The following is a 55,980-nucleotide window of genomic DNA, read 5'->3' as shown; positions in this document are numbered from 1 at the left end:
TCAATCTGGCGATCGTGCTCGCCGCCGGCCGGCTCGCGGCCTGGTTCGCGCGGCATCGTCGCTGGTGGGGTGTGCAGCGCTACCTGATGGGCTCGGTGTTCGCCGCACTGGCGTTGCGGCTTGCCTTGGAGCCGCGGCGTACCGCATAAGAAGCGCCATGCCGCGGCCACGGGCGGCCGCAGGAGTTCCGGAACCATGAACAAAGAACAGATCAAACAACTCATCGAAGCCGGCCTGCCGGACGCGCAGGTAACCGTTCTCGGCGATGATGGCCAGCATTTCGAGGCGACGGTCGTCAGCGCCGCGTTCGCCGGCAAGCCGCCGCTCGCGCAGCATCGCATGGTGTATGCGACGCTGGGCGAGCGCATGGGGCGCGAGATTCACGCCCTGAAGCTGAGCACGCGCGCGGCCTGAAAGGCCTGCGCCCTTATTTCTCCGAGGGCCGTGCCGCCGATTGATGGGCGGGCCTCGATACGCGAACGTCATGGACAAATTCATCATCGCCGGCAACGGCCCGCTGCACGGCGAAATCGACGCTTCCGGCGCCAAGAACGCCGCCCTTCCGATTCTTTGCGCGTCGCTGCTGTCCGACGAGCCGCTGCACGTGACCAACGTGCCGAAGCTGTGGGACGTCAACACCACGCGCAAGCTGCTGCTGCAGATGGGCTGCGCGGTCGAGCAGCCGACGCCGCACGAAATGATCATCGACGCCAGGCCGATCACCACCTGCGTGGCGCCGTACGAGCTGGTCAAGACCATGCGCGCGTCGATCCTCGTGCTCGGGCCGCTGGTCGCGGCGCGCGGCGAGGCGCACGTTTCGCTGCCCGGCGGCTGCGCGATCGGCGCGCGCCCGGTGAACCTGCACCTGATGGGCCTCGAAGCGATGGGCGCCGAGATCAAGCTCGAGGGCGGTTTCATCCACGCCTACGCCAGGAAGCTGAAAGGCGCGCGCATCGTCTTCGACACGGTCACCGTCACCGGCACCGAGAACCTGATGATGGCGGCGACGCTCGCCGAAGGCGAGACCGTGCTCGAGAATGCCGCGCGCGAGCCGGAAGTCGTCGATCTGGCGCGCTGCCTGCGCGCGATGGGGGCCCGGATCTCGGGCGAGGGCACGACGACGATTCGCGTGCAGGGCGTCGCCGCGCTGCACGCGGCGCAGCACTCGGTGCTGCCGGACCGCATTGAGACCGGCAGCTATCTGGTCGCCGGTGCCGCGACGCGCGGTCGCGTGCGCGTCAACAAGACCGATCCGGCGATGCTTGACGCGGTGCTCGTCAAGCTGCAGCAGGCCGGCGGCAAGATTTCGACCGGCCCCGACTTCATCGAGGTCGACATGCAGGGCAAGCGCCCGCTCGCGGTCAACATCCATACCATGCCGCACCCCGGCTTTCCGACCGACATGCAGGCGCAGATGATGGCGCTGAACTGTCTGGCCGAAGGCGTCGGCGTGATCAAGGAAACGATCTTCGAGAACCGTTTCATGCACGCGCAGGAGCTGCTGCGCCTCGGCGCCGACATTCGCATCGAGGGCAACACCGCCGTGATCACCGGCAAGGAGCGCCTGCAGGCGGCGCCGATCATGGCCACCGATTTGCGCGCCTCGGCTTCGCTGGTGATCGCCGCGCTGGCGGCCGACGGCGAGACCTTCATCGACCGCATCTACCACATGGATCGCGGCTACGAGGACATCGAGGGCAAGTTCGCCGCGCTCGGTGCCAGAATCAAGCGCGTCGCCAGGCTGATGTAGCCTGCACGCAACCGGAGACCGATGCGATGGCCGAACCTACCAAGAAGCTCGCGGTGCTGATCGACGCCGACAACACCCAGCCGGCGATCGCCGCCCCGCTGCTCGACGAGGTCGCCAAGTACGGCGTTGCCTCCGTCAAGCGCATCTACGGCGACTGGACGACCGACAACCTTCGCGGCTGGAAGAAGGTGCTCGTCGATCTGGCGATGCAGCCGATCCAGCAGTTCAGCTACACGACCGGCAAGAACGCGACCGACAGCCGCATGATCATCGACGCGATGGATCTGCTGTACTCCGATCGCTTCGACGGCTTCTGCCTGGTGTCCAGCGACAGCGACTTCACCGGTCTGGCCTCGCGCCTGCGCGAAGCCGGCCTGACGGTGTACGGCTTCGGCGAGCGCAAGACGCCGACCTCGCTGGTCTCCGCCTGCGACAAGTTCATCTATCTCGACGTGCTGCGCGGCGCGACCAAGAAGCCGGCGAAGCCTGCCGCCAAGGCCGCGCCCGCCGAGCCCGCGCCGGTCAAGGACGTGTCGGTCAAGGCCGCGCCGGCGCGCAAGAAAGCCAAGCCCGCCGAGGCCGTGACCGTGGCGGCGCCGGCGGCCGAGCCGACGACCGAACCGGAGCGCGCGCCGGAGCCGCGCGCCGAGAAGGTCGATCCGAAATCCGATGCGGCGTTGCAGGAACTGCTGGCGCAGGCGATCGACGACGCCGCCGACGACGACGGCTGGGCGACGCTCGGCGCGGTCGGCAACCTGATCGCCAAGCGCAAGCCGGACTTCGACTCGCGCAATTACGGCTACAAGAAGCTCAGCGATCTGGTCCGCGCCGTCGAGCGCTTCGAGATCGACGAGCGCAAGTCGGCGGACGGCAAGCAGAAGACCGTCTACCTGCGTGATCCGCGCACCGGCGGCTGAGTCCGGCGCCGGTCCGTGCGGACGGTCGCCCGGCGGGCCGGGTACAATCGCGCCCCCTGAGTGTTTTCCCTAGGCTCCTAGGCGCGATGACTGCCCTGACTCTGGCCCTGTCGAAGGGCCGCATCCTCGAAGAAAGCCTGCCGCTGCTGGCCCGCATCGGCCTCGATCCGGCCGGCGACATCGACCGGCTGCTGCGCGTGCCGTCGCGCACGCCGGGCGTGTCGCTGCTGATCATTCGTCCGGCCGACGTGCCGACCTACGTCGAGCACGGCGCCGCCGACCTCGGCATCGTCGGCAAGGACGTGCTGATGGAGAACGGCAGCACCGAGCTCTACGAGCCGCTCGATCTCGACATCGCCAAGTGCCGGCTGTCGGTCGCGGCGAAGAAGGATGCCGCGCCGCGCGACCCGCGCCGGCGTCTGCGCGTCGCCACCAAGTATCCGGAGATCGCCAGCCGCCACTTCGCCGACAAGGGCGAACAGGTCGAGATCATCAAGCTGTACGGCTCGATGGAACTGGCGCCGCTGGTCGGCCTTGCCGACGTCATCGTCGATCTGGTCGCGACCGGCGGCACGCTGCGCGCGAACGGGCTGGTCGAAACCGAGATCATCTGCCAGGTCAGCTCGCGTCTGGTCGTCAACAAGGCGGCGCTGAAGACCAAGAACGCGGCGATCACGGCCCTGCTCGAACAGATCCGGGCCTCGCAGCGGCGCAAGGCGGCGTGATGGGCGGCCAGCCCCTCGCGATCCAGCGGCTCGACAGCCGCGACGCCGGTTTCGACGCCCAGCTGGCGGCGCTGCTCGATCGTGCGCCGGAGACCAGCCCCGAGGTCACGCGCGTGGTCGACGGCATCGTCGCCGACATCCGCGCGCGCGGCGATGCGGCGCTGCTGGAGCTGACCTGCCGTTTCGATCGCCGCACGCTCACCGGCGTTGCCGAGCTGGAGATTTCGAAGGCGCAGTGGGCCGCCGCCTGGGATGCGCAGCCGGCCGATCTGCGCGCCGCGCTCGAAGCCGCCGCCGCGCGCATCCGCGCCTACGCCGAATACCAGAAGCTGGCGCCGTTCTCGTTCGTCGACGAGCTCGGCAATACGCTCGGTCAGGAAGTGCGCGCGCTCGAGCGCGTCGGCATTTATGTGCCGGGCGGCAAGGCTGCGTATCCGTCGTCGGTGCTGATGAACGCGATCCCGGCCAAGGTCGCCGGCGTCGACGAGATCGTCATGGTGGTTCCCGCGCCGGGTGGCGAACTGAATCCGGTCGTGCTCGCCGCCGCGCACCTCGCCGGCGTCGATCGCATCTTCACGATCGGCGGTGCGCAGGCCGTCGCCGCGCTGGCCTACGGCACGGCCACCATTCCGGCCGTCGACAAGATCGTCGGCCCCGGCAACGCTTACGTGGCTGCCGCCAAGCGCGCGGTATTCGGCCGCGTCGGCATCGATTCGATCGCCGGCCCGAGCGAGATCGTCGTCGTCAGCGACGGCGGCTCGGATCCACGCTGGATGGCGATGGATCTGTTCTCGCAGGCCGAGCACGGCGAGGATTCCGAAGCGATCCTGATCTCGCCGGACGCGGCCTTCCTCGATCGCGTCGCCGCGGCGATGGCCGAGCGTGTGACCAGCCTGCCGCGTGAGCCGATCGTGCGTGCCTCGATCGCCGCGCGCGGCGCGCTGATTCTCGTGCGCGATCTCGACGAGGCCTGCGCGGTGTCGAACCGCATCGCGCCGGAGCACCTGGAACTCGCCGTCGAGGCGCCGCGCGCGCTGATCGGCAAGGTCCGCCACGCCGGCGCGATCTTCGTCGGGCGGCACACGCCGGAAGCCTTCGGCGACTACTGTGCCGGCCCGAACCACGTGTTGCCGACCTCGCGCGCGGCGCGCTTCAGCAATCCGCTCGGCGTCTACGAGTTCCAGAAGCGCAGCAGCCTGATCGAGTGCAGCGCCGAGGGCGCCAGGCCGCTCGCGCAGATCGCCGGCCGCATCGCCGACGCCGAAGGGCTGCAGGCGCACGCGCAGAGCGCGCGCGATCGCGGCTAGGACAAGCGGGAACCCGCAATCGCGCGAGCGGGCGGGCAGGCGTATGCGCGCGCCTCGGTGCCGCCGCCCGCGACCGCTGCGGCTAAACGCCCTCGATCGCCGCGCGCAGCTGCCGGTAGCCCTCGACCAGTCGCGGGCCCGGGCGGCCGAGGAAGGCTTCGCTGATCGGCACCACGCGTCCGCGGCGGACCGCCGCGACGTCCTGCCAGCCTTCGCGCCGCAGTACGACGTCGGCGCGGTATTTGTCGACTTTCACGCCGCACCAGCTCATCGCCAGCACGTCGACCGGCGCCCCGGGCGCGGCATCGGCGGCGAGCGTCTGCGTCGGCGCGTCGCAGCCGGCCAGCGCGTTGCGCCCGCCGGCGCGCTCGATCAGATCGTGCACCCAAGAACGCCGCGCGGCGCCGATCACCGGCTTCGGCCACCACTCGACGAGCACCCGCGGCGCGTCCGGCGCCGGCGTTCGCGCCGGCATCTGCTGCTGCATGGCGGCGACCAGGCGTGCGCCCGCGTCGGCGAGCCGGAGCGCGGCGGCGATACGGCGGATGTCGTCGAACACCTCGTCGAGACTCTGCGGATTGCAGACCACGAGCGGGACACCGGACGCCGCCAAGGCGTCGACGATGCGATCGTGGCCGGGCACGGTGAGCGAACTCAGCACGAGGTCCGGCTTGAGCGCGAGCGCGGCCTCGACGTCGAACTGCAGGTCGCGGCCGAGCTGCGGCAGGCGGTCGACCACCTCCGGCGGAAAGTCGGAGTCGGCGTCGACCGCGACGAGCCGGTCCTGCGCGCCGAGCGCGCAGACGATCTCGGTGTTCGAGCAGGTGTGCGAGACGACGCGCATCTCGGGCGATCCGTGCGGCTTCAGCGCTCGATGCGGGCGAAAGCCTTGCGTGCGCTGCGCTGCCAGCCGAAGCGCAGCGCGCCGGCGACCAGCGCGCCGACGCCCGGCAGCTTGCCGTCGAAGCGGATCACATAGTCGAGATCGGTATCGGCGCCGTCGGCCTTGAGCGCGATCGTGCCGAGGTGGTTCTTCAGCGGACCGCCGCGCACGATCGCGTAGTCGAGGCGCGTCGGTCGCTCGAAGGCGACGATCTGTTCGTCGAACGACAGCGGGCCCGGCCCGATGCGGCGAACCGAGCCGACGCCGTTCGGCTCGCGCGGGTCATCGCCGGCGCGCACGACCGTGCAACTGCCGCCGAACAGCGACGCGAAATTCGGATGCTGCGAGAGGAATTCGAACACGCTGTCGACCGGCGCGTGGATTCGTTCGCGGAAATGGACTTCGTGCTGCGGCATGCGGCGTTCCCTGGATGCTGGTTTGCCACCGACTCTAGCAGCGTCGCGGCGCAAAACAGCGGATAATGCGCGCCGGAGTCGGCCGGGCAACCGCTGCCGCGCAAGCGGGGGAGGAAAGTCCGGGCTCCACAGGGCAAGGTGCCAGGTAACGCCTGGGCGGCGCGAGCCGACGGAAAGTGCAACAGAGAACAGACCGCCGAAGCTCCGCAAGGAGCTGGCAAGGGTGAAACGGTGCGGTAAGAGCGCACCGCGGTTCCGGCAACGGAAACGGCACGGCAAACCCCACCTGGAGCAAGACCAAATAGGGAAGGGCCTGTCCGGCAACGGGCAGGACGCGTGGCCCACGCGCCTTCCGGGTAGGTTGCTTGAGCGGCGCAGTGATGCGTCGCCTAGAGGAATGGTTGCCGGAACGCTTCGGCGTCCGCACAGAACCCGGCTTACAGGCCGACTCCATTTTTTCTTTCCTTTTCGCCCCGGGCTGGGGCGCTCCGGTCGGCGCGCATGCGCCGCACCGGTGCATGCAAGTTGTGATTAAAAATTGATTTAAGTTCTATTTGAACGTCTTTAGTCAATCTGTCCGGTTGTCGCCAAAGCGGCTTCAGCGAGCTGAAAGGCAGCTGAACGGAAAATGCGCAGGCCGTCGGCCGGAACCTGTCGCTTTACTTTAGCTTTCTGGTGTAAACAGATGTTTGTTAAGGATATTGTTGTTCGATCCGATCTTGTTGCTCTAAGCCGCTGTTTCAGCGTGATTTTTCTCCCGAATCGCGCTTGCGTGGGGTAGGTCGGTGGGCTATAGTGGCCGCATAGTGGTGGAAAGTGGGAGAAAGTGGGGGACGCCTCACGCCAATCGCCGTGTTCGCCGGGTCACATCAACTTTCGATTGACGACAAGGGTCGCTTGGCGATCCCGGCCCGCTTTCGCCAGCCGCTCACGGACAGCTGCGGTGCGCAGCTCGTCATCACTACCGGCCCGAATCCGTGCATCGAGATCTACCCGGCGCCCGAGTTCCAGCGGATCGTGCGTGACATCCAGGCGATGGATGACCGCATCACCGCCGAGAAGCTCAAGCAGGTTTTCGTCGGCTTCGCGGTCGAGACAACCATGGATGCGCAGGGGCGCGTGCTGCTGCCGCCGATGCTGCGGCGCCGCGCACGCCTCGACGGCAATGCCGTGCTGATGGGCCAGGACACGCGCTTCGACCTGTGGGCGGCCGACATCTGGGAGCAGCGCTTCGGCGAGGGCTCGGATCTGCTGGCCTCGCTCGAAGATGCCTTCCGGACGCTGAAGCGGTGATCGGCGGCCATGCCCTTCGATGCCGATTTCGCCCGCGCCTGGAGCGGGCCTGACGCCGCCATGAATCTCCATCGGCCGGTGATGCTGGATGAAGCGCTCGCCGGTCTGACGGTCCGCGCCGATGGCGTCTATGTCGACTGCACCTTCGGCCGCGGCGGCCACAGTGCCGCGATGCTCGATCGTCTCGGCGCGCGCGGACGCCTGCTCGGGCTCGATCAGGATCCGCAGGCGGTCGCGCACGCCCGCGAGCGTTTCGGCGCCGATAGCCGCTTCGCGATCTACCACTGCAACTTCGCCGCGCTGGAGGCGGTGGCGCAGGAAGCCGGCGTCGCCGGCCGCGTCGACGGCATCCTGATGGACCTTGGCGTCTCGTCGCCGCAGCTCGACGACGCGGCGCGCGGTTTCTCGTTCGGCAAGGACGGCCCGCTCGACATGCGGATGAATCCGCAGGCCGGCGAGTCGGCGGCCGACTGGCTGGCGCGTGCCGGCGAAGCCGAGATCGCCGACGTGCTCTGGCAGTACGGCGACGAACGCAACAGCCGGCGCATCGCGCGGCGCATCGTCGAGACGCGCCGCGAGGCGCCGCTGACGACGACTGCGCAGCTGGCGGCGCTGATTGCTTCGGTGCCGGGCCCGCGCTCGCGCCACATTCATCCGGCCACGCGCAGCTTCCAGGCGATCCGCATCCACATCAACCGCGAGCTCGACGTGCTGTCCGACGCGCTCGCGCAGGCGGTGCGCGTGCTGGCGCCGGGCGGCCGCCTCGTCGTCATCAGCTTCCATTCGCTCGAGGACCGCATCGTCAAGCGCTTCCTGCGCGACGCGGCGCGCAGCGAGATGCCGACGCTGAAGCTGCACGGCAAGCAGTTCCCGTCGCGCGAGGAAGCGGACGCCAATCCGCGCGCCCGCAGCGCGGTGCTGCGTATCGCGGAGCGCCTGCCGTGAGCCGGTTCCTGGCCAGCCTTTCGCAGGGCAACCGGCCCGTGCGGCGGCGCCGTCTGCCGATGTCGCGGTTCTCGTGCCGCGTGCGGGAAGCGTTGATGCAGGGGACGTCATGAAGCGCGGCACGCTCATGATCCCGCTGCTGCTGATCGCCGCGATCATCGTCTCGGCGCTCGCCGTCGTGCGCACCAAGCACGAGAACCGCGCGCTGGTCGCCGAGCTGGAGACGCTGCGCACCGAGCGCGAGCGCCTCGACATGGAGTGGGCGCAGTTGCAGCTCGAGGAAGCGACGCTGGCCAGCAACAATCGCGTCGAGCGCATCGCCCGCGAGCAGCTCGGCATGGTCGAGCCGCGCGATTACGAGATCGTCGACCAGACGCCGGTCGCGGGAGCCGCGCGATGAGCGCGCGCCGCAGCGTGACGCCGCCGGCCGAGCCGGTCGGCGGCTGGCGCCGCGCCTTCGTGCTCGGCGCGCTCGGCGTCGGTGCCTGCGTGGTGTTCGGTCGCGCCTTCCAGCTGCAGGTCATCGATCAGGACTTCCTCGCCGCCGAGGGCAGCAAGCGTTTCATCCGCAACGTCGTGATCCCGGCGCATCGCGGTGCGATCGTCGATCGTCGCGGCGAGCCGCTGGCACTGTCGGCGCCGGTCGAGTCGCTGTGGGCGGTGCCGCAGGCGCTGCTCGATTCGCCGCAGCACGTCGAAGCGGTGGCCAAGCTGCTCGGTCGCCGCCCCGCCGAGTTCCGCAAGTTCCTCGAGGCGCGGACCGAGCGCAAGTTCGTCTACATCAGCGATCCGCTGTCGCCGGCCGAGGCCAAGCGTGTGCTCTCGCTTGGCGCGCCCGGCGTGTTTTCCGACCCGGCCTACGCGCGCTACTACCCGGCCGGCGAGGTCGCCGGCCAGATCGTCGGTTTCTGCGGTCGTGACGGCGCCGGCCTGGAGGGCATCGAGAAGTCGCAGGAGTCGGTGCTGCGCGGCAAGCAGGGCTCGCGCCGCGTGATCCGCGACCGCGCCGGCCGCATCGTCGAGGACAACCTTGAATTCGCCGAGGCGCAGTCCGGCGAGGACGTGCAGCTGACGATCGATCTGCGCATCCAGTACCTCGCCTACCGCGAGCTCAAGGACGCGGTGATCCGCCACAAGGCCAAGGGCGGCAGCATCGTCATCGCCGACAGCGCGACCGGCGACATTCTCGCGGTCGCCTCGCAGCCGGGCTTCAATCCGAACAACCCGGGCGAGCGCAAGCCGCCGGGCACGCGCAATCGTGCGATCGTCGATTCGTTCGAACCGGGCTCGACCGCCAAGCCGCTGCTGGTGGCGCAGGCGCTGGAGCTCGGCCTGTTCCAGCCGACCAGTACGGTCGACACCGGCCCGGGCTGGTTCAAGGTCGGTGCGCTGACGGTGCGCGACGTGCATCCGGGCGGCGTCATGGATCTGGCCAAGATCCTCGCCAAGTCGAGCAACGTCGGCGCCGCCAAGATCGGCCTGACGCTCGGTCCCGAGGCGGTGTGGTCGGGCTTCCAGCGCTTCGGTATCGCCGAGCCGATCTATACCGGTTTCCCCGGCGAGGCCGGCTCGGTGCTGCGCCATTACAGCGAGTGGGGCCAGATCGCGACGGCGACGGCCTCGTACGGCTACGGCTGGTCGGTCAACGCGCTGCACATGGTGCGCGCCTACGCGGCGCTCGCCAACGACGGCCTGATGCCCCACCTTCGGCTGATCCGGAACACCCGGCCGGTACCGCCGCAGCGCGCGATCTCGGCGAACACGGCGCGAGAAGTGCGGCACATGCTGGAGACCGTCGTCGCCCCGGGCGGCAGTGCGACGCGCGCCGCGATCCACGGCTACCAGGTCGCCGGCAAGACCGGTACCGCGCGCAAGCTTTCCGATACCGGCGTCTATGACCCGAACCGGCATCAGGCGCTGTTCGTCGGCATGGTGCCGGCCGAGCGTCCGCGGCTGGTCGGTCTGGTCGTCATCGACGAACCGGGTGACGGCGGCTATTACGGCGGCCTCGTCGCGGCGCCGGTGTTTTCGAACGTGATGCAGGGCGCGGCGCGCCTGCTGCAGATTTCGCCGGACGGCACCGATACGCCGGATCTGGCGCCGCCGGATGCGCCGCGCCTGACGGTGGCGCTGCCGCCGGAGACGCCGGCTTCTGCGCCGAAGGCCAAGGCCGGGGCGGCGCTCGTCAAAGTCGCGGAGCCGCGTCTGTGAACGCCGCAACGCATTCTTTGAAGACGCTGCTCGGCGGCTACGGCGTGCCGGCGCCGGACTTCGAGGTGAGCGGCGTCGAACTCGATTCGCGCCGCGTCACGCCGGGCGATCTGTTCCTCGCCTGCCGCGGCAGCGGCACCACGCACGGACTCGCGCATCTCGAGCAGGCGCTGCGGCGCGGCGCGGCCGCGGTCGCCTGGGAGCCGGCGCCCGGCTATGGCGAGCCGGACATCGGCATTCCCCAGGTCGCCGTACCGCAGCTTGGTCGCCGCGCCGGCGAGATCGCCGCGCGCTTCTACGGCGAGCCTTCGGGGCATCTTTACTGCGTCGGCGTCACCGGCACCGACGGCAAGACCTCGACTGCGTACCTGATCGCGCAGGCGCTCGATGCGCTGCAGCATCCGTGCGCCTACATCGGCACGATCGGCCTCGGCCGCGTCGGCGCGCTCGAGAAGAACACGCACACGACGCCGGATCCGGTCGTGCTGCAGCAGTGGCTCGCGCGGCTGCGCGCCGACGGCGTGCGCGCCTGCGCGATGGAGGTCTCCTCGCACGCGCTCGATCAGGATCGCATCGCCGGCATCCGCTTCCGCACCGCGGTGCTGACCAACGTCACGCGCGACCATCTCGACTATCACGGCACGGTCGATGCCTATGCCGCCGCCAAGCGGCGCCTGTTCGAGCGGCCCGACGTGGCCAGCGCGGTGCTGAACCGCGATGACGCGCGCGGCGCCGAATGGGCCGATGCGCTCGAGACGCGCCTGCAGGTGATCCGCTACGGCATCGAAGGGCCGCGCCCGGCCGGCCACTTCCTGATCGCCCGCGATCTGGCGCTCGACGTCGCCGGTCTGTCGTTCGCGATCGACAGCCACCTCGGCACGGCGCGGCTCGCCAGTCCGCTGCTCGGCCGCTTCAACGTCCACAATCTGCTCGCCGCGCTCGGCGCGCTGCTCGCGCATGATCTGCCGCTCGATGCCGCGGTCGCGGCGCTCGCACGGGCGCGCACCGTGCCCGGCCGCATCGAGGGCTTCCGCGGTCCGCACGCGCGGCCGCTGGTGGTCGTCGACTACGCACACACGCCGGAGGCGCTGCGCCAGGTGCTGCGCGCGCTGCGCGCGCACACCGCCGGCCGGCTGAGTGTGGTATTCGGCTGCGGCGGCGATCGCGATCGCGGCAAGCGGCCGCTGATGGGCGTCGCGGCAGTCGAGCTCGCCGACCGCGTCATCGTCACCGACGACAATCCGCGCAACGAATCGCCGCAGGCGATCGTCGCCGAGATCCTCGCCGGCATCGGCCTGGCGGCGAGCCCGGTCGAGGCGCCGCGCGTGATCCACGACCGCGCCGAGGCGATTCGCACGGCGGTCGCCGAGGCGGGCGCCGACGATGTCGTGGTGATCGCCGGCAAGGGTCACGAGGACTACCAGATCTACGGCAGCGAGGTGCGCGCGTTCAGCGACCGCGCGTTCGTCGCCGGACTGGTCGGGATGGAGGCGCGCGCGTGCCTGACGACCTGAGCCTGTTCGCGCTGTCCGAACTGCTGGCGCCGCTGCACGGCGAGCTGCGCGGCGCCGACCGGCGCTTCACGCGCGTCAGCACCGACAGCCGCGCGCAGCTCGACGGCGCGCTGTTCGTCGCCTTGCGCGGCGAGCGCTTCGACGGCCACGCCTTCGTGGCGCAGGCGCGCGCCGCCGGCGCCGTGGCGGCGCTGGTGTCCGAGTTCGTCGACGATCCGCTGCCGCAGCTGAAGGTCGCCGACACGCTCGCCGGCCTGCAGCAGATGGCGACGCTGTGGCGCCGCCGCTTCGCGATTCCGGTGGTCGCCGTCACCGGCAGCAACGGCAAGACCACGACCAAGCAGATGCTCGCCGCGATCTTCCGCGCGCGCGGCCCGGTGCTGGCCACGCAGGGCAATCTGAACAATCACATCGGCGTGCCGCTGACGCTGCTCGGCCTGCGCGGCGAGCACCGCACCGCCGTCGTCGAGATGGGCGCCAGCCATGGCGGCGAGATCGCCCTGCTGGCGCGCATCGCCGAACCCAACGTCGGCGTCGTCACCCAGGCCGGCGACGCGCACCTCGAAGGCTTCGGCTCGCGCGAGGGCGTGGCGCGCGGCAAGGGCGAGCTGTTCGCGGCGCTCGGCGCCGGCGGCGTCGCCGTCATCAACGCCGAGGACGCGTTCTTCCCGCTGTGGAAGGAGCTGGCCGGGCCGGCAGCGGCGCTGAGCTTCGGCCTGCGCGACGGCGTCGACATCCGCGCGCTGCACGTCGAGGCGCTGCCGGGCGCCGGCACGCGCTTCACGCTGGTGACGCCGCAGGGCCGGGCCGAGGTGCAGCTGCCGGTGCCGGGCCGCCACAACGTCATGAACGCGCTCGCCGCGGCCGGCTGCGGCATCGCCCTCGGCCTCGGGCCGGCGCAGATCGCGATCGGCCTGTCGCAGATGGAAGGCGCCGCCGGACGCCTGTCGTGGAAGGCGACGCCGCAGGGCGCGCGTCTGCTCGACGACAGCTACAACGCCAATCCGAGCTCGCTGCGCGCCGGGCTCGAACTGCTCGCCGAGCTGCCGGGCCGGCGCTGGCTGGTGCTCGGCAACATGGCCGAACTCGGTGCGGATGCGGCGCGCCTGCACGCCGAGGCCGGCGCCAGCGCGCGGCGCCTGGGCATCGAACGCCTGTACGCGCTCGGCCCGCTCGCAGCCGAGGCCGCGACGGCCTTCGGCGCCGGCGGCGAGCGTTACGACAGCGCCGAACAACTCGCGGCCGCGCTCGCGCCGCAACTCGACAACACCATCACGCTGCTGGTGAAGGGCTCGCGGTCGTCGCGCATGGAGCGCGTCGTCGCCGCGCTCACCGGCGAGTCGATGCATGGGGGGACCCACTAGTGCTTTACCACCTCGCCGAATATCTGCGGCAGCACGTCAGCGGCTTCAACGTCTTCACCTATCTGACGTTCCGCAGCGTGCTCGGCATCCTGACCGCGCTGATCTTCTGCTTCTCGTTCGGGCCGCTGCTGATCGAGCGCCTGTACCGCTTCAAGTTCGGTCAGCCGGTCCGCGACGACGGGCCGAAGACGCACTTAAAGAAGACCGGCACGCCGACCATGGGCGGCCTGCTGATCCTCGGCGCGATCAGCGTTTCGACGTTGCTGTGGGCGGACCTCAGCAACCGCTTCGTGTGGTTCGCGCTGCTCGTCACGCTGGCGTTCGGCGCGGTCGGCTTCGCCGACGACTACATCAAGATCAAGTACAAGGACCCGAAGGGTCTGCCGGCGCGCAAGAAGTACTTCTGGCTGTCGCTGGCCGGTTTCGGCGTCGCGACGCTGATCTACTGCACGGCGAAGACGCCGACCGAGACGACGCTGATCCTGCCGTTCGTCAAGAACGTGTCGATCTCGCTCGGCCTGTTCTTCATTCCGTGGGCGTATCTGGTCATCGTCGGCTCCAGCAACGCCGTCAATCTGACCGACGGCCTCGACGGCCTGGCGATCATGCCGACCGTGCTGGTCGCCTCGGCGCTGGCGATCTTCGCGTACGCGAGCGGCAACGCCAAGTTCGCGACCTATCTCGGCATTCCGTTCATCAGCGGCGTCGGCGAGCTGGCGATCTTCTGCACGGCGATCGCCGGCGCCGGCCTGGGCTTCCTCTGGTTCAACGCCTATCCGGCGCAGGTCTTCATGGGCGACGTCGGCGCGCTGGCGCTCGGCGCCGCGCTCGGCGTGGTCGCCGTGCTGGTCCGCCAGGAGATCGTGCTGGCGATCATGGGCGGCATCTTCGTCGCCGAGACGGTATCGGTCGCACTGCAGGTCGGCTACTTCAAGTGGAGCGGCGGCAAACGCATCTTCCGCATGGCGCCGCTGCACCACCACTACGAGCTCAAGGGCTGGCCCGAGCCGAAGATCATCGTGCGCTTCTGGATCATCACGCTGATTCTGGTGCTGATCGGCCTGGCGTCGTTGAAGGTGCGCTGATGACACAGGGCCGCGAGCAGATGCGAGTGAGGATGCGGGCATCGGCGCAACGCGCCGGCCGGCACGGACGGTCGGCTTGCGTCGGACTTTCGGGGGCGCGCTGAGCATGAACTTCGACGGCCAGCAGATCCTGATCGTGGGGCTCGGCGCCAGCGGCGCCTCGGCCCTGCGCTATCTCGATCGCGCGGGTGCGCGGCTGACCGTCACCGATTCGCGCGCGGCGCCGGCCGGCATCGACGCGTTGCGCGCCGCGCACCCGCGCGCCGAATTCCACCTCGGCGCCTTCACGGCGCCGGCGCCGCTGACGCAGTACGCGCTGGCGGTGGTCTCGCCGGGCGTTTCGCTCGACGAGCCGTTCGTGCGCGAGCTGGCGGCTGCCGGCGTCGAGATCGTCGGCGACGTCGAGCTGTTCGCGCGCGCCGCGCGCGCGCCGGTCGTCGGCATCACCGGCAGCAACGGCAAGAGCACCGTCACCACGCTGGTCGGCGAAATGGCCAAGGCGGCCGGCTGGCGCGTCGCGGTCGGCGGCAATCTCGGCACGCCGGCGCTGGACCTGCTCGACGATGCGGTCGAGCTTTACGTGCTCGAGCTGTCGAGCTTCCAGCTGGAAACCACGCACACGCTGCACTGCGCTGCCGCGACGATCCTCAATCTGTCGCAGGACCATCTCGATCGCCACGGCACGATGGCGCACTACGGTCGCGTCAAGGCGCGCATCTTCAACGGCTGCCGCGCGGCGATCATCAATCGCGACGATCCGGCGGTGACGGCGCTGGCGCCCGCCGGTGCGCTGAGCTTCGGGCTGGATGCACCGGCCGCCGGTCACTACGGTTTGCGCGCCGATGCCTCCGGCGCCGACGCGGTGCTGGCCTGCGGCGACGAGGCGGTGCTGCCGCTCGCCGAGCTGAAGATCTTCGGTCTGCACAATGCCGCCAACGCGCTCGCGGCACTGGCGCTCGCCGACGCCGTCGGCGTTCCGCGCGCGGCCAGCGTGGCGGCGCTGCGCGCCTTCACCGGCCTGCCGCACCGCTGCGAGTTCGTCGCGCGCGTCGACGGCGTCGACTATTTCAATGATTCGAAGGGCACCAACGTCGGCTCGACGCTGGCGGCGCTGCACGGCCTGCCGGCGCCGATCGTCTGGCTCGGCGGCGGCCAGGGCAAGGGTCAGTCGTTCGTCGAGCTGCGCGAAGCGCTCGCCCGCAAGGGCCGCGCCGCCGTGCTGTACGGCCAGGACGCGGCGCTCATCGAGCGCGATGTCGACGGTGCGCTGCCGGTCTGGCGCGAGGCGGACCTGCACACGGCGCTGCGCCGCGCCCGTGCGCTCGCGCAGCCCGGCGATCGCGTGCTGCTGTCGCCGGCCTGCGCGAGCTTCGACCAGTTCAAGGGCTACGTCGATCGCGGCGAGCAGTTCCGCGCCGCGGTGAGGGGGCTCGCATGAGCGGCGTCGCCGCCAACTGGGGAATCCCGCAGGCGCGCTACGGCCTCGACGGCTGGCTGTGCGGCGCGGTCGCCGTGCTGCTGCTGTGGGGGCTGATCATGGTCGCTTCGGCCTCGGTCGCGCAGGCCGAGAAGCTGACCGGCGAGCCCTTCTACTTCTTCTACCGCCAGTTGATCTTCCTGGCGGTCGGCGGTGCGATCGGCTTCGGCCTGTATTGCGTGCCGATGCAGCAATGGCAGCGCAGCAGCACCTGGTTGTACGTGTTCGCGATCGGCCTGCTGATCCTGGTGCTGGTGCCGGGCGTCGGCGTCAAGGTCAACGCGGCGCGGCGCTGGATCGATCTCGGCCTGTTCCGCCTGCAGGCCTCGGAGGCCGCGCGCCTGGCGCTGATCATCTACGTCGCCAGCTACATCACCCGCCGCCAGCAACAGTTGCAGACCAGCTTCAAGGGGCTGGCGATGCCGCTGATCGCGGTGATGATCCCGTCGCTGCTGCTGCTCGCCGAGCCCGACTTCGGCGCGACCGCGATCCTGATGGGCGTGGTGTTCCTGATGCTGTTCCTCGGCGGCGCGCGCGTGCATTACTACCTCACGTTCCTCGGCTTCGCGGCCGCCGGTCTGGTGATGATCGCGATCGCCGCGCCGTACCGCGTCAAGCGCATGCTCAACTTCATGGACCCGTGGGCCGACGTCGAGAACGCCGGCTGGCAGCTCGCGCAGTCGCTGATCGCGGTCGGCCGCGGCGAGTGGACCGGCGTCGGGCTGGGCAACAGCGTGCAGAAGCTGCTGTACCTGCCAGAAATGCACACCGACTTCATCTTCGCGATCATGGCCGAGGAGTTCGGCCTGCTCGGCGTGGCGACGCTGCTGACGCTGTTCGGCATCGTCGTCTGGCGCGGCTTCGTGATCGCGCGGCGCGCCGAAGTCGACGGCCGTCGCTTCCAGGGCTTTCTCTGCTACGGCCTGAGCGGCTGGATCGGCCTGCAGTCGCTGATCAACATGGCGGTCAACATGGGCCTGCTGCCGACCAAGGGCCTGACGCTGCCGATGCTGAGCTACGGCGGCTCCTCGCTGCTGACCGTGTGCGCGATGCTCGGCCTGATCCTGCGCGTCGACTACGAGAACCGCGCGGCGGCGTTCGGCGTGACCTCGGCGGAGGATCACCGGTGAGGGCGCTGAAGTTCATCGTCATGGCGGGCGGCACCGGCGGCCACGTCTACCCGGCGCTCGCCGTCGCGCAGGCCCTGCGCGCGCACGGCCACGAGGTGCGCTGGATGGGCGCGCCCGACAGTTTCGAGTCGCGCGTCGTGCCGCAGAACGGCTTCAACATCGACACCATCCGGGTGTCCGGCCTGCGCGGCAAAGGGCTCGTCAAGCTGCTGAAAGCGCCGCTGCTGATCGTGCGTGCGGTGCTCGATGCGCGCGCGATCCTGCGTCGCGAGCGCCCCGACGCGGTGCTGGGCATGGGCGGCTTCGCGGCCGGCCCGGGCGGCATCGCCGCCTGGCTCGCCGGCGTGCCGCTGATCATTCATGAACAGAACGCCGCGGCCGGCCTCACCAACCGCGCGCTGGCGCGGATCGCGCGCGTGGTGCTGCAGGCCTTCCCGGACACGTTCGGCAACGGCTGCACGGTTGGCAATCCGGTGCGCGCCGGTTTTGCCGAGCTGCCGCCGCCGGCACAGCGCCTCGCGCACGACGGCGCGCCGCGCCTGCTGGTGATCGGCGGCTCGCAGGGCGCGCGGGCGCTGAACGAGCGCGTGCCGCAGGCGCTCGCCTTGCTGCCGGCCGGCGAGCGGCCGCAGGTCCGGCACCAGGGCGGACGCACGCTCGAGGTCGCGCAGAAGGCATATCGCCAGGCACAGGTCGAAGCCGAACTGAGCGCGTTCATCGACGACATGCCGGCCGCTTACGGCTGGGCCGATCTCGTCGTCTGCCGCGCCGGCGCCTCGACGATCGCCGAGCTCGGCGCCGCCGGCAACGCGGCCATCCTGGTGCCGCTGCCGAGCGCCGTCGACGACCATCAGACGCGCAACGCCGAGTACCTGTCGCGTGCCGGCGCGGCGCTGCTGCTGCCGGAAGCCGAGCTGACGCCGGCGCTGCTGGCGGCGCGCCTGCGCGAGCTGCTCGGCGATCGCGCGAAGCTGCAGCAGATGGCCGAGGCCGCGCGTGCGCGGGCCTGGACCGGTGCCACCAAGACGATCGCCGAGGCCTGCATCGCCGCGGCGGCGGGGAGCGCGACATGAGCGCGATGCTGCAGAACCTGATGATGGCGCCGATGCGCCGTGTGCGGCGCATCCACATGCTCGGCATCGGCGGCTCCGGCATGGCCGGCATCGCCGAGGTGCTGATCAATCTCGGCTACGTGGTCAGCGGCACGGATCTCAAGGACAGCGCCGCGACGCGCCGCCTGCGCGAGCTGGGCGCGACGATCCATCTCGGCCATCGCGCCGAGAACGCGGCCGGCGCCGATGCGATCGTGGTGTCGACCGCGGTCAAGGCCGACAACCCGGAAGTCGTTTACGCGCGCGAGCAGCGCATCCCGGTCGTGCGCCGCGCGGAAATGCTCGCCGAGCTGATGCGCTTCCGCTACGGCATCGCCATCGCCGGTACGCACGGCAAGACCACGACGACCAGCCTCGTCGCCAGCGTGCTCGCCGAGGGGCAGCTCGACCCGACCTACGTGATCGGCGGCAAGCTGAAGTCGGCGGACAGCAACGCGCGCCTCGGTCTCGGCCAGTATCTGGTCGCCGAAGCCGACGAGAGCGACGCCTCGTTCCTGCACCTGTCGCCGATGATCGCCGCGGTCACCAACATCGACGCCGATCACCTCGAAACCTACGGCCACGACTTCCGCCGCCTCAAGGCCACCTTCGTCGAGTTCCTGCACCGCCTGCCGTTCTATGGCCTGGCGATCCTCTGCGTCGACGATCCGGTCGTGCGCGAGATCCTCGACGACGTCGGCCGGCCGGTGCTGACCTACGGCTTTCGCGAAGGCGCCGACCTGCGCGCCATCGACGTCGAGCCGCAGGGCGGCGGCTCGCGCTTCGCCGTGCTGTTCCGCGACGGCGGGCGCGAATCGTTCTTCCTCAACCTGCCGGGCCAGCACAACGTGCAGAACGCGCTGATCGCGATCGCCGTCGGCCGTGAGCTCGGCGTTTCGTTCGACGCGATGCGTCGCGCGTTGGCCGGCTTCGGCGGCGTCGGCCGCCGCTGCGAGCCGCACGGCGAACTGCGCCTGCCGGGTGGCGGCCGCGCGCAGCTGGTCGACGACTACGGGCATCACCCGCGCGAAATCGCGGCGACGTTCCAGGCGATGCGTGCCGCCTATCCGCAGCGGCGTCTGGTCGTGGCTTTCCAGCCGCACCGCTACACGCGCACGCGCGACCTGTTCGAGGATTTCGCGGCGATCCTGTCGGAGGCCGACGCGCTGCTGCTCGCCGAGGTCTATGCGGCCGGCGAGGCGCCGATCGAGGGTGCCGACGGTCGCGCGCTGGCGCGCGCGATCCGCGCACGCGGCAAGGTCGAGCCGATCTTCGTCGCCGGCGTCGCCGAGCTGCCGGACGCGCTGATGCGCGTGCTGCGCGACGGCGATCTGCTGCTGACGATGGGCGCCGGCGACATCGGCGGTCTGGCCGCGCAGCTGGTCCAGCAGTACGGCGCCGGAGGCAAGGCATGAGCGCGCCGCTGCACAGCACCGAGCGCCGCGACGAGCCGATGGCGCGGCACACGTCCTGGCGCGTCGGCGGGCCCGCCGACCGCTATTTCGAGCCGGCTTCGCGCGAGGCGCTGGCGGCGTTCGTGCGCGGCCTGCCGCCGCACGAGCCGATCCTGTGGCTCGGCCTCGGCAGCAATCTGCTGGTTCGCGACGGCGGCGTGCGCGGCACCGTGATCGGCCTGCACGGCGCGCTCGACGCGATCGAGGTCGACGGCCTGACCGTCACGGCCGAGGCCGGCGCGCACTGCGCGCGGCTCGCCAAGACCGTCGTCGCCCACCGGCTCGCCGGCGCCGGCTTCTTCGCCGGTATTCCCGGCACGGTCGGCGGGGCGCTGGCGATGAACGCTGGTGCGCACGGCGGCGAGACCTGGGACGTTGTCACCGAGGTCGAGGTGATGCGCCGCGACGGCTCGACGGTCTGGCGGCCGAAGTCGGCGTTCCGCTACGGCTATCGCCACGTCGAGCTGCCGGCCGATGCCGCCGGCTTCGTCGCCGCGCGCTTTCGGTTCACGCCCGACGCGGACGGCCGGGCCGAGGCGGACATGAAAGCCTGGCTTGCGCGCCGCAAGGCGACGCAGCCGGTCGGTCGGGCGACGGCGGGCAGCACCTTCCGCAATCCGCCCGGCGAGCACGCCGCGCGTCTGATCGAGCAGTGCGGCTTGAAGGGCTGCCGCCTCGGCGGTGCCGAAGTCTCGATGCTGCACGCCAACTTCATCGTCACCGACGAGACCGCGCGCGCGGCCGACGTCGAGCGCCTGATCGCGCACATCCAGAACACCGTTTTCGACAAGACCGGCATCCGCCTCGAGCCGGAAGTCCGCATCGTGGGAGAAGCCGCATGAGGCGCACGACGAATCCGCAGGACTTCGGTCGCGTCGCCGTGCTGGCGGGCGGCTGGGTGAGCGGCCGCGCCTGCGAAGTGCCGGTGGCACTTCGCGCGGACGCGAACGCCCGGCCAGGGATGGCCGGGCCGGGGCGCGATGGACAGATGCCGTCGCGCCAGGGATGGCGGCGCCGAGCCGCCGGAGGCGTCGCGCGTGGCTAGGAAGACCCACAATCCCAAGGACTTCGGTCGCGTCGCCGTGCTGGCGGGCGGCTGGAGCAGCGAGCGCCAGGTCGCGCTGTGGAGCGGCGAGGGTATTCATGCCGCGCTGCTCGGCCGCGGCGTCGACGCGACGCTGGTCGACGCCACGCCCGAGATCGTGCTGAACCTGAAGTCGCAAGGCTACGACCGCGTCTTCAACATCCTGCACGGCACCGGTGGCGAGGACGGCACGGTGCAGGCGGCGCTCGAACTGCAGGGCATTCCGTATACCGGCAGCGGCGTGCTGGCTTCGGCGCTGGCGATGGACAAGCTGCGCACCAAGCGCATGTGGAAGGCCGAGGGTTTGCCGACGCCGGACTGGCTGTGGATCGAGCGCGAGGGCGACCTCGACGAGGCCGCGGCGCGCTTCGGCTTCCCGCTGATCATCAAGCCGTCGGAGGAGGGCTCGAGCGTCGGCGTCAGCAAGGTGAAATCGGCCGCCCAGCTGCGCGAGGCCTGGCAGCTCGCGCGTGGCGAGCATGGCCGCGTGGTGATGGCCGAGCGCTTCGTCGCCAGCCGCCAGCCGGGTCACGAATTCACCTGCGCGATCCTCGGCGTCGAGGCGCTGCCGACGATCCGCATCGTTCCGGACGCCGAGTTCTACGACTATCACGCCAAATACCTGTCGGACAACACGCGCTACGAGTGCCCGAGCGGTCTCGATGCAGCGCTGGAAGCGCGCGTCCAGGCGATCTGCCTGCGCGCGTTCGAGATTCTCGGGGCGAAGACCTGGGGCCGCATCGACTTCATGCTCGACGGCGACGACCAGCCGTGGCTGATCGAGGCCAACCTCGTGCCCGGCATGACTTCGCACAGCCTCGTGCCGATGGCGGCGAAGGCGCGCGGCATCGATTACGCGTCGCTGTGCTGGGCGATCCTCGAAGACACGCTGGACGAGGGGGGCGGATGACCGCATACGCCATGACCGCCGACGACGCCTTCGATTTCGAGTCCACCCCGCTGCGCCGGCATCTGATGCTGGCGCTCGGCGTCGCCGCGTTCCTCGCCGTGATCGGCGCCGGCTGGAGCGCGCTCGAATTCGGCAGTCGCGAGCCGGTCGCGCGCCTGCAGGTCGAAGGTCGCTTCTCGCGACTAAAGCTGGCGGACATCGACGCGGCGGCGCGGCCGCTGATCGACCGCCGCTTCGGCGATCTCGATCTGATCGCCGTGCGCGAAGCGGTCGAGGCCTTGCCGTGGACGTCGCGCGCCAGCGTCGAGCGCGTCTGGCCGGCGACGGTGCGCGTGCGTGCCTGGGAGCGCGTGCCGTTCGCGCGCTGGGGCGACGATGCGCTGCTCGATGCCGATGCGCGCGTGTTCAGGCCGGCGCCGGGCGAAGTGCCGGACGGCCTGCCGCAGCTGTCGGGGCCGACGGGCCACGAGGCGACGGTTGCCGAGATGTTCCGGGCGTTGAGCGTCCGCCTGATCCAGTCCTCGTTTCCGCTGCAGGGACTGGGGCAGGACGCGCGCGGCGAATGGACCGCGCGGACGGCGGGCGGGGTCGAGCTGCGCTTCGGGCGCGAGGACCCGCAGGAAAAGACGGACATGCTGCTCGGCGCCGCCGAGCGCGCGCTCAAGGATCGCATCGCCGACGTGAAGTACGTCGACCTGCGCTACACCAATGGATTCTCGGTTGGCTGGATCACGCCGCCGAAACAGAAGAAGGAGAGCCACTGACATGGCACGCCGCGAAGAGCGCAACCTGCTCGTCGGCATCGACATCGGCACGTCCAAGTGCGTGGCCGTCGTCGGCCAGCAGATGCCGGAAGGCCACATCGAGATCGTGGGCTACGGTGAGCACGCGTCGCGCGGCATGAACCGCGGCGACGTCGTCAACATCGAGCTGACCACGCAGGCGATCAAGCGCGCCGTCGAGAACGCCGAGCACATGGCCAACTGCCGCGCGCAGTCGGTCTACGTCGGCATTTCCGGCACGCACATCCGCAGCTTCAACTCGACCGGCGTGGCGCCGGTACGCGCCGGCAGCGTGTCCGAGCGCGACGTCGACAGCGTGATGGATGCGGCGCGCGCGATCGCGATTCCCGCCGACCAGAAGATCCTGCACGTCATTCCGCAGGAGTTCGTCGTCGACGGCCGCGAAGGCATCCACGATCCGGTCGGCATGCACGGCGTGCGCCTCGAAGCGAAGGTGCACATCGTCACCGGCTCGATTTCCGCGGCGCAGAACATTTACAAGTGCGTCGAGAGCTGCGGTCTGAAAGTCGACAAGCTGATCCTGCAGCACCTGGCGTCGAGCTACGCGACGCTGCTGCCGGACGAGCGCGACCTCGGCGTCTGCATGGTCGACATCGGCGGCGGCACCTCCGATATCGCCGTGTTCCGCGGCGGCACCATCCGCCACACCGCGGTGCTGCCGATCGCCGGCAACCAGGTGACGAACGACATCAGCGTCGCCTTCCGCACGCCGGCGCCGTATGCCGAGGAATTGAAGGTGCACTACGGCGTGGCGCTGCCGCAGTTCGCGGCCGCGCACGAGGAGATCGAGGTCAAGGGCGTCGGCGATGCGCCGGCGCGTCGCCTGTCGCGCCTGACGCTGGCCGAAGTCATCAAGCCGCGCTACGAGGAGCTGTTCCGCTTCATCCGCAAGGAGCTGCACCGCTCGGACTGGTACGAGCTGGTGGCGGGCGGAATCGTGCTGACCGGCGGTTCGGCGCAGATGCCGGGCGTCGTCGAGCTCGCCGAGGAAGTCTTCGAGCTGCCGGTGCGGCTGGGCCTGCCGCACGAGGTGCAGGGCATCAAGGACGTGGTGCGCAACCCGGCCTGCGCGACGGCGGTCGGCCTGCTGATGTACGGGCGCCAGAACCAGCCGCAGATGGCGAGCGCCCCGACGCAGGGCGTCGGGCACTGGCTGACGCGGATCAACGAGTGGATCAAAGGCAGTTTCTGAGCGGCCGCGAGTCGCCCTGGATCTGTTGCTGGAGAGCAGTGAATTAGTGGTGAGAAGTGAAGTCTTGTTATTGACATTGGCACAGTTTTTTATTATTTTATTTTCGCGGAAATGTTTACATATAAAAACGACGATCCGCGGGCCGAGTCTGCAGGGCTTCTACAGTGCACGCCGCGAGGCGTGAGTCGGGTGAACACGGACGAGGAGCGCCCCAGCGGCGCGGGAGCAGGAACATGAGCGGACAGACACGGGAAATTTTCGAATTGATGGATGGCCAGCGGCGACGCGCGGTCATTCGCGTCATCGGCGTCGGCGGCGGTGGCTGCAATACCGTCAATCAGATGGCGCAGGCTTCGATCGACGGCGTTGACTTCGTCTGCGCCAACACCGATCGCGATCATCTCGAGCGCTGCGTGCCGACCAACCAGCTGCAGCTGGGCGTCGAGATCACGCGCGGCCTCGGCGCCGGCTCCGATCCGGCGGTCGGCCGGCAGGCGGCGGAGGAAGACCGCGATCGCATCCGCGAGATGATCGAGGGCACCGACCTGCTGTTCGTCACCGCCGGCATGGGCGGCGGCACCGGCACCGGTGCGGCGCCGGTGATCGCGCAGATCGCCAAGGAGCTGAACATCCTGACGGTTGCGGTCGTCACCAAGCCGTTCGCGCACGAAGGCAAGAAGCGCATGGGTGTGGCGATGCGCGGCATCGACGAACTGCGCCAGTACACCGACTCGCTGATCCTGATCCCGAACGAGAAGCTCTCGCTTGTGCTCGGGAAGAAGGTCACGCTGCTGAACTGCTTCAGGGCGGCCAACGACGTGCTGCAGAACGCCGTGCAGGGCATTTCCGACCTGATCACGCGTCCGGGCCTCATCAACGTCGACTTCGCCGACGTCAAGACGGTGATGTCGAACCGCGGCATGTCGATGATGGGTATCGGCGTGGCGACCGGTGAGGATCGTGCGCAGCGCGCCGTCGAGATGGCGCTGTCGAGCCCGCTGCTCGACGACATCGAGCTGCATGGCGCCCGCGGCCTGCTCGTCAACGTCACCTGCGACGAGACGCTGCTGTCCGAGGAATACGAGTACATCAGCGCGCGCGTCGGCGAGATCGCGTCCGACGAGGCCGATGCCAAGGTCGGCATGTCGATCAACCCGAACCTCAACGGCGAGCTGCGCGTGACGGTCGTCGCCACCGGCCTCAACGGCACCAAGCAGCAGGCGCAGGTGATGCCGGCGCCGGCGGCCGCGGTCAATCCGCGCGTCGCGCAGTTCATCCGCCCGGCCGAGCCGGCGATGTACGGGCAGACGGCGCAGCCGGCCTATGGCCAGCCGCAGATGCCGCAGATCGGTTCGCCGGCGCTCGACATTCCGGCGGTGCACCGCCAGCAGCGCAAGGTCGCTTCGGGCGGCGGCGGCGCGTTCCCGCTCGGGCTCGACGAGGACATCATCAACATCCCGGCGTTCCTGCGGAACCAGGCCGACTGATGGCCGATCGCGGCGCCGCCCACCGTCCGGGGCGGCGCCGGTCCCGCCGGCGCCCTTCAGGGGCCGTACGGGAACGCGTGTTAAACTTCCGTGTCCATGCGGCGCGGCGCTTCCCGGCGCCGCGCCTTTTTCTTTTCGGGCACAGTACCTTTTCCGGCACAGAACGAAGACTATGGTCCGTCAACGCACTCTGAAGCAGGCGATCCGCGCCAGCGGCATCGGTCTCCACTCGGGCCGCAAGGTCTACATGTCGCTGCTGCCGGCGGGTCCGGATACCGGCATCGTGTTCCGCCGGACCGACATGAATCCGCCGGTCGAGATTCCGAGCCAGGCCCATCTGCTGCGCGAGGCGGTGATGTGCAGCACGCTGGTCAACGACGCGGGCGTGAAGATCATGACGGTCGAGCACCTGATGTCGGCGCTCGCCGGTCTGGGCATCGACAACTGCGTCGTCGAGCTGTCGGCCGCCGAGATTCCGATCATGGACGGCAGTTCGGGACCGTTCGTGTTCCTGATCCAGTCGGCCGGCATCCACGAGCAGGACGCGCCGAAGAAGTTCCTGCGCATCCGCCAGCCGGTGCAGGTGCAGGACGGCGACAAATGGGCGCGCTTCGAACCCTACGAAGGGTTCCGGCTGGCGTTCAACATCGACTTCAAGCACCCGGTGTTCAAGGCCTCGGGTCAGAACGCCGTCATCGAGTTCTCTACCGCCAACTACGTCAAGGAAGTGTCCCGGGCGCGCACCTTCGGCTTTCTGCGCGAACTCGACACGCTGCGCGCCAACAACCTCGGCCTTGGCGCCAGCCTCGATAACGTCGTTGCGCTGGACGATTTCCGCGTCGTCAATCACGATGGCCTGCGTTACGACGACGAGTTCGTCCGGCACAAGATTCTCGATGCGGTCGGCGATCTCTACCTGCTCGGCCATCCGGTCATCGGCGCCTATACGGCATACAAGTCGGGTCACGCGCTCAACAACAAGCTGGTGCGCGCCGTGCTCGACGACATGTCTTCGTTCGAGATCGTCACGTACGAGGATCAGGCTGCCGACGTGCCGATCGCCTACGTGCGCGGCAGCTTCGCTGCCGCCGCCTGAGCGGCGCCTCGCGCGCGTTTCCTTGCCGTCAGCGGCCGCCGCATTCGCTTACAGCGGGCGGCGCGCTTCTTGCTGGGCCAAAACGGCCCGGGAGCGTTTGCCCTGATGCTTGCCCTATTGCGGGGCAGGCCGATAGACTCGGGCTAGCCCGCGAACGGGGGGCGTACGCGAGTTTCGACGCGCGTGCAGGTCATCCGGTAGCGGTCATTCAGCCAGATCAACAGCGAGCTGCTGCGATGACGCAGAGGCACGAGGGCTGACGCGGAAGCCGAAAAGACCACCACGGTCTGCTCGCGGATGTTGGCGATGCGGATCTGACGGACCCAAGGCTCTTCGCACCACAGCGGCAAGGAGCGATTGATATCGGCCAGGCTCTGCACCCGGGCAAGCCAGGCGTTGCCGCTTTTCTGCGGCAGTCGATGCAACAGTTGCTGAACGGATTGCGGATCGCGCACGAGGGGCTTCGGCGTCAACGATGGATATTATTGTAGTCAGCCACCAGCGTGGACGGACATGGCGCCTGCGGCTTGATGTCCGTCACGTATGGGGCTGGCTGCCCTTCGCGTTGGCCGGCCTCTTCCTGATCGGCGCCAGCTTCGCGGTCGGCTACTGGACGCGCGGCGGTTCCAGCGTGTTGCCGCCGCGTCTGGTCGCGGCCTGGGCGCAGGAAGTCGAACAGCAGCGCCATGCGCTGCGCACCACCCGTTCCGAAGCCGAGCAGAACGCCGCCGCGCTGTCGCGCCGGCTCGCCCAGTTGCAGGCGCACGTGCTGCGCCTCGACGCGGCCGGCCAGCGCCTGACCGAGATCGCGGGCCTGGAAGAGGGGGAATTCAATTTCAGCGAGCCGCCGCCGGTCGGTGGTCCCGAAGTGAACCCGGCGGACACCAGCTTCGATCCGGTCCTCGCGTCGCTCACCAATTACGAGCGCCAGCTCTCGGACCGCGAGCGCCAGTTCCGCGTGCTCGAGGACCTGCTGGTCGCCAGTCGTCTGCAGAAGGAAGTGCGGCCGTCCGGCTGGCCGATCGAGAACGGCTGGATCAGCTCGGTGTTCGGTACGCGCGCCGATCCGTTCACGGGCCGCCTGGCCCGCCACCAGGGCATCGACTTTGCCGGGCGCACCGGCGCCGAGGTGCAGGCGGTGGCGGCGGGCATCGTGGCGTTCGCGGGGCCGAGCGAAGGCTACGGCAATCTCGTCGAGATCAACCACGGCAACGGCTACAGCACGCGTTACGGGCACAACAGCGCCATCCTGGTCCGCGTCGGCGAGAAGATCGCGCGCGGCCAGGCCGTGGCGCGCATCGGCTCGACCGGGCGCTCGACCGGCCCGCACGTGCATTTCGAAGTGCTCTACAACGGCACCGCCGTCGACCCGGAGCGCTATATCCAGGCGGCGCGCTGAGGCCGCCAGGCGTGCGCAGCGCCCGGGGCAGCCTTGAAACCCAGCTGGACGCCCCAAGCAAGGCATAATACGCGCCATTTCCTATTCGGACGGCGGCCCGCGTCGTCGTCCTACCGCCTGTAGCGAGCTTATGTTCAACAATGTTCTGGCCCGGGTCTTCGGGAGCCGTAATCAACGCATCCTGAAGAAACTCGACCCGCTGGTGGCGGCGGTCGCGGCACTCGAAGCCAAGTACGCGGCGATGGACGACGCCACGCTGGTGCAGCAGACGGTGGTGCTGCGCGAGCGCCTGGCCAAGGGCGAGACGCTCGACCAGATTCGTGCCGACGCCTTCGCGGTCGTGCGCGAGGCCGGCAAGCGCGTCATGGGCATGCGCCATTTCGATGTGCAGCTGATCGGCGGTGCGATCCTGCATGAAGGCAAGATCGCCGAAATGCGCACCGGCGAGGGCAAGACCCTGGTCGCCACGCTGCCGGCCTATCTCAACGCGCTGCCCGGCAAGGGCGTGCACGTCGTCACCGTCAACGACTACCTCGCGCGCCGCGACTCGGAGTGGATGGGGCGCATCTTCCGCTTCCTCGGCTTGAGCGTCGGCGTCATCGTCTCCGGGCAGAGCACCGAGGAAAAGCGCGAGGCTTACGCCTGCGACATCACCTACGCGACCAACAACGAACTCGGCTTCGATTACCTGCGCGACAACATGGCGTTCTCGCCGGGCGACAAGGTGCAGCGCGGCCATCATTACGCGATCGTCGACGAGGTCGACTCGATCCTGATCGACGAGGCCCGCACGCCACTGATCATCAGCGGTCCGACCGACGACGACCCGGAGCTGTACCGCAAGATCAACGCGCTGATCCCGAAGCTGGTCGCACAGCAGGAAGAGGACGGTCCGGGCGATTTCTCGGTCGACGAGAAGGCCAAACAGGTGCACCTCACCGAGGCCGGTCACGAGAAGGTCGAGGACCTGATGCGGGCGAGCGGACTGCTCGGCGAGGAGGACAGCCTCTACGACGCCGCCAACATCGTCCTGCTGCATCATCTGAACGCGCTGCTGCGCGCTCACCAGCTGTACAAGCGTGACGTCGAGTACATCGTCCGCAACGGCCAGATCATCATCATCGACGAGTTCACCGGCCGCATGATGCCCGGCCGCCGCTGGTCTGACGGCCTGCATCAGGCGATCGAGGCGAAGGAAAACGTCAAGATCCAGCAGGAAAACCAGACGCTCGCCAGCATTACCTTCCAGAACTATTTCCGCCTCTACGAAAAGCTGTCCGGCATGACCGGCACCGCCGATACCGAGGCCTTCGAGTTCCAGAGCATCTACAACCTGGAAGTCGTCGTGATCCCGACCAACCGCCCGATGCAGCGCAAGGATCAGGGCGATCTCGTGTTCATGAACGCGCAGGACAAGTTCAAGGCGGTGATCGGCGAGATCCGCCAGGCGCACGCCAAGCAGCAGCCGGTGCTGGTCGGCACCGCCAGCATCGAGACCTCGGAACTGCTGTCCGGTCTGCTGAAAAAGGACGGCATCGCCCACGAGGTGCTCAACGCCAAGCAGCACGAGCGCGAGGCCGAGATCGTCGCGCAGGCCGGTCGCCCCGGAGCGGTGACGATCGCGACCAACATGGCCGGCCGCGGCACCGACATCGTGCTCGGCGGCAATCTGGAGTCCGAGCTCGCACAGATTCCGGAGGAGGACGTCGCCGCGCGCGAAGCAGCGCGCTCCGCCTGGAAGCAGCGGCACGAGCTGGTGCTGCAGGCCGGTGGCCTGTACGTGATCGGCTCGGAGCGTCACGAATCGCGGCGCATCGACAACCAGCTGCGCGGCCGTTCCGGTCGCCAGGGCGATCCGGGCGCCTCGCGGTTCTATCTGTCGCTCGACGACACGCTGATGCGCATCTTCACGCCGCCGCGCATGCGCGCGATGCTGCAGGGTCTCGGCATGCAGGAAGGCGAGGCGATCGAACATCGCTGGGTGACGCGTGCGATCGAAACCGCGCAGCGCAAGGTCGAGGCGCACAACTTCGATATCCGCAAGCAGCTGCTCGAGTACGACAACGTCGCCAACGATCAGCGCAAGGCGGTCTACGAGCTGCGCGACCAGGTGATGAACTCTGAGCGCGTCACGCACATGGTCGACACCATTCGTCCGGACGTCGTCAGCGCCGTGATCGACGCGCACGTCCCGCCGCAGTCGATCGAGGACACCTGGAACATCGAAGGGCTGCAGGAGGCGTTCCGCCGCGACTTCGCGCTCGACCTGCCGATCAAGGCCTGGCTCGACGAAGAGCGCGAGCTCAACGAGAAGAGTCTGCGCGCGCGCCTGCTCGACACGGTTCGCGAGGCGTACGAGGCGAAGAAGGCGCAGATCGGCGCGCCGATCCTCGAGCATTTCGAGAAAGCCGCGATGCTGCAGACGCTCGACAATCTCTGGCGCGAGCATCTGGCGGCGATGGATTACCTGCGCCAGGGCATCCACCTGCGCGGCTACGCGCAGAAGGATCCGAAGCAGGAGTACAAGCGCGAGGCCTTCGGCATGTTCAACGACATGCTGGCGCGCTACAAGCATGAAGTCATCACGCTGCTGGCCCGCGTGCGCATCCAGACCGAGGCCGAGGTCCAGGCCGTCGAGGAGCAGCGCCGCCGCCAAGCCGAACTGCTCGAACAGCGCATGCAGATGCAGCACGAGTCGGCGCCGGTTGCCGTCGATGGCAATGAGGTCGAGGCGGCCGCCGAAGCGCCGGCCGCCGCGCCGCGCCGGCTGGAGGCTGCAGCGGCCGTGGAGCGCAGCGCGCCGATCGTGCGCGACATGCCCAAGGTCGGCCGCAACGATCCCTGCCCCTGCGGCAGCGGCAAGAAGTTCAAGCACTGCCACGGCGCGCTCGTCTAGGCCCGCGCATTCGTCTGCAGCGCGGACCGGTCCCGCGCCCGTCCGCGCTCGCCGTATTTCTGTACGGCCATGCCCCGGATGCGTAGCTTCGGCCCTGCTCCTCGCGACAGCCGTGCGGCGGCTGGCTTGTCGGGGTCGGGCAACGCAAAATATGCAAGGCGCCTTCGAGGCGCCTTCATTCTTTCTGCCGCGAAACCAAACATGGCCGTCAATCTGTCCGAACCCACGAACCTGCTGCCGGTCACCGGCGTGCGTCTCGGCGTCGCCGAAGCGGCGATCAAGAAGCCAGGCCGCAACGACCTGCTGCTGATCGAGCTCGCCGAGGGCAGCTGCGTCGCCGGTGTGTTTACGCGCAACGCCTTCGCGGCCGCGCCGGTGCAGCTATGCCGCGAGTCGCTGAAGGCGACGTCGGCGATTCGTGCGCTGCTCGTCAACGCCGGCAACGCCAATGCGGCGACCGGCAGCGCCGGGCTGGAGGACGCACGCCGGACGACGGCCGCCGTTGCCGCCGCACTCGGCTGCGCGCCGCAGCAGGTCCTGCCGTTCTCGACCGGCGTGATCGGCCAGCGCCTGCCGCTCGAGCGCATGCTTGCGGCGGTGCCGAAAGCCGCCGCCGATCTCGCGGCCGGTGCCTGGGCGGCGGCCGCGCGCACGATCATGACCACGGACACGGTCTCGAAGGGCGCGAGCCGTCGCGTCGCGACTTCGCAAGGCGACGTCACCGTGACCGGCATCGCCAAGGGCGTCGGCATGATCGAGCCGCACATGGCGACGATGCTGGCGTTCGTCGCCACCGATGCGCGCCTGACGCCGGCGGCGACCGACGCGGCGCTGCGCGCTGCCGTCGACGAATCGTTCAATTGCGTGACGGTCGACAGCGACACGTCGACGAACGACTCCTGTGTGCTGTGCGCGACCGCGCAGGTCGGCACGCGCGAGATCGGCATCGGCGACGCCGACTACGCACTCGTCAGCGCCGCCATTCGCGAGGTCTGCATCGAGCTGGCGCAATGCGTCGTGCGCGACGGTGAAGGCGCGACGCGTTTCATCACGATCGAGGTCGGCGGTGCGCGCGACGTCGCCGAAGCGCGCCAGGTCGGTTATGCGATCGCCAACTCGCCGCTGGTCAAGACCGCGATGTTCGCCGGTGACGCCAACTGGGGGCGCATCGTCATGGCGATCGGCAAGGCCGGCGTCGAGGGGCTGGACCCGGCGCGGGTCGGCGTGGCGCTCGACGATGTCGTGCTGCTTGAAGGCGGCGAGCCGCATCCCGACTATCGCGAGGAGCGCGGCGCCGCAATCGTCGCGCGGCCCGAGTTCACGATTCGCGTCGGGCTCGGTCGCGGTGACGCGCAGGCGCGCTTGTGGACCTGCGATTTCAGCTACGAGTACGTGAAGATCAACGCCGAGTACCGGACTTGAGGCACGTGCCGATGCCTGCACGGATCGCATCGCGGTGAGCGAACCGACCGTCGGGTCCACCGTTGCCGGCGACGCGCCGCAGGCCGTGGCGCAGCGTCCGCGGATCGCGGTCGCGGCCGGGTGTCTGATCGACGGCGACGGCCGCGTGCTGATCGCGCAGCGTCCGCACGGCAAGATCGCCGCGGGGCAGTGGGAATTCCCGGGCGGCAAGATCGAGGCGGGCGAGACCGCGCGCGCGGCGCTGGTGCGGGAGCTTGAAGAGGAGCTCGGCGTGACGGTGCGCGTTGCCCGGCCGCTGATCAAGGTCGTGCACGCCTATCGCGAGCGCACCGTCGAGCTGGATTGCTGGCTGGCGAGCGTCTGGGACGGCGAGCCGCAGGGGCGCGAGCAGCAGGCCTTTGCCTGGGTGCGCCTCGACGAGATCGACGACTATCCCATCCTCGCCGCCGACGGGCCGATCCTGTCGGCGCTGCGCCTGCCGGCCCACTACGTGTTCACGCCGCCGGACATCGGCGAAGCGGCGCTGCTCGCGCGCCTGCCGCAGCTGCCGCGTGGCGCGTTGCTGCGCTTGCGCTTGCCGGCGCTCGACGACGCGGCGTACGCGGCGCTGGCGGGCCGCGTGCTTGCCGCGGCGGACAAGGCCGGTACGGCATTGCGCGTCGTGCTCGATCGCGATCCGGACATGGTCGGGCGGCTCGGCGCCGCCGGCTGGCATGCCGACAGCGGGCGCCTGGCGGCGCTGTCGACGCGGCCGGCGGGGCCACTGTGCCTGGCCTCCGCGCACAGTCCTGCGGAACTCGCGCGAGCGCGCGAACTGGGCTTCGATGCGGCGGTGCTCGGGCCGGTGCGCTCGACGCCGACGCATCCGGCGGCGGGCGGCCTCGGTGAGCTGACGGCGGCGGCCTGGACGCAGGCCGCCAATCTGCCGGTGTACTGGCTCGGCGGCCTCGGGCCGCGCGATCTGGACACGGTGCAGGCGCACTATGCCCAAGGCGTGGCCGCGATCCGCGCCTACTGGTCAGCCTAGCTGGCCGAGTGCGTCAGTCGCCGTCCGGATCGCGATGGTGCGGGGTCGGGTCGTCGCTCGGAATGCCGTAGCGTCCGGCGAACCAGTCGCCGAGGTCGAGCAGCTTGCAGCGTTCCGAGCAGAACGGGCGCCAGGGGTTGCTCTCGTCGAGGCGTACCGACTGGCCGCACTGCGGGCAGGAGCCGATGCGGTAGGGGCGGGCGGCGGGGTCTTGCGGGTTCTTCACAGGTTGCAGCACTGCAGCTGGAAGCCGATGTCCGCATGCGCCTGCTGGGCGCGGCTGTCGATCTCGCGCATGCCCATGAAGCGGACCGTGAAGCGATGCCGGCCGGCGCTGATTTCCGGGTAGACGCCGGCGCCCGCCGGGACGATCACGCGCACCAGCAGGCAGGGGCCGGTGGGCGTGTGCAGGTAGATCCCGTTCTGCGCGACGACCGGATCCGCCGGCACGCTGGCGCGCAGCAGCTTCAGGTACAGCGTGACCGCGCGCTCGAACGGCGCGAGATCGGCGAACCAGGCATCGAGGTCGCGGTCGGTGCGCTCGCGCGGCTGCGACAGCCACCAATGGTAGTGCGGCAGGTCGAAGCCGCAGGTGCCGCCGGGAATCGTCGAGCGGTTGAGAATGCTGGTCAGAAAGTCGCTGCCGCGCAGCAGCGAATTGGCGAACTGCGTGGCGAGCTGCTGCAGCTCGTTGAGCGCCTCGGTGATGTCGGCGAGCACGCCCTTGAGGCGCTCCTGATCGACGCTCGGACGGGCCGCGAGCCGCGTCAGGTGGTGATACTGATCCGTCAGCTCCTTGAGGATGTCGTTCTTCAGGTCGGAGCGTGAGATCACGACCAGCAGATCGAGCAGCGAATCCAGCGCCGAGCGCGTGCCGCAGGTGCTGCGGTCGCGGCGATGGTGCCGGTATTGCGCAAACAGCAGCTCGAGACGCAAAAAGGTGCGCACCCGCTCGCTCAGCGGTTGCTCGAACACCAGATCGGCCACGGCTCCTTCGCTCACTTGCGGGCTTGACGTCTAAATTTTGATTGTGAACGAGTTCTCAGTGCGCGGCAAACGCAGGCCGGGCGCCGAGGCCTCGCCGGCGGCGGCGAGTCGCAGGTAATAGGCATGAAATTCGGCGACGGCGGCTTGCGTCGTCGCGATGTCGCCGGCGTTGACCAGCACGTCGTGCGCGGCGGCGAGGCGCGCTTCGCGGTCGAGCTGCGCGGCGAGCATGCGCCGCGCGAGCGTTTCGTCGATGCCGTCGCGCTGCGTCAGGCGGGTGAGCTGCACCTCGACCGGCGCGTCGACCAGCAGGACGCGGTCGACGAGGTCCTGCATTTTCGCTTCGAGCAGGATCGCCACGCTGAGCATGCAGTACGGTGCCGTCTGCGCGCTGCGCCAGGCGCGCATGCGCTCGCGGATGCGCGGATGCGTGATCGCTTCGAGTCGCTTGAGGGCGGACGGATCGGCGAATACGTGCTCGCGCATCCGGCGCCGGTCGAGTTCCCCGTCGGGCAGCAGGAAGCCGGCGCCGAAGGTCTGTGCGATCTCGGCGAGACCCGGCGTGCCGACGGCGACGACCTCGCGGGCCACGCGATCGGCGTCGAGCACGGGCACGCCGAGCCCTTCGAACAGCGATTGCACCAGCGATTTGCCGCTGGCGATGCCGCCGGTCAGGCCGATCGTCAGTGGCATCAGCGCAGGCTCTGCAGGTAGAGCTGGCTCAAGTCCTGGCCGTACAGCAGCGCCAGCCAGCCGGCGGCCGCCAGATACGGACCGAATGGAATCGGGATCTGGCGATCGTGCCGGCGGAACAGGACCAGGCCGATGCCGACGACGGCGCCGACCACCGAGGACAGCAGGACGATCGTCGGCAGCGCCTGCCAGCCGAGCCAGGCGCCGAGCGCGGCGAGCAGCTTGAAGTCGCCGTAGCCCATGCCTTCCTTGCCGGTCGTCAGCTTGAACAGCCAGTAGATCGACCACAGCACCAGATAGCCGGCCATCGCGCCGATCACCGCGTCACGCAGGTCGGCGAAGACCGGGAACAGCGCGAGCAGCAGGCCGAGCCACAGCAGCGGCAGCGTCAGGTCGTCCGGCAGCAGCTGCGTGCGCAGGTCGATGACGGCGAGCGCGAGCAGCGTCCAGCTGAGGGCCAGCGCGGCGGGCAGCTGCGGCCCGTAGCCGAAGTGCCAGGCGCAGACGCCGGCCATCACGCCGGCGGCGAGTTCGACCAGCGGATACTGCGCCGGAATCGCGGTGCCGCAGGCGGCGCAGCGGCCGCGCAGGAACAGCCAGCCGAACAGCGGCACGTTGTGCCACGGCTTGATCGGCGTGCCGCACGACGGACAGCAAGACGCGGGGCGCAGCAGTGAGAACGGCGGCTCGTCGAGCGCGGGCAGTTCGAGCGCCTCGCGGGCATCACGCTTCCACGCCCGTTCCATCATGCGCGGCAGGCGGTAGATGACGACGTTGAGAAAGCTGCCGACGATCAGGCCGAGCAGCGCCGTGAGCGAAATCAGCAGGGCGGGGCTGCTGCGCAGCCCGTCGAGCAGGGTCATGAGACGCTCAGTTCAGATGGCTTGGCCGAGCTTGAAGATCGGCAGGTACATGGCAATGACCAGGCCGCCGACGAGTACGCCGAGCGTGGCCATGATCATCGGCTCGAGCAGGCTCGACAGTGCGTCGACCAGCGCGTCGACCTCAGCTTCGTAGAAGTCGGCGACTTTCGCGCACATCGCGTCGAGCGAGCCGGATTCCTCGCCGATCTGCACCATCTGCGTCGCCATGTTCGGGAACAGGCTCGACTGCTGCATCGTGAAGTTCAGTTGCTGGCCGGTCGCGACCTGATCCTTCATGCGCAGGATCGCCTCGGTGAAGACGATGTTGCCGGCGGCCTTGCCGACCGATTCCATCGCCTCGACGAGCGGTACGCCGGCCGCGAACATGGTCGACAGCGTGCGCGCGAAGCGCGCGACGGCAGACTTGTAGAGGATGTCGCCGACCACCGGAATCTTCAGCAGCAGGCGGTCGAGCAGGCGCCGGAATTTCGCCGATCGGCGCTTGGCCTCGAACAGCGCATAGAAGCCGCCGCCGACCACGCCGAGGATCATCCACCAGTACGACTGCACGAAGTTCGACAGGCCGATCACCATCAGCGTGAAGGCCGGCAGGTCGGCGCCGAAGCCCTGGAACAGGCTCTGGAACTGCGGCACCACGAAGTACAACAGGATGCCGGTGACGATGAAGGCGACGACGACGACCGCGGCCGGGTAGGTCAGCGCCTTCTTGACCTTCTTCTTGATCGCCTCGGTCTTTTCCTTGTACGTGGCGATCTTGTCGAGCAGGGCTTCGAGGGTGCCCGACTTCTCGCCGGCTTCGACCAGGTTGACGACCAGATCGTCGAAATACAGCGGGAACTTGCCGAGACTCTCGGCGAACGAGTGGCCGCTTTCGATGTTGACCTTGATCGCCATGATCATCTCGCCGAGGCTCGGGTTCTCGTGGCCGCGGCCGACGATCTCCAGCGACTGCACCAGCGGCACGCCGGCCGCCATCATCGTCGCCATCTGGCGCATGAAGATGGCGATGTCGCTGCTGGCGATCTTTTTCTTGCGCTTGCCGAACAGCGAGGACTGCTTGCGCACGAAGATCGGATTGATGCCGTCACGGCGCAGCTGCAGGCGGATGAAATGCTCGCTCGGACCGATGCGGTCGCCCTTGATGCGATTGCCCTTGCGATCGGTGCCCTCCCAGCGGAAGGTGTATTCCTTGACTGCCGCTGCGTCCGCCATCTACCGCCCCCTAAACGTCCAGAATCCCGCCCATACCGCTGCTAGTCGCCGACCGTGCAGGCATTGGCCTGCAGCAGGTCGATGGCGCCGTTCCTGACCTTGCGCAGTGCCGAGGCACGCAGGTCGGCAACGCCTTCCCTTTCCGCTTGAGCGGCCAGTTCGAGGGCGCTGCCGCCCTCCATGATGATGCGCCCCATTTCGTGGGAGAACGGCATCACCTGATAGATGCCGGTGCGGCCCTTGTAGCCGTGGTCGCACTGATCGCAGCCGACCGCCTCGAAGATCCGGAAGTCCGGCGCGTCGATATCCGCCTCGCTGAAGCCCTGGCGGATGAGTTCGGCGCGCGGAATGTTCGCTTCGCGCTTGCAGTGCTGGCAGAGCTTGCGGGCGAGGCGCTGGGCGATGATCAGCGACAGCGTCGAGGCGATGTTGTACGCCGGCACGCCCATGTTCATCAGGCGCACAATGGTCTGCGGCGCGTCGTTGGTATGCAGGGTCGACAGCACCAGGTGACCGGTCTGCGCCGCCTTGATCGCGATCTCGGCCGTCTCCAGGTCGCGGATTTCGCCGACCATGATGACGTCCGGGTCCTGGCGCAGAAAGGCCTTCAGCGCCGCCGCGAACGTCAGGCCCACGCGCGGATTGACGTTGACCTGATTGATGCCCGGCAGATTGATTTCCGCCGGGTCCTCGGCCGTCGAGATGTTGATGTCGTCGGTATTGAGGATGTTCAGGCCGGTGTACAGCGACACCGTCTTGCCCGAGCCGGTCGGCCCGGTGACGAGGATCATGCCCTGCGGCTGCGCCAGCGCCTTCATGTAGGCGTCTTTCTGCTCGGCTTCGTAGCCGAGCGCGTCGATGCCGAGCTGGGCCTGCGAGGGATCGAGAATACGGCAGCAGATCTTCTCGCCGAACAGTGTCGGGCAGGTGCTGACGCGGAAGTCGATGGCCTTGGTCTTCGAGATGTACAGCTTGATGCGGCCGTCCTGCGGCACGCGGCGCTCGGCGAGGTCCAGGCGCGACATGACCTTGACGCGCGCGGCGAGGCGGCCGGCCATCGCCTGCGGCGGCGTGGCGATGGTCTTGAGCTCGCCGTCCTTGCGGTAGCGGATGCGGTAGGTCTTCTCGTACGGCTCGAAGTGGACGTCGGACGCGCCGATGTTGATGGCGTCGACGAAGATCTTGTTGACGTAGCGGACGATCGGCGCGTCGTCGGCGTCCGCCTTGGTGACGTCGACGGTCACCTCTTCGTCGCCGCCCTCGATCTCGAGATTCTCGAGGTCGGCATCGCCGAGGTCCATCTTCTGCGACTCGGCCGCCTGGATCGCCGATTCCAGCGCCTTGACCAGCTTGTCCTCTTCGACGAGGACCGCCTCGGTCATGTTGCCGGTCGCGAACTTGATCTCGTCGAGCGCCTGCAGATTGGTCGGGTCGGAGACCGCGACGAAAGTCTTGCGGCCGCGTTTGAACAGCGGCAGCGCGTGCACCTTGCGCAGGACCTTGTCGCTGACCTCGCGGGCGACGGCCGGGTCGATCTCGATCGCGGTCAGGTCGATCAGCGGCGCGCCGAACTCGATGCTGGCGGCTTCGGCGATCTTCTGCGCCGACAGCGTCTTGCTTTCGAGCAGCGCGGAGACGAAGGGAATGCTGTTCTTCAGCGCCCGCTGCTGCGCCTCGCGGGCCTGCTCGTCGCTGATCAGCTTGTCGGCCACCAGACGACGGGCCAGTCCTCCGAGGAAGACCGGGTTGGCCGGAGGTGCGGTGCCGATAGCCATGGAGGGTCAGGCGTGCGGAAAGTGATACGGATCGCAGAAATGTAGGGGGGCGCCATGTCGGGCGTCAATGCAGGGACGCCCGCTTACGTGACCGCGCCTGCCACCGTTGGTCGGGAACGCATCCTGCATGGGCCAAACGCGAACGGGCGGATTGCTCCGCCCGTTCGATACCGGACCCGCGGCCGCGCCGCGATCGCTTCCGGCCGCGTGCAGGCAGCGCACGCGCTAGTTGCGCTTCATCGAGTCGAAGAACGCCGCGTTGGTCTTGGACTGGCGCATGCGGTCGATCAAGAGCTCCATCGCCGCGATTTCGTCCATGTCGTGCAGCAGCTTGCGCAGGATCCAGACCTTGTTGAGGTCGACCGGATCCATCATCAGCTCTTCCTTGCGCGTGCCCGAACGGTTGATGTTGATCGCCGGGAACACGCGCTTCTCGGCGATGCGACGCTCGAGATGCAGTTCCATGTTGCCGGTGCCCTTGAACTCCTCGTAGATGACTTCGTCCATCTTCGAGCCGGTGTCGACCAGCGCCGAGGCGAGGATGGTCAGCGAACCGCCTTCCTCGATGTTGCGCGCGGCGCCGAAGAAGCGCTTCGGCTTCTGCAGGGCGTTGGCGTCGACGCCGCCGGTCAGGACCTTGCCCGAGCTCGGCGCGACGGTGTTGTAGGCGCGGGCCAGACGCGTGATCGAGTCGAGCAGGATCACCACGTCGCGCTTGTGTTCGACGAGGCGCTTGGCCTTTTCGATCACCATTTCGGCGACCTGCACATGACGCGAGGCCGGTTCGTCGAAGGTCGAGGCCACGACTTCGCCGCGCACCGTGCGCTGCATGTCGGTGACTTCTTCCGGACGCTCGTCGATCAGCAGCACGATGAGATACACGTCCGGATAGTTCGCCGCCAGCGACTGCGCGATGTTCTGCATCATGATCGTCTTGCCGGCCTTCGGCGGCGAGACGATCAGGCCGCGCTGGCCTTTGCCGAACGGCGCGACCAGATCGATGATGCGGGCGGTGATGTCCTCGGTCGTGCCGTTGCCGCGCTCCATCTTGTACTGCTTGTCGGCGAACAGCGGCGTCAGGTTCTCGAACGAGACCTTGCGCTTGGAAACTTCCGGCGGCTCGAAGTTGATCGTGTCGACCTTGAGCAGCGCGAAGTAGCGCTCGTTGTCCTTCGGCGAGCGCACGCGTCCGGCGATCGAGTCGCCGGTGCGCAGCGAGAAGCGGCGGATCTGGCTCGGCGAGATGTAGACGTCATCAGGGCCGGCGAGGTACGAGCTGTCGGGGCCGCGCAGGAAGCCGTAGCCGTCCTGCATGATTTCCAGCACGCCTTCCGTATAAATGTGATCGCCGCGCTTCGCCGAGTGGCGCAGCAGCTGGAAGATCAGATCCTGCTTCTTGACGCGGGCGATGTTCTCCAGACCCTGCGACTCGGCGAGTTCGAGCAGCTCGGACGCCGTCATGCGCTTCAGATCGGGGACGCGGATGACCTTCGGCGGCTCCGGCGGCGCCTGCGGAACGGCGGTGCCGTTCGCGCCGCCGGCCTCTTCGTCGTCCGACATCTGCGGCGCCGGCATGCGCGGCTGGTCGGCATGCGCCTCGGCGCTCAGCGATAGCGCCAGGCCCTCGTCGCCGCCTTCCACGTCCTCCGGCTGGATGTCCTCCGGGAACCCCATGTTGGCGTTCGGGTTGTGATTGCCCTGGTTGCCCTGGCGGTTCTGGCCACGCTGGAAACGACGACGATGCTTCATAAGGGGTTTGCTGGTTACGCGACGGTGATGTGGGGGGCGACGAAGGCGGCGAGCTGCGCCTTGTGCACGGCGCCGACCTGCGTCGCGGCCGGCGCGCCGTTCTTGAAGAGAATCAGCGTCGGGATGCCGCGAATGCCCAGTGCGGCCGGCGTCTGCGGGTTCTCGTCGACGTTGAGCTTGACGACCTTGAGCTTGCCGGCATTTTCGGCGGCGACCTGGTCGAGGATCGGCGCGATCATGCGGCACGGACCGCACCACTCCGCCCAGAAATCGACGAGGACCGGCTGGGTCTGGCTGGCGAGCTTGACGTCCTGCTCGAAGCTGGCGTCGGTGACGGCGGAGATATGTTCACTCATGGAAGAGCCTCGGCAAATGAGAAGGTAGAGCGGGAAAACGCCCGCACGCTCCGGAAGTGGGGGTGGTTTTCAGCGGTTCGGGCCGCGCAAAATCGGCGGCGGACCGTTATGATTAATCTTTGAACGACGGGGAAATAACGCGGGCCGGATGCAGCAAGCGGTCTAAATTCACTGCCGGGCCATTGATGAACGTTATTTGATCTGAATCCTTTGCGCCTTGCAAGAGCCGATCATCCGCCGCGATATACCACCGAACGCTGAATTGAATGCAACCTGACCATCTTTCCCCGACGCGGTTCGCCGATCTGCCGCTGCATCCGAGCCTGCAGGCGAGCCTGCAGCAGCTGGGCTACACCCATTGCACGCCGATCCAGGCGCAGGCGCTGCCGAAGGCGCTCGCCGGCGAGGATCTGGCCGGCCAGGCGCAGACCGGTACGGGCAAGTCGGCGGCGTTCCTGCTGGCGACGATGAATCATCTGCTGACGCATCCGCGCGCCGAGGGCGACGATCCGAACCAGCCGCGTGCCTTCATTCTCGCGCCGACGCGAGAGCTGGCGGTGCAGATCTACAACGACGCGCTCGGACTCGGCAGCCAGACCGGCCTGCGCATGACGGTCTGCTACGGCGGCGCCGGCTACGAACAGCAGCGGCAGAGCATCGAGGCCGGCATCGACATCCTGATCGGCACGCCGGGCCGCCTGATCGACTATTTCAAGCAGGGCACCTATCACCTCAAGCAGATCGAGGTGCTGGTGCTCGACGAGGCGGACCGCATGTTCGATCTCGGGTTCATCGCCGACATCCGCTATCTGATCCGCAAGATGCCGCCGGCGAACCAGCGCAAGAACTATCTGTTCTCGGCAACCCTTTCGCACCGTGTGCTCGAGCTTGCCTACGAGCACATGAACAACCCGCAGAAGATCGAGATCGAGCCCGATCAGGTCACGGCGGAGCGCGTGCGCCAGGAGCTGGTGCACGTCGCCAACGACGAGAAGCTGCCGTTCCTGGTCGGCCTGCTGCGCCAGCGCAATGCCTTCCGCACACTGGTCTTCGTCAACACCAAGCGCGGCGCCGAGCTCGTCGAGAGCGCACTGAAGGCCAACGGTTTCGACGCGCGCGTGCTGTCCGGCGACGTCTCGCAGGGCACACGCCTGCGCCTGCTCGAGGATTTCAAGCAGGGCAAGCTGCCGGTGCTGGTCGCCACCGACGTGGCGGCACGCGGTTTGCACATCCCGGGTGTCGATCTCGTCGTCAACTTCGATCTGCCGCAGGACGCGGAGGACTACGTGCACCGCATCGGCCGGACGGCGCGCGCCGGGGCGTCCGGCGACGCGGTCTCGCTGTGCTGCGAGACCTGGGTCTATTCGTTGCCCGAGATCGAGAAGTACATCGGCATCCGTCTGCCGTTGATGGCGGATGGCCACGCGTTGATCGCCACCGATTTCGTGGCGCCCAAGCCGTTGCCGCGCCGCCAGTCCTCGGGGCCCGGTGGCGGGCGCGGACGGCGTCCGCAGCGCCGGCAGCGCTGAACGTCGCAAGCTTGCCGTCGAGCGGCCGTTGATTTGCTCGGAAAGGTTGATATATTCCGGCACTTAGGAGAGAAACCTCAGATGAATCGCGGTCCTTCCCGAGCGCTCACCGGCGTTGATTACGAAGTGGCCCGGCCGCGGCGCCAGCCGCGCCGCCTGCAGTGGCTGCTGGGCTTGGTCGCCGTCGCCGCGTTCGGATCGGCCTGGCTGCTGCGCGACGGCGGTGCCGCCGTCGCCAACGAAAGCGGTGCGACGGCCGTTGCCGAGCCGCATGCGCTGGTGGCGAGCGCCGCAGCCGGTCCCGCGGCCACGACGCCGATCCCCCTGGACCGCGTGCTGGTCGAGGACGAGCCGACCGCCGCCGCGGATGCCCGTGACGGCGAAGAGGCCGACGACTCGGAAGACGGCGACGCTGCGTCGCAGCTGGCCGCGCTGAGCGGCGCGGTGACGTCGGCGATGACGCCGAAGGTCGCCTCGGAAGCGGCGTCGGTGCAGGTGCCGGCGGCGAGCACCGCCGAGGAGCCGGACGAAGCGGAGGTCGACTCGCTCGCCGAGCAGATCGAGAAGAAGCCGCAGCGCCGGCAGCTCACGCTGCCTGCGGGCCTCAAGCTGAAGTCGAGCATCGTGCTCGTCGTCGATCAGAACACCCAGGAAGTGCTCGCCGCGCAGAATGCGGATGCGGTGCAGCCGATCGCGTCGCTGACCAAACTGATGACGGCGATGGTCGTGACCGACGCCAAGCTGCCGCTCGACGAGGTGCTCGAGATTACCCGCGATGACATCGACGCCGAGAAGCACAGCTATTCGCGCCTGTCGCCGGGTCTCAAGTTCACGCGCCGCGAGTTGCTGCTGCTGGCGCTGATGTCCTCGGAGAATCGCGCAGCGTCGGCGCTGGGTCGCAACTATCCGGGCGGACGCCCTGCGTTCATCCGCGCGATGAATGCCAAGGCTCAGGCGCTGGGCATGACGCACACGCACTATGCCGACAGCTCGGGCCTGTCGAGCCGCAACGTGTCGAGCGCGCACGATCTCGTCAAACTGGTCGATGCCGCCTACAAGGTGCCGCTGATCCGCGAGTACTCGACGCGCGTCGAGCACACCGTGAAGCCCGGCCGCCGCAGCATGCACTTCGTCAGCAGCAACCGGCTGGTGCGAGCCAAGAACGACTGGCGCATCGGCCTGCAGAAAACGGGTTTCACCAACGAGGCCGGGCGCTGCCTGGTGATGCAGGCGACGGTCAAGGGCCGGTCGCTGGTGATGGTGCTGCTCGATTCGGACGGCAAGTTCACGCGCTTCGCCGATGCACAGCGGGTCCGCAACTGGGTCGAGAGCGGGGCCAAGAGCAAGACCGCGTCGAGCAAGAGCGGGCGCTCGCGCAGCACGTCCTGAAGCCTCCCGGCCGGACTCGCGCCGGATTCGCAAAAGGGGCCGCAAGGCCCCTTTTTGCTGCGGGCCGGCGCGCGCTTCAGGTACTGCCGCGGTGTTCGGCAGGCAGCGTGGCGGCGAGTTCGGCGAGTGTCTCGACCGAGCGCATCGCCGGCAATGGGCGCGCCGGCAGGCCGCTGTCCGGCTTGCGGATGCCGATCACCTGGTGAATGCCGAAGGCCTGCGCCGCCGACAGCACCGGCATGCTGTCGTCGACGAACAGCGTGCGCGCCGGATCGAACGGATGCGCGGCCTGCAGGGCATGCCAGAAGCGCAGGTCTTCCTTGGGATGGCCGAAGTCGTGTGAGCTGAAGACCTGGTCGAAGTACGGCCGCAGGCCGGTGTGCTCCAGCTTCAGGTGCCAGCTGTCGCGATGCGCGTTGGTCGCGATCCACATCTGCCGGCCGCTGCGCCGGATCAGGCGCAGGAAGTCCTCGGCGCCGGGCACCGGGCGGATGCGGGCGCGGATCTCGCGCTTGAGCGCCGCCATGTCGAGTCCGGTCTCGCGGCTCCAGTGATCGGTGCAGTACCAGGGCAGCGTGTGCTGCACGGCGCCGAACTTCGGCTCGAGTTCGCGCAGCGCGTCCTCCAGCTCGATGCCGTATTTCGCGGCGTAGCGTTCCGGTACCAGCTCGCGCCAGAAGTAATTGTCGAAGGCCAGGTCGAGCACCGTGCCGTCCATGTCGAGCAGGACCCAGTCGACGCGCTGCCAGTCGATCAGGTGTGCGTTTGCGAGGCTGTCCATGTCCGTATGATACGGGGCCAATGACGACCTTCAACGAACTGTACGACGCCGTCGTGGACATCGCGCGGCAGGCCGGCGAACGCATCATGGCCGTCTATCACGGCGACTTCTCCGTCACGTTCAAGTCCGACGCCTCGCCGCTGACGCAGGCCGATCTGGCCGCCCACCGGCACATCCTCGCCAGTCTGCAGGCGCTGACGCCCGAGGTGCCGGTGCTGTCGGAGGAGGCGGCCGACATCGCCTTCGAGACGCGCCGGCGCTGGACGCGCTACTGGCTCGTCGACCCGCTCGACGGCACCAAAGAATTCGTCAAGCGCAATGACGAATTCACCGTCAACATCGCACTGATCGAGCACGGCGTCGCCCGGCTCGGCGTCGTGCATGCGCCGGCGCTCGGGCTGAGCTACGCGGCTGCGGTCGGCCGTGGCGCCGAACGCTGGCGCGACGGCGCGCGCAGCCCGATCCGCACGCGCGCGGTGCCGCCGCCGCCGCTATTGCCGGCCTTCGTCGTCAGCAAGTCGCATCGCGACGCGGCGCTCGAAGCCTTCCTCGCGCGCGCGCCGGCCCATACCGCGGTCAGCCGCGGTTCGTCGCTGAAGTTCTGCCTGGTTGCCGAGGGTTCCGCCGACCTTTATCCGCGGACCGGCCCGACCTCGGAATGGGACACCGGCGCCGGCCAGTGCATCGTCGAGCAGGCCGGCGGCGTCGTGCTGCGCCTGCCGGAGCGGACGCCGTTGCGCTACAACGAAAAAGACTCGCTGCTGAACCCGAATTTCCTCGTCATCGGCGATCCGGGCTACGGCTGGGCGCAGAAGCTGGCGGCATGATCGACGCGCGTGTCGCGGCCCTGCATGCCGAGCTTGGCATCACCGCCGGGATGCTGCGCTCGCGCGGCCTGCGCGCGCAGGCCGAGGCGCAGCGCCTGCAGCCGGTCGGGCTCGGCACCGACGGCCGCGACAAGCTGCTGGTGCCGGCCGCGGCGCAGGCCTGGCAGGCGCTGCGCGCGGCGGCGGCCGGCGACGGCGTCGAACTGCTGCTGGTCTCGGCGTTTCGCGGCGTCGAGTTCCAGGCGGCGCTGATCCGCAACAAGCTGAAAAAGGGAGTGCCGATCGCCGAGGTCCTGCGCGTCAATGCGCCGCCCGGCTACAGCGAGCATCACACGGGGCGCGCGGTCGACATCGGCGACGCGCAGACGCCGCCGCTCGACGAAGCCTTCGAAGGCACGGCGGCGTTCGCCTGGCTGCAGGCGCATGCGGACACGTTCGGCTTCCGCCTTTCGTATCCGCGCGACAATCGCGAGGGCTATCTCTATGAGCCCTGGCACTGGTGCTGGCATCGCCGCGTGCGGCGCGGCGGCGCGCAATAGCGCTTGCGCCGCGCCGTGTCGGGCGCGGCTCAGAGCGGAACGGCGTTGAAGTCGGCGGCTTGCGGATGTGCCGGTGCCGCGACCGCCTTGGCGTCGCGCAGCAACTGGCAGGTGCGCAGGCCGGCGGCGCGCGCCGCGTCGAGCTCGGCGCCGACGTCGGAGAGAAACAGCACCTCGTCGCCCGGCAGGCCGATCTCGCGCAGGATCGCGCGGTACGAATCCGCCTCGCGCTTGCCGCCGATGCGCGTGTCGAAGTAGCCGGAGAACAGCGGAGTCAGGTCGCCGTAGGCGGTATGGCCGAAAATCAGCTTCTGCGCGTCGACCGAGCCCGACGAGTAGACGTACAGCGCCTTGCCGTCGGCATGCCAGCGGCGCAGGCATGCCGGCGTGTCGGCATAGACGTGACCCTGCAGTTCGCCGTTCTCGTAGCCGATCTTCCAGATCAGGCCCTGCAATGCCTTGAGCGGCGTGATCTTGCGGTCCTCGGCGATCCACTGCTCGAGCACGTCCGCCGCCTCGTCGATCGACAGATCGCGGCCGACGACCTGCTCGACGTCGTCGAGCAGGTGCTGGACCTGATCGTCGCCCGCCTGCTCGCGCAGGAAGCCGCGCAGGCGCTGCCTGGCGTACGGGAACAGCGTCTCGTGGACGAAGTCGATCGAGGACGTGGTGCCTTCGATGTCGGTGACGATGGCTTTGATCATTTTTCTTCCTGAGCCGTGCCGGGCGCGGGGTCCAGCCCGGCCATCCCGGGCCGGGCGCTCGCCGGCGCGAATGTCCACCGGATCTTCGTGAGGGGCCGGCTCACCCTTCGGTGTCGGTGATGAGGGCCTTGATCATAGCGGCGCGTTCAGGCCGCCGGCTCGAACTTCGGGAAGCGCTCGGCGATCGTGTCGCCGGTGAAATGGCCGACCCAGCCTTCCGGGATGCGGAAGAAGCGGATCGCCTTGAAGTTCGGCTTCGGCCCCATGTCGAACCAGTGCGTGACATGGGCCGGCAGGTTGATGAGATCGCCCTTGGTGCAGACCGTCAGATAGACCTTGCCGCCGGCGCGGACGTAGAACGCCCCGGCGCCGTCGACGAAGAAGCGCGTCTCGAAGTCGTCGTGCGTGTGCTCGGACAGGAACTTGCCGCGCGCCGCTTCGGCCTGCGGATGATCCGGGTGCATGCTGACGACGTCGACCGACACGAAGCCGTACTTGGCGTTCAGGCGCTCGATCTCGGCGCGATAGGCGGCGATGACCTCGTCCTGGCCGGCGGTCGCGGACAGCGGCTGCGAGGCTTCCCAGCGTTCGAACTCGACGCCGACGGCGGCGAGCTGGTCGCGAATGTCCTCGAAGCCGGTGTAGGTGCCGAGCGGCTGGCCCGGGTCCTGGTCGGAATAGACGGCGAGCGTGGTCATGGCGATCCTCCTTCGAACTGCGGACGTTTACGAGTGCAGCTCGCACTCGAACATGAATTCCAGCGCCTCGACGCGCCAGCGTGCCTGCGCGACGTCGGCGCCCCAGGCATAGAGCCCGTGGCCGGCGATCAGATAGGCGGGCGTCGCCGGATGCCGCTTCATGTGGGCGTCGACCGTCGCGCTCAAGCGCGCGATGTCCTGATCGTTGGTGAACACCGGCACCTCGACGCTGGCGTCGTGCGTGCCGATGCCCGGCAGCAGCTTGAGCAGCTCGTAGCCGGCCAGGCGGATCGAGCGCAGGCGCCGCGACAGCACGGTATTGGCGATCGAATGCGTATGCAGAACGGCGCCGATCGCCGCGTCGTGGCGGTACAGCTGGCAATGCAGCAAGGTCTCGTACGAGGCCTTGCGCGCCGCGCCGATCGGCACGCCGTCGAAGCCGGCCTCCAGGAAGTCGGCGGGCGTCAGCTCGCCCTTGTGGCAGCCGCTCGCCGTGATCAGCATGCGCCCGGCGTCGAGCCGCGCGGAGAAATTGCCGCCGGTCGCCGGGACCCAGCCGCGCTGGTGGAACAGGCGGCCGGCGTCGATCAGTTGCTGACTGTAGGTCTGGATGTTCATCGAGCCGCGCACTTTAGGGCAGCGCGGGCGGCGCCGCCAATGATTTCAGCTGCGGGTCTTATAGCGCCGGCATGTGACGTTCAGGCCTGCGGCTGGCCGAGCGCTTGGGGGGGGCGGTGCCGCGCGGCGCCGGAGCCGTCACCGGCCGGCAGCTCCTCGCCGAAGGTTCGGCGAGGGCGGCGGCATCCGGCCTCAGGGCACCAGGAACAGCGAGGCGAGGCCCAGGAAGATGAAGAAGCCGAGGCTGTCGGTGGTGGCCGTCAGCATGACGCTGGAGCCCATGATCGGATCGCGACCGAAGCGCTGCAGCGCGACCGGGATGACCAGGCCGGCGGTCGCCGCCAGCAGCAGCTCCAGCAGCATCGCCGAGCCGATGACGAGCGCCAGCTTCCAGTCGTGGTACAGCGCAAAGGTCACGGCGCCGAGCGCCGAACCCCAGACGGTGCCGTTGATGCCGGCGATCGCCAGTTCGCGCAGCAGCATCATGCGCAGCTGCGAGGGCGCCATCTGGTTCAGCGCCAGACCGCGGATCACCAGCGCCATGGTCTGGTTGCCGGTATTGCCGCCGATGCTGGCGACGATCGGCATCAGCGTCGCCAGCGCCACCAGCTGGGCGATGACCGGCTCGAAGGCGTCGATCACGCGCGAGGCGACGAACGCCGTCAGCAGATTGAGCGCGACCCAGGGCCAGCGCTTGCGCGCGCTCTGCATCGGCGGCGTGAACAGGTCCTCGTCCTCTTCGGACAGGCCGACCTGGCGCAGGCCTTCGTTCTGCGCGCGCTCGTTGATTTCGTCGATGACGGCGTCGACCGTGATGCGGCCGACGACCTGCTTGTGCAGGTTCACGACCGGCGCCGAGATCAGATCGTACTTCTCGAACGCGTCGACCGCGTCGCGGTCGCGGTCGTCGGTGAAGAAGTAGGTGGGCTGCGTCAGCATCACCTGGCTGACTTCGTTCTCGGGCTCTTCGAACAGCAGCTTGTCGAGCGGCAGCACGCCGCGCAGGCGGTTGTTGCGGTCGACGACGATGATTTCGTTGCTGTGCGGCGGCAGCGGCTTCTTGCGCCGCAGCAGGCGGTGCACCGCTTCGAGCGTGGTGTCCTCGCGGACCGCGATGTAGTCGAGGTCCATCATCGCGCCGACGCTGTCCTCCGGGAAGCTCAGCACCGAGCGCACCTCGGCCTGATCGGCGCGGTCGACGTGCTCGAGCACCGCGGCGCGCTGTTCGTCGGGCAGCGAGCTGACCAGGTCGGCGATGTCGTCGGAGTCCAGCGTACGCACCACCGCGGAAATTTCCTCGGGCGCCATGTGCTCGACCAGCGAGCGGCGTACGACGTCGGAGACTTCGAGCAGCACGGCGCCGCGGCGTTCCGGACGGACCAGGCCCCAGGCCATTTCGCGCGCTTCCGGCGCCAGGCTTTCCAGCACGAAGGCGATGTCGGCCGGGTGGAAGTTGGTGAGCCGCTGCGCCAGCGCCGCCTGATGCTGGCGCGCGACCAGCTGGGCGACGACGTCCTGCTTGCGGTTCTCAGAGCGCGACAGCAGCTCCAGCTCCAGTGCCTGGCGGGACAGCAGCTCGATCACCTGGGCGCGGGCGTGCTCCAGATGGCGATGGTGCGGCGTGGTATCGGCGTTGTCAGGCATCGTCGCACGCGACGGTGGAGGGGAGCCGATCGGGTCGCGATCAGGCCGCAATCAAGCCAAGGTCCGGCGCGGCTATCTTAGCCGTGCCGGCGTTGCGCCGCTGCAGCCGCGCGGCGAGCACGCCGGGCCGACCTTTCGGTTAAGGTTGGCGGCCACGATGATCCCCTTCCGTCCGTTCCCGCGCCGCCGATGAGCGCGCGTCCGCCACCGCCCGAGCCGACCCGGCCGGAGTCCGGCGTCGCCGGTTTCCTGCGCGTGTTTCGCTACACCGGACGCGCGCTCGCGCTGGTCTGGGCGACCAGCCGCGGCCTGCTGGCCGCGCTCGTGGGGCTGACCGTGCTGGCCGGCGTGTTGCCGGCGGCGATCGCCTACGTCGGCGCCCAGATCGTCGATGCCGTGGTCGCCGCGATCGCCCAGGCGCAGGCCGGCGCCGTGCACGGCTGGGCGCTGTACGCACCGTTGCTCGAATGGGTTGCGCTGGAGGGCGTGCTGGTCGCCGCCGCTGGTGGCACCACGCGCATGACCTCGCTCTGCCAGGCGTTGCTGCGCATCCAGCTCGGCCGCCGCATCAACGTCATGATTCTCGAAAAGGCGTTGACGCTGGAGCTGACGCACTTCGAGGATTCCGAGTTCTACGACAAGCTCAACCGCGCGCGCCGCGAGGCGTCGGTGCGGCCGCTGTCGCTGGTCACGCGGACCGCGAGCCTGGCCCAGAACGCGATCTCGCTGCTCAGCTACGGCGCGCTGCTCGTGCACTTCTCGCCGTGGGCGGTGACCGTCCTGCTGCTGGCCGGCGTGCCCTCGTTCGTTGCCGAGGCGCGCTATTCGGGCCAGGCCTTCCAGCTGTTCCGCTGGCGCTCGCCGACCACGCGCATGCAGATCTATCTGGAAACCGTGCTGTCGCGCGAGGACCACGCCAAGGAGGTCAAGCTGTTCGGCCTCGGCCCGCTGCTGCTCGGCCGCTACAAGTCGCTCTACGCGCAGCTCTACGACGAGGAACGCGATCTGGCCGTGCGCCGCGACGGCTGGGGCTTTGGGCTCGGCCTGATCGGCGTTTGCGCCTACTACGGCGCCTACGCCTGGGTCGCGATCGCCACCGTCACCGCACGCATCACGCTCGGCCAGATGACGATGTACCTCGCGCTGTTCCGCAACGGGCAGGGCGCGGTGACCTCGATTCTCAGCGCCGTCAGCGGCATGTACGAGGACAACCTCTATCTGTCGACGCTTTACGAGTACCTGGAAACGCCGGTGGCGCCGCCGCGCGGCGCCGCGGCGCAGGGGCCGCGGCCCGAGGACGGCATCCGCTTCGAGCAGGTTTCGTTCCGCTATCCGGGCGCCGAGACGCCGGCGCTGGACGGCATCGACCTGCACATCCGCCCCGGCGAGTCGCTGGCGCTGGTCGGCGAGAACGGCGCCGGCAAGACCACGCTGATCAAGCTGCTGACACGCCTGTACGTGCCGACCGGCGGTCGTATCCTGCTCGACGGGCTCGATCTGCAGGACTGGGACGAGGACGCGCTGCGCGCGCGCATCGGCGTGATCTTCCAGGACTTCGCCCGTTACCAGCTCACCGTCGGCGAGAACATCGGCGTCGGCGACGTGCGCTATTTCGACGACGAGAAGCGCTGGCGCGAAGCCGCCGACATGGGCATGGCGACGCCGTTCATCGAGACGCTGCCGCAGCAGTTCCACACCCAGCTCGGCAAGTGGTTCCGCGACGGCCGCGAACTGTCCGGCGGGCAGTGGCAGAAGATCGCACTGTCGCGCGCCTTCATGCGCGCGCAGGCCGATATCCTGGTGCTCGACGAACCGACCTCGGCGATGGATGCCGGCGCCGAGGCCGAAATCTTCGCCCACTTCCGCGCGCTGATGCGCGATCGCATCGCGATCCTGATCTCGCACCGCTTCTCGACCGTGCGCATGGCCGACCAGATCGTCGTTGTCGACAGCGGCCGCATCGTCGAGCGCGGCGACCATGCCGCACTGATGCAGCTCGGCGGCATTTACGCGCACCTGTTCTCGCTGCAGGCGCGCGGCTACCAGTGAGGCGCACGGCGCGCGCCTGCGCTGATTGCAGCAGGTCGGCGCGGGCGGCTTGCGGTTACGCTCGGCGGCCACGAATCCCGCACCATCGCACGCAAAGGAGAGAGACATGAAGTCGTTCAAGGGCCGCGTCGCCATCGTCACCGGCGCCGGCAACGGCCTGGGCCGCCAGCACGCGCTGGCGCTGGCAGCGCGCGGCGCCAGAGTGGTCATCAACGATCTGGGCGGCGCGCGCGACGGCAGCGGCGGCTCGTCGGCCGCCGCCGAGGCGGTGGTCGCCGAAATCCGGGCCGCGGGCGGCGAGGCGATCGCCAGCGGCGCTTCGGTCACCGACATGGCTGCGGTCGAGCAGATGGTGGCGCAGGCCGTCGCCGAGTGGGGACGCGTCGACATCCTCGTCAACAACGCCGGCGTGCTGCGCGACAAGACCTTCGCGAAGATGACGGTCGAGGATTTTCGCTTCGTCGTCGACGTGCACCTGATGGGCGCGATGCATTGCACGAAGGCGGTCTGGGAGCAGATGCGCACGCAGAACTACGGCCGCATCGTGATGACGACCTCGTCGACCGGCCTCTACGGCAACTTCGGCCAGTCGAACTACGGCGCCGCCAAGCTGGCGCTGGTCGGCCTGATGCAGACGCTGGGCCTGGAAGGCGAGAAGTACAACATTCGCGTCAACGCGCTGGCGCCGACCGCCGCGACGCGCATGACTGAGGACATCCTGACGCCGGACATGTTCGAAAAGCTTCGCCCGGAGATGGTCAGCCAGGGGCTGCTGCATCTGTTGTCCGAGGATGCGCCGAACCGCGCCATCCTCTGCGCCGGCGGCGGCGCCTTCGAGGCCGCGCACATCACGCTGACGCGCGGCATCTTCGTCGGCGACGCCGCCGACCCGGCGGCGACGGTTGCGGCGCGCTACGCCGAGATCGACGCGCGCGATGGCGAGATCGTGCCGGCCAATGGCATGCAGCAGGCGGTGTTCGAGCTGGAAAAGGCCAAGCGCGCGCTGTCGTAGCGGTGCGCACGCGGGCCGGTGGCGGCGTGCGGCACCGGCCCGCGGCACCTTCTGCGAGAATGCGCGGCTTTCGCCGCCATTCCCGCCGCTCATGTCCGCGCGCCACGCTTCGTCCACCGATTACGCCCTGCTGCTGATTCCGCCGCTGCTGTGGGCCGGCAACGCGGTCGTCGCGCGCGGACTGGCCGGCCATCTGCCGCCGATCGCGTTCTCGTTCTGGCGCTGGGCGCTGGCACTGGTGCTGATCGCACCGTTCGGCCTGGCCGGCGTGATCGCACAGCGCGCGACGATCCGCGCCCGCCTCGGCGTGCTGGTCGCGCTCGCGCTGACCTCGGTCACCGCCTACAACACCATGCTGTATCTGGCGCTGCAGACTTCGACCGCGGTGTCGGTGACGCTGGTCGCCGCGGCGATGCCGGCGACGATCATGGCGCTGGCCAGCGTCTGGCTCGGCGAGCGGCTCGGGCTGCGGCAGTGGGTCGGCATGCTGATCGCGCTGTTCGGAGTGCTGACCGTGCTCGGCCACGGCGACCCGCGCCGCGTGCTGACGCTGGCCTTCCATCGCGGCGATCTGTGGGCAGTGGCCGCCAATCTGTCGTGGGCGGTCTATTCGGTGATGCTGCGTCGCTATCCGACCGGACTCGACGCGCGCACGCTGCTGACGACGCAGATCCTGATCGGCGTGCCCTGCATCCTGCCGTTCTATCTGATCGAGCTCGCCGGCGGCCGCACGCTCGCACTCGATGCCGGCACGCTGGCCGCGATCGGCTATGCCGGCCTGCTGGCCTCGCTGGTCGCGTACTTTCTCTGGAACCGCGGCGTGGCCGCGGTCGGCCCGTCGGTCGCCGGGCAGTTCACGTACTTCATTCCGCTGTTCACGGCGCTGATCGCAGCGCTGGCGCTCGGCGAGCGCGTCGAGCCGTATCACGGGCTCGCGTTTGCGCTGATCGTCTCGGGCATCGTCTTCGCGAATCTGCGCCTGCGGCGCTGAAAGCGCTTTCAGACTGCAGCGGCGGCCGCTCGTGCGCGAGCGCCGGCCTGCGCGCTCAGGTCTTCGGCACGGCCACGCCGCGGTAGACGTAGGTCATCGGCCGCGGGCCAGGTAGGTAATCGGCCTGCAGTTCGGTGATCTCGAAGCCGCCGGCCGCGAGCAGTGCCGGAATGTCGCGGTTCAGATGGCAGCCGCCGGCGAGCGGTTTCCATACCGGCGTCAGGCCGTTCTGCCAGCGCCGCACGCCGGCGTCCGGCGCCAGGCCATGCTCGCAGAACAGCAGCTGGCCCTGCGTGCGAAGCACACGGCGCATTTCGCGCAGCGCCGCGACGGCGTCGGGAATCGTGCACAGCGTGAACGTGGTGACCACGGTATCGAAGCTCGCATCCTCGGCCGGGATGCGCTCGGCCGGCAGGTCCAGCAGCTCGATGCGGATGCCGGCCTCGGCGGCGCGCTTGCGGGCGAGGCGGTGCATCTGCGCGGCGGGGTCGAGGCCGTACAGGGCGCTCAGTCGCTCGCGGTCGTAGAACGGCAGATTGCGGCCGGTACCGATGCCGATCTCCAGCACGCGTCCGAGCGCACGCGGGACCAGCTTGGCGCGCTCCTTCTGGATCGGCCCGATGCCGCAGGCCAGATCGATCAGATACGGCAGCACGTAGTGGTCGTACGGGTTCATGGGCTTCCTCCTTGGAATGCATATGCGTCGGCCGCCGCTCGATGGGCATCGGCGGCGGCGTGGAATCAGGCCGATTTTGCGCAAGCCGCAGATACCACGACCATTGCCGCGCGGCCACGGCGGGGTTCCGGAACGATCACGCGCCGCGCCTTGCAGCGACAACGCCGCGGGGTGTGTGGTGGGACGTGCACGCGACGCGAACGCGCGACGTCAGAACGTGCGGCGCAGGAGCGCGAGACAAGGAGGGGAATGGTGGCGGGGACGCAGTCGAAAAAGAATGCTCAGTATTGATAGGTAAGGGAAAACAGATTTCTTGATTTTTCATATACCCGAAAAAGTACCCGACCGGCCCAAGCGCGAGCATATTTTGAAGGCTCTAACGAAATTGGCGCGGTATTCCCCCCGCTTTTAGCGGTCGCCAAAAGTGGAGCTAAGCGGCCAAGGCAAGTTTCTGCATTGGCGTGATGCCTCCGAGCGCCATGTTCGGGTGCTCATGGTTTGACCTTGCCTCGATTCGACGTACAGCAGTCTATGCGGCCATGAGGCCGGACTCTGCAGCCACCGGGATCTGGTAGTTGATCGCCGAGTGCCTGCGTTGCCGATTGTAGAAGCCCTCGATCCAGTCGACGATATCCAGGCGTGCCTGCGCTCGCGTGTCATAGCGCAGCTGATGCACACGCTCGACCTTTAGCGTCTTGAAGAAGCTCTCCATTGGCGCGTTGTCCCAGCAGTTGCCCTTGCGGCTCATGGACTGGACCATGCGGAAATCCCGGATCAACGTGCAGTGCTGGTCACCGGCATATTGGCTGCCGCGGTCCGTGTGCAGGATCAGCCCTGGCGGTGGCTTGCGTTGCCAGTACGCGGACTTGAGCGCCTGACAGACCAGATCGGCCTTGATGCGATCGCTCATCGACCAGCCGACGATACGGCGGCTGGCCAAGTCCATGATGCAGGCCAGATACAGCCAGCCCTCGGCCGTGGCGATGTAGGTGATGTCGCCGACCCAGGCCTGATTGATCTGCCAGCCGTCGAATCGCCGATCGAGCACGTTGGGCGCCACCGGCTTGCGATGATCCGAGTCCGTCGTCACCCGATAGGAGCGCCGATACAGCGGGCGCAGCCCCTGGCGCTGCAGGCTCTTGCGTACGCGCTCGTGACCGACAGGCTGCCCCAGCTCCCGCAGAATCCGTGGACGACCGTAGCGGCGCTTGTACTGAGCGTGAAGCGCAGCCACCTGCGCGTCCAGCGTCGCATTGGCCTGCGTGCGTGGGCTCGGCGGACGTGTTCGCCACTGGCAGTAGCCGGTGCGCGACACGCCCAGCTGGCGGCACATCCGGGCCACGCTGAATCGGTCGCGGTGGGCATCGATCCAGGCGTACTTCACCGCGACTCCTTCGCGAAATACGCCGCCGCTTTTTTTACGATCTCCAGGTCCAGCTTGGTGTGGGCCAGCTCCCGACGCAGGCGCGCGTTCTCGGCTTCCAGCTCCGAACCCGATCGCTTCACTGGCTGCGTCCCAGACTCATCTGCCGCCAGCTTCCCCGCGCGACTGAGCCTGATCCAGTTCCACAGACTCGAATCCGGAATCCCGAGCCGCTTCGCAGCCTGGTTGCCGCCGATCGACTCCGCCAGACGCACCGCCTCCAACTTGAACTCATCCGTGTACTGCCGGTTCGGTACCGACGATCTCTTGCCCATCTCGTTCTCCGTTCATCAGAAAATTATCAACGTTCTGATGTACGTCAAACCGAGGCAGGATCAGTTGTAAGTCCATAGCCAACGAGTGGCCTTGTCCTGCACCTGCTCAATCGAGTCAAACAGGGTTCGAGCCAGCCACGCGTAACGCACGGTGCGGTTGTAGCGTTCGACATAGGCATTCTGCTGTGGCTTGCCCGGTTGGATGTGCTCGATGCGGATGCCGGCGCGCTCGGCCCACGCCAACAAGGCACCGCTGATGTACTCGGGCCCATTGTCGCAACGGATGACCTT

53 protein-coding genes and 1 other RNA gene (1 of these 54 only partly in view) are annotated in these 55,980 nt (G+C 68.6%); 35 read left to right on the top strand and 19 right to left on the bottom strand.

Going from position 1 to position 55,980, the window contains the following annotated elements:
* The 6 genes from K343_RS0116555 to hisD form a co-directional block, all read left to right on the top strand.
* On the top strand, positions 1–149 hold the 3' end of the coding sequence (locus tag K343_RS0116555) for a LysE family translocator (RefSeq protein ID WP_028009024.1). Its footprint begins 490 nt before the window's first position; 149 of the gene's 639 nt are visible here — the last part of the coding sequence; its start codon lies off the left edge, out of view; its stop codon occupies positions 147–149.
* Positions 150–195: 46 nt separating this feature from the next.
* Complete coding sequence (locus K343_RS0116550; protein WP_028009023.1) at positions 196–414, top strand: BolA family protein; 219 nt, start codon at positions 196–198, stop codon at positions 412–414.
* A 70-nt stretch (positions 415–484) separates the two neighbouring features.
* Positions 485–1,750, top strand: coding sequence for a UDP-N-acetylglucosamine 1-carboxyvinyltransferase (gene murA, locus K343_RS0116545; RefSeq protein ID WP_028009022.1), 1,266 nt, complete (start codon positions 485–487; stop codon positions 1,748–1,750).
* 26 nt (positions 1,751–1,776) lie between these two features.
* A complete protein-coding gene (locus tag K343_RS0116540; protein WP_028009021.1) occupies positions 1,777–2,667 on the top strand; it encodes an NYN domain-containing protein in 891 nt (296 codons plus the stop codon).
* Between the two features lie 86 nt (positions 2,668–2,753).
* Positions 2,754–3,392, top strand: coding sequence for an ATP phosphoribosyltransferase (hisG, locus tag K343_RS0116535; RefSeq protein WP_028009020.1), 639 nt, complete (start codon positions 2,754–2,756; stop codon positions 3,390–3,392).
* Positions 3,392–4,699, top strand: coding sequence for a histidinol dehydrogenase (gene hisD / locus K343_RS0116530; protein ID WP_028009019.1), 1,308 nt, complete (start codon positions 3,392–3,394; stop codon positions 4,697–4,699). Before hisG ends, hisD begins: the two co-directional genes overlap by 1 nt.
* Before the next feature lie 82 nt (positions 4,700–4,781).
* Here the strand turns inward: hisD and K343_RS0116525 are convergent, their stop codons facing one another.
* Entirely contained in the window at positions 4,782–5,543 is a 762-nt protein-coding gene (locus tag K343_RS0116525) for an ABC transporter substrate-binding protein (RefSeq protein WP_028009018.1), read from the bottom strand.
* 20 nt (positions 5,544–5,563) lie between these two features.
* Positions 5,564–5,998 carry an SRPBCC family protein gene (locus tag K343_RS22610; protein WP_051278611.1) on the bottom strand — a complete coding sequence of 145 codons (435 nt, stop codon included), beginning with the start codon at positions 5,996–5,998 and terminating at the stop codon, positions 5,564–5,566.
* 74 nt (positions 5,999–6,072) lie between these two features.
* On the opposite strand from K343_RS22610, the gene rnpB reads away from it, so the two are divergent.
* From rnpB to lpxC, 18 genes are all read left to right on the top strand, one after another.
* Positions 6,073–6,454, top strand: an RNA gene (rnpB, locus tag K343_RS23650) — RNase P RNA component class A.
* A gap of 360 nt (positions 6,455–6,814) precedes the next feature.
* The gene (mraZ, locus tag K343_RS22605; RefSeq protein WP_084615950.1) at positions 6,815–7,291 is read left to right on the top strand and encodes a division/cell wall cluster transcriptional repressor MraZ; all 477 of its coding nucleotides are present in this window, start codon (positions 6,815–6,817) and stop codon (positions 7,289–7,291) included.
* Positions 7,292–7,351: 60 nt separating this feature from the next.
* Entirely contained in the window at positions 7,352–8,236 is an 885-nt protein-coding gene (gene rsmH, locus K343_RS0116510) for a 16S rRNA (cytosine(1402)-N(4))-methyltransferase RsmH (protein WP_028009017.1), read from the top strand.
* A gap of 109 nt (positions 8,237–8,345) precedes the next feature.
* Positions 8,346–8,636, top strand: coding sequence for a cell division protein FtsL (gene ftsL, locus K343_RS0116505; RefSeq protein WP_028009016.1), 291 nt, complete (start codon positions 8,346–8,348; stop codon positions 8,634–8,636).
* Complete coding sequence (locus K343_RS0116500) at positions 8,633–10,447, top strand: peptidoglycan D,D-transpeptidase FtsI family protein (RefSeq protein WP_028009015.1); 1,815 nt, start codon at positions 8,633–8,635, stop codon at positions 10,445–10,447. Before ftsL ends, K343_RS0116500 begins: the two co-directional genes overlap by 4 nt.
* The gene (locus K343_RS0116495; protein WP_028009014.1) at positions 10,444–11,961 is read left to right on the top strand and encodes a UDP-N-acetylmuramoyl-L-alanyl-D-glutamate--2,6-diaminopimelate ligase; all 1,518 of its coding nucleotides are present in this window, start codon (positions 10,444–10,446) and stop codon (positions 11,959–11,961) included. The genes K343_RS0116500 and K343_RS0116495 overlap by 4 nt, the downstream gene beginning before the upstream one ends.
* Positions 11,946–13,325 carry a UDP-N-acetylmuramoyl-tripeptide--D-alanyl-D-alanine ligase gene (locus K343_RS0116490; protein ID WP_028009013.1) on the top strand — a complete coding sequence of 460 codons (1,380 nt, stop codon included), beginning with the start codon at positions 11,946–11,948 and terminating at the stop codon, positions 13,323–13,325. Before K343_RS0116495 ends, K343_RS0116490 begins: the two co-directional genes overlap by 16 nt.
* Positions 13,325–14,410: a phospho-N-acetylmuramoyl-pentapeptide-transferase gene (gene mraY, locus K343_RS0116485; RefSeq protein WP_028009012.1), complete on the top strand. Its 1,086-nt coding sequence runs from the start codon at positions 13,325–13,327 to the stop codon at positions 14,408–14,410. The genes K343_RS0116490 and mraY overlap by 1 nt, the downstream gene beginning before the upstream one ends.
* Before the next feature lie 106 nt (positions 14,411–14,516).
* Positions 14,517–15,848 carry a UDP-N-acetylmuramoyl-L-alanine--D-glutamate ligase gene (gene murD / locus K343_RS0116480; RefSeq protein ID WP_028009011.1) on the top strand — a complete coding sequence of 444 codons (1,332 nt, stop codon included), beginning with the start codon at positions 14,517–14,519 and terminating at the stop codon, positions 15,846–15,848.
* Positions 15,845–17,017: a putative lipid II flippase FtsW gene (gene ftsW, locus K343_RS0116475; protein WP_028009010.1), complete on the top strand. Its 1,173-nt coding sequence runs from the start codon at positions 15,845–15,847 to the stop codon at positions 17,015–17,017. Before murD ends, ftsW begins: the two co-directional genes overlap by 4 nt.
* Entirely contained in the window at positions 17,014–18,090 is a 1,077-nt protein-coding gene (gene murG / locus K343_RS0116470) for an undecaprenyldiphospho-muramoylpentapeptide beta-N-acetylglucosaminyltransferase (protein WP_028009009.1), read from the top strand. The genes ftsW and murG overlap by 4 nt, the downstream gene beginning before the upstream one ends.
* Positions 18,087–19,523, top strand: coding sequence for a UDP-N-acetylmuramate--L-alanine ligase (murC, locus tag K343_RS0116465; protein WP_051278608.1), 1,437 nt, complete (start codon positions 18,087–18,089; stop codon positions 19,521–19,523). Before murG ends, murC begins: the two co-directional genes overlap by 4 nt.
* A complete protein-coding gene (gene murB / locus K343_RS0116460; protein WP_028009007.1) occupies positions 19,520–20,404 on the top strand; it encodes a UDP-N-acetylmuramate dehydrogenase in 885 nt (294 codons plus the stop codon). The genes murC and murB overlap by 4 nt, the downstream gene beginning before the upstream one ends.
* A gap of 195 nt (positions 20,405–20,599) precedes the next feature.
* The gene (locus tag K343_RS0116455; RefSeq protein WP_028009006.1) at positions 20,600–21,556 is read left to right on the top strand and encodes a D-alanine--D-alanine ligase; all 957 of its coding nucleotides are present in this window, start codon (positions 20,600–20,602) and stop codon (positions 21,554–21,556) included.
* Positions 21,553–22,320, top strand: a complete 768-nt coding sequence (locus K343_RS22600; protein WP_051278605.1) for a cell division protein FtsQ/DivIB — start codon at positions 21,553–21,555, stop codon at positions 22,318–22,320. Before K343_RS0116455 ends, K343_RS22600 begins: the two co-directional genes overlap by 4 nt.
* A 1-nt stretch (position 22,321) precedes the next feature.
* Entirely contained in the window at positions 22,322–23,551 is a 1,230-nt protein-coding gene (ftsA, locus tag K343_RS0116445) for a cell division protein FtsA (RefSeq protein WP_028009005.1), read from the top strand.
* A 233-nt stretch (positions 23,552–23,784) separates the two neighbouring features.
* The gene (ftsZ, locus tag K343_RS0116440; protein ID WP_245585222.1) at positions 23,785–25,038 is read left to right on the top strand and encodes a cell division protein FtsZ; all 1,254 of its coding nucleotides are present in this window, start codon (positions 23,785–23,787) and stop codon (positions 25,036–25,038) included.
* Between the two features lie 172 nt (positions 25,039–25,210).
* On the top strand, positions 25,211–26,134 hold the full coding sequence (lpxC, locus tag K343_RS0116435; RefSeq protein ID WP_028009003.1) for a UDP-3-O-acyl-N-acetylglucosamine deacetylase: 924 nt from the start codon (positions 25,211–25,213) through the stop codon (positions 26,132–26,134).
* Between the two features lie 143 nt (positions 26,135–26,277).
* Here lpxC and K343_RS0116430 read toward each other — a convergent pair whose 3' ends face one another.
* Positions 26,278–26,589, bottom strand: a complete 312-nt coding sequence (locus tag K343_RS0116430; RefSeq protein ID WP_028009002.1) for a hypothetical protein — start codon at positions 26,587–26,589, stop codon at positions 26,278–26,280.
* A gap of 20 nt (positions 26,590–26,609) precedes the next feature.
* Here K343_RS0116430 and K343_RS0116425 point away from each other — a divergent pair, with 20 nt between their 5' ends.
* The 4 genes from K343_RS0116425 (at position 26,610) to K343_RS0116410 (ending at position 32,878) form a co-directional block, all read left to right on the top strand.
* Complete coding sequence (locus K343_RS0116425; protein ID WP_028009001.1) at positions 26,610–27,533, top strand: M23 family metallopeptidase; 924 nt, start codon at positions 26,610–26,612, stop codon at positions 27,531–27,533.
* Between the two features lie 130 nt (positions 27,534–27,663).
* A complete protein-coding gene (secA, locus tag K343_RS0116420) occupies positions 27,664–30,429 on the top strand; it encodes a preprotein translocase subunit SecA (protein ID WP_028009000.1) in 2,766 nt (921 codons plus the stop codon).
* 201 nt (positions 30,430–30,630) lie between these two features.
* On the top strand, positions 30,631–31,851 hold the full coding sequence (gene argJ, locus K343_RS0116415) for a bifunctional glutamate N-acetyltransferase/amino-acid acetyltransferase ArgJ (protein WP_028008999.1): 1,221 nt from the start codon (positions 30,631–30,633) through the stop codon (positions 31,849–31,851).
* A 34-nt stretch (positions 31,852–31,885) separates the two neighbouring features.
* Positions 31,886–32,878, top strand: coding sequence for a Nudix family hydrolase (locus tag K343_RS0116410; RefSeq protein WP_211226325.1), 993 nt, complete (start codon positions 31,886–31,888; stop codon positions 32,876–32,878).
* 13 nt (positions 32,879–32,891) lie between these two features.
* Here the strand turns inward: K343_RS0116410 and K343_RS25220 are convergent, their stop codons facing one another.
* The 8 genes from K343_RS25220 to trxA all read right to left on the bottom strand — a co-directional run bounded on the left by K343_RS25220 (position 32,892) and on the right by trxA (position 40,534).
* On the bottom strand, positions 32,892–33,104 hold the full coding sequence (locus tag K343_RS25220; protein ID WP_043113000.1) for a DNA gyrase inhibitor YacG: 213 nt from the start codon (positions 33,102–33,104) through the stop codon (positions 32,892–32,894).
* Positions 33,101–33,880, bottom strand: a complete 780-nt coding sequence (gene zapD / locus K343_RS0116400) for a cell division protein ZapD (protein ID WP_245585221.1) — start codon at positions 33,878–33,880, stop codon at positions 33,101–33,103. The genes K343_RS25220 and zapD overlap by 4 nt, the downstream gene beginning before the upstream one ends.
* Before the next feature lie 15 nt (positions 33,881–33,895).
* The gene (coaE, locus tag K343_RS22590; protein WP_043112998.1) at positions 33,896–34,558 is read right to left on the bottom strand and encodes a dephospho-CoA kinase; all 663 of its coding nucleotides are present in this window, start codon (positions 34,556–34,558) and stop codon (positions 33,896–33,898) included.
* Positions 34,558–35,421, bottom strand: coding sequence for a prepilin peptidase (locus K343_RS0116390; protein ID WP_028008996.1), 864 nt, complete (start codon positions 35,419–35,421; stop codon positions 34,558–34,560). Before K343_RS0116390 ends, coaE begins: the two co-directional genes overlap by 1 nt.
* Before the next feature lie 12 nt (positions 35,422–35,433).
* Positions 35,434–36,654: a type II secretion system F family protein gene (locus K343_RS0116385; RefSeq protein WP_028008995.1), complete on the bottom strand. Its 1,221-nt coding sequence runs from the start codon at positions 36,652–36,654 to the stop codon at positions 35,434–35,436.
* Positions 36,655–36,695: 41 nt separating this feature from the next.
* The gene (gene pilB, locus K343_RS0116380) at positions 36,696–38,429 is read right to left on the bottom strand and encodes a type IV-A pilus assembly ATPase PilB (RefSeq protein ID WP_028008994.1); all 1,734 of its coding nucleotides are present in this window, start codon (positions 38,427–38,429) and stop codon (positions 36,696–36,698) included.
* A 225-nt stretch (positions 38,430–38,654) separates the two neighbouring features.
* Positions 38,655–39,890, bottom strand: a complete 1,236-nt coding sequence (rho, locus tag K343_RS0116375) for a transcription termination factor Rho (protein ID WP_245585223.1) — start codon at positions 39,888–39,890, stop codon at positions 38,655–38,657.
* Positions 39,891–40,192: 302 nt separating this feature from the next.
* A complete protein-coding gene (gene trxA, locus K343_RS0116370) occupies positions 40,193–40,534 on the bottom strand; it encodes a thioredoxin (protein WP_020649329.1) in 342 nt (113 codons plus the stop codon).
* A 266-nt stretch (positions 40,535–40,800) separates the two neighbouring features.
* Between trxA and K343_RS22585 the strand changes: the two genes are divergently transcribed.
* Positions 40,801–42,063, top strand: coding sequence for a DEAD/DEAH box helicase (locus tag K343_RS22585; RefSeq protein WP_043112996.1), 1,263 nt, complete (start codon positions 40,801–40,803; stop codon positions 42,061–42,063).
* An 81-nt stretch (positions 42,064–42,144) separates the two neighbouring features.
* On the top strand, positions 42,145–43,452 hold the full coding sequence (gene pbpG / locus K343_RS22580) for a D-alanyl-D-alanine endopeptidase (RefSeq protein WP_211226324.1): 1,308 nt from the start codon (positions 42,145–42,147) through the stop codon (positions 43,450–43,452).
* A 76-nt stretch (positions 43,453–43,528) separates the two neighbouring features.
* On the opposite strand, the gene yrfG is transcribed toward pbpG, so the two are convergent.
* Positions 43,529–44,233 carry a GMP/IMP nucleotidase gene (gene yrfG / locus K343_RS0116355; protein WP_028008992.1) on the bottom strand — a complete coding sequence of 235 codons (705 nt, stop codon included), beginning with the start codon at positions 44,231–44,233 and terminating at the stop codon, positions 43,529–43,531.
* A gap of 20 nt (positions 44,234–44,253) precedes the next feature.
* On the opposite strand from yrfG, the gene cysQ reads away from it, so the two are divergent.
* Together cysQ and K343_RS0116345 are read left to right on the top strand one after the other, a co-directional pair.
* Positions 44,254–45,060 (top strand): 3'(2'),5'-bisphosphate nucleotidase CysQ, encoded by an 807-nt coding sequence (gene cysQ / locus K343_RS0116350; RefSeq protein WP_028008991.1) that lies wholly within the window; start codon positions 44,254–44,256, stop codon positions 45,058–45,060.
* On the top strand, positions 45,057–45,599 hold the full coding sequence (locus K343_RS0116345) for a M15 family metallopeptidase (protein WP_028008990.1): 543 nt from the start codon (positions 45,057–45,059) through the stop codon (positions 45,597–45,599). The genes cysQ and K343_RS0116345 overlap by 4 nt, the downstream gene beginning before the upstream one ends.
* Before the next feature lie 29 nt (positions 45,600–45,628).
* Here the strand turns inward: K343_RS0116345 and mtnC are convergent, their stop codons facing one another.
* From mtnC to mgtE, 4 genes are all read right to left on the bottom strand, one after another.
* Complete coding sequence (mtnC, locus tag K343_RS0116340; protein WP_028008989.1) at positions 45,629–46,303, bottom strand: acireductone synthase; 675 nt, start codon at positions 46,301–46,303, stop codon at positions 45,629–45,631.
* A gap of 146 nt (positions 46,304–46,449) precedes the next feature.
* Positions 46,450–47,001 carry a 1,2-dihydroxy-3-keto-5-methylthiopentene dioxygenase gene (locus K343_RS0116335; RefSeq protein WP_028008988.1) on the bottom strand — a complete coding sequence of 184 codons (552 nt, stop codon included), beginning with the start codon at positions 46,999–47,001 and terminating at the stop codon, positions 46,450–46,452.
* A 27-nt stretch (positions 47,002–47,028) separates the two neighbouring features.
* On the bottom strand, positions 47,029–47,619 hold the full coding sequence (locus K343_RS0116330; RefSeq protein WP_028008987.1) for a methylthioribulose 1-phosphate dehydratase: 591 nt from the start codon (positions 47,617–47,619) through the stop codon (positions 47,029–47,031).
* A 192-nt stretch (positions 47,620–47,811) separates the two neighbouring features.
* Complete coding sequence (gene mgtE, locus K343_RS0116325) at positions 47,812–49,263, bottom strand: magnesium transporter (protein ID WP_028008986.1); 1,452 nt, start codon at positions 49,261–49,263, stop codon at positions 47,812–47,814.
* 189 nt (positions 49,264–49,452) lie between these two features.
* Here mgtE and K343_RS0116320 point away from each other — a divergent pair, with 189 nt between their 5' ends.
* The 3 genes from K343_RS0116320 (at position 49,453) to K343_RS0116310 (ending at position 53,315) form a co-directional block, all read left to right on the top strand.
* Positions 49,453–51,312 (top strand): ABC transporter ATP-binding protein, encoded by a 1,860-nt coding sequence (locus K343_RS0116320; protein WP_028008985.1) that lies wholly within the window; start codon positions 49,453–49,455, stop codon positions 51,310–51,312.
* A 106-nt stretch (positions 51,313–51,418) separates the two neighbouring features.
* A complete protein-coding gene (locus K343_RS0116315) occupies positions 51,419–52,324 on the top strand; it encodes an SDR family NAD(P)-dependent oxidoreductase (protein ID WP_028008984.1) in 906 nt (301 codons plus the stop codon).
* Between the two features lie 91 nt (positions 52,325–52,415).
* Entirely contained in the window at positions 52,416–53,315 is a 900-nt protein-coding gene (locus K343_RS0116310) for a DMT family transporter (protein ID WP_028008983.1), read from the top strand.
* A gap of 55 nt (positions 53,316–53,370) precedes the next feature.
* Here the strand turns inward: K343_RS0116310 and K343_RS0116305 are convergent, their stop codons facing one another.
* The 3 genes from K343_RS0116305 to K343_RS22575 all read right to left on the bottom strand — a co-directional run.
* Entirely contained in the window at positions 53,371–53,991 is a 621-nt protein-coding gene (locus K343_RS0116305; protein ID WP_028008982.1) for a class I SAM-dependent methyltransferase, read from the bottom strand.
* Positions 53,992–54,520: 529 nt separating this feature from the next.
* Positions 54,521–55,689 (bottom strand): IS3 family transposase gene (locus tag K343_RS0116300; protein ID WP_154662624.1). Its coding sequence is split into 2 segments (ribosomal slippage): positions 54,521–55,401 and positions 55,401–55,689, totalling 1,170 coding nucleotides; the frame shifts between segments, so codons are not numbered across the junction.
* 60 nt (positions 55,690–55,749) lie between these two features.
* Positions 55,750–55,980, bottom strand: a 231-nt coding sequence (locus K343_RS22575) for an integrase core domain-containing protein (protein ID WP_043112992.1), incomplete at its 5' end; no start/stop codon positions are given.

It is taken from the genome of Solimonas flava DSM 18980 (assembly GCF_000426685.1).
GTDB lineage: Bacteria > Pseudomonadota > Gammaproteobacteria > Nevskiales > Nevskiaceae > Solimonas > Solimonas flava.
Note: the sequence above shows the minus strand (reverse complement) of the source record. Positions and strands in the feature narration are given on the sequence as shown.

Bases quoted from the DNA above. Each gene is read 5' to 3' on its own strand.
- K343_RS0116550 (WP_028009023.1), top strand. From the start codon at position 196: ATGAACAAAGAACAGATCAAACAACTCATCGAAGCCGGCCTGCCGGAC.
- murA (WP_028009022.1), top strand. From the start codon at position 485: ATGGACAAATTCATCATCGCCGGCAACGGCCCGCTGCACGGCGAAATC.
- K343_RS0116540 (WP_028009021.1), top strand. From the start codon at position 1,777: ATGGCCGAACCTACCAAGAAGCTCGCGGTGCTGATCGACGCCGACAAC.
- hisG (WP_028009020.1), top strand. From the start codon at position 2,754: ATGACTGCCCTGACTCTGGCCCTGTCGAAGGGCCGCATCCTCGAAGAA.
- hisD (WP_028009019.1), top strand. From the start codon at position 3,392: ATGGGCGGCCAGCCCCTCGCGATCCAGCGGCTCGACAGCCGCGACGCC.
- K343_RS0116525 (WP_028009018.1), bottom strand. From the start codon at position 5,543: ATGCGCGTCGTCTCGCACACCTGCTCGAACACCGAGATCGTCTGCGCG.
- K343_RS22610 (WP_051278611.1), bottom strand. From the start codon at position 5,998: ATGCCGCAGCACGAAGTCCATTTCCGCGAACGAATCCACGCGCCGGTC.
- rsmH (WP_028009017.1), top strand. From the start codon at position 7,352: ATGAATCTCCATCGGCCGGTGATGCTGGATGAAGCGCTCGCCGGTCTG.
- ftsL (WP_028009016.1), top strand. From the start codon at position 8,346: ATGAAGCGCGGCACGCTCATGATCCCGCTGCTGCTGATCGCCGCGATC.
- K343_RS0116500 (WP_028009015.1), top strand. From the start codon at position 8,633: ATGAGCGCGCGCCGCAGCGTGACGCCGCCGGCCGAGCCGGTCGGCGGC.
- murD (WP_028009011.1), top strand. From the start codon at position 14,517: ATGAACTTCGACGGCCAGCAGATCCTGATCGTGGGGCTCGGCGCCAGC.
- ftsW (WP_028009010.1), top strand. From the start codon at position 15,845: ATGAGCGGCGTCGCCGCCAACTGGGGAATCCCGCAGGCGCGCTACGGC.
- murC (WP_051278608.1), top strand. From the start codon at position 18,087: ATGAGCGCGATGCTGCAGAACCTGATGATGGCGCCGATGCGCCGTGTG.
- murB (WP_028009007.1), top strand. From the start codon at position 19,520: ATGAGCGCGCCGCTGCACAGCACCGAGCGCCGCGACGAGCCGATGGCG.
- K343_RS22600 (WP_051278605.1), top strand. From the start codon at position 21,553: ATGACCGCATACGCCATGACCGCCGACGACGCCTTCGATTTCGAGTCC.
- ftsA (WP_028009005.1), top strand. From the start codon at position 22,322: ATGGCACGCCGCGAAGAGCGCAACCTGCTCGTCGGCATCGACATCGGC.
- ftsZ (WP_245585222.1), top strand. From the start codon at position 23,785: ATGAGCGGACAGACACGGGAAATTTTCGAATTGATGGATGGCCAGCGG.
- lpxC (WP_028009003.1), top strand. From the start codon at position 25,211: ATGGTCCGTCAACGCACTCTGAAGCAGGCGATCCGCGCCAGCGGCATC.
- K343_RS0116425 (WP_028009001.1), top strand. From the start codon at position 26,610: ATGGATATTATTGTAGTCAGCCACCAGCGTGGACGGACATGGCGCCTG.
- secA (WP_028009000.1), top strand. From the start codon at position 27,664: ATGTTCAACAATGTTCTGGCCCGGGTCTTCGGGAGCCGTAATCAACGC.
- argJ (WP_028008999.1), top strand. From the start codon at position 30,631: ATGGCCGTCAATCTGTCCGAACCCACGAACCTGCTGCCGGTCACCGGC.
- coaE (WP_043112998.1), bottom strand. From the start codon at position 34,558: ATGCCACTGACGATCGGCCTGACCGGCGGCATCGCCAGCGGCAAATCG.
- K343_RS0116390 (WP_028008996.1), bottom strand. From the start codon at position 35,421: ATGACCCTGCTCGACGGGCTGCGCAGCAGCCCCGCCCTGCTGATTTCG.
- K343_RS0116385 (WP_028008995.1), bottom strand. From the start codon at position 36,654: ATGGCGGACGCAGCGGCAGTCAAGGAATACACCTTCCGCTGGGAGGGC.
- pilB (WP_028008994.1), bottom strand. From the start codon at position 38,429: ATGGCTATCGGCACCGCACCTCCGGCCAACCCGGTCTTCCTCGGAGGA.
- rho (WP_245585223.1), bottom strand. From the start codon at position 39,890: ATGACGGCGTCCGAGCTGCTCGAACTCGCCGAGTCGCAGGGTCTGGAG.
- trxA (WP_020649329.1), bottom strand. From the start codon at position 40,534: ATGAGTGAACATATCTCCGCCGTCACCGACGCCAGCTTCGAGCAGGAC.
- K343_RS22585 (WP_043112996.1), top strand. From the start codon at position 40,801: ATGCAACCTGACCATCTTTCCCCGACGCGGTTCGCCGATCTGCCGCTG.
- pbpG (WP_211226324.1), top strand. From the start codon at position 42,145: ATGAATCGCGGTCCTTCCCGAGCGCTCACCGGCGTTGATTACGAAGTG.
- yrfG (WP_028008992.1), bottom strand. From the start codon at position 44,233: ATGGACAGCCTCGCAAACGCACACCTGATCGACTGGCAGCGCGTCGAC.
- cysQ (WP_028008991.1), top strand. From the start codon at position 44,254: ATGACGACCTTCAACGAACTGTACGACGCCGTCGTGGACATCGCGCGG.
- K343_RS0116345 (WP_028008990.1), top strand. From the start codon at position 45,057: ATGATCGACGCGCGTGTCGCGGCCCTGCATGCCGAGCTTGGCATCACC.
- mtnC (WP_028008989.1), bottom strand. From the start codon at position 46,303: ATGATCAAAGCCATCGTCACCGACATCGAAGGCACCACGTCCTCGATC.
- K343_RS0116335 (WP_028008988.1), bottom strand. From the start codon at position 47,001: ATGACCACGCTCGCCGTCTATTCCGACCAGGACCCGGGCCAGCCGCTC.
- K343_RS0116330 (WP_028008987.1), bottom strand. From the start codon at position 47,619: ATGAACATCCAGACCTACAGTCAGCAACTGATCGACGCCGGCCGCCTG.
- mgtE (WP_028008986.1), bottom strand. From the start codon at position 49,263: ATGCCTGACAACGCCGATACCACGCCGCACCATCGCCATCTGGAGCAC.
- K343_RS0116320 (WP_028008985.1), top strand. From the start codon at position 49,453: ATGAGCGCGCGTCCGCCACCGCCCGAGCCGACCCGGCCGGAGTCCGGC.
- K343_RS0116315 (WP_028008984.1), top strand. From the start codon at position 51,419: ATGAAGTCGTTCAAGGGCCGCGTCGCCATCGTCACCGGCGCCGGCAAC.
- K343_RS0116310 (WP_028008983.1), top strand. From the start codon at position 52,416: ATGTCCGCGCGCCACGCTTCGTCCACCGATTACGCCCTGCTGCTGATT.
- K343_RS0116305 (WP_028008982.1), bottom strand. From the start codon at position 53,991: ATGAACCCGTACGACCACTACGTGCTGCCGTATCTGATCGATCTGGCC.